Source organism: Paenibacillus sp. S25 (assembly GCF_019454085.1).
GTDB classification, from domain to species: domain Bacteria; phylum Bacillota; class Bacilli; order Paenibacillales; family Paenibacillaceae; genus Paenibacillus; species Paenibacillus polymyxa_B.
In genome coordinates this window covers 1,030,514-1,088,184 of the sequence record NZ_CP073683.1, presented here as the reverse complement: position 1 = coordinate 1,088,184, position 57,671 = coordinate 1,030,514, and the positions used below count along the sequence as shown (strand labels likewise).

Annotated in this window: 51 protein-coding genes and 1 pseudogene (2 of these 52 running past the window's edge); 10 read left to right on the top strand and 42 right to left on the bottom strand. The window is 46.6% G+C overall.

The window, feature by feature from the left end; genetic code table 11:
* The 5 genes from KAI37_RS04850 to KAI37_RS04830 form a co-directional block, all read right to left on the bottom strand.
* A protein-coding gene (locus KAI37_RS04850; protein WP_220030828.1) for a rhamnogalacturonan lyase crosses the window boundary here: on the bottom strand, window positions 1-1,216 show its 5' end (the start). Its footprint begins 1,325 nt before the window's first position; the window shows 1,216 of its 2,541 coding nt (coding positions 1-1,216); the start codon lies at window positions 1,214-1,216; its stop codon lies off the left edge, out of view.
* A gap of 501 nt (window positions 1,217-1,717) precedes the next feature.
* A complete protein-coding gene (locus KAI37_RS04845) occupies window positions 1,718-4,999 on the bottom strand; it encodes a DUF5704 domain-containing protein (RefSeq protein ID WP_220030827.1) in 3,282 nt (1,093 codons plus the stop codon).
* 4 nt (window positions 5,000-5,003) lie between these two features.
* Complete coding sequence (locus tag KAI37_RS04840; protein ID WP_220030826.1) at window positions 5,004-5,951, bottom strand: stalk domain-containing protein; 948 nt, start codon at window positions 5,949-5,951, stop codon at window positions 5,004-5,006.
* 438 nt (window positions 5,952-6,389) lie between these two features.
* Window positions 6,390-7,847, bottom strand: a complete 1,458-nt coding sequence (locus KAI37_RS04835; RefSeq protein WP_258383079.1) for a glycoside hydrolase family 127 protein — start codon at window positions 7,845-7,847, stop codon at window positions 6,390-6,392.
* Between the two features lie 81 nt (window positions 7,848-7,928).
* Window positions 7,929-11,957: a DUF5695 domain-containing protein gene (locus KAI37_RS04830; RefSeq protein WP_220030825.1), complete on the bottom strand. Its 4,029-nt coding sequence runs from the start codon at window positions 11,955-11,957 to the stop codon at window positions 7,929-7,931.
* A 680-nt stretch (window positions 11,958-12,637) separates the two neighbouring features.
* Here KAI37_RS04830 and KAI37_RS04825 point away from each other — a divergent pair.
* Complete coding sequence (locus tag KAI37_RS04825) at window positions 12,638-13,489, top strand: aldo/keto reductase (protein ID WP_104496605.1); 852 nt, start codon at window positions 12,638-12,640, stop codon at window positions 13,487-13,489.
* Between the two features lie 118 nt (window positions 13,490-13,607).
* Here KAI37_RS04825 and KAI37_RS04820 read toward each other — a convergent pair whose 3' ends face one another.
* Window positions 13,608-14,288, bottom strand: a complete 681-nt coding sequence (locus tag KAI37_RS04820) for a TetR/AcrR family transcriptional regulator (RefSeq protein WP_104496606.1) — start codon at window positions 14,286-14,288, stop codon at window positions 13,608-13,610.
* Window positions 14,289-14,425: 137 nt separating this feature from the next.
* Between KAI37_RS04820 and KAI37_RS04815 the strand changes: the two genes are divergently transcribed.
* The gene (locus tag KAI37_RS04815; RefSeq protein ID WP_220030824.1) at window positions 14,426-15,778 is read left to right on the top strand and encodes an MATE family efflux transporter; all 1,353 of its coding nucleotides are present in this window, start codon (window positions 14,426-14,428) and stop codon (window positions 15,776-15,778) included.
* Between the two features lie 344 nt (window positions 15,779-16,122).
* Here the strand turns inward: KAI37_RS04815 and KAI37_RS04810 are convergent, their stop codons facing one another.
* From KAI37_RS04810 to KAI37_RS04790, 6 genes and pseudogenes are all read right to left on the bottom strand, one after another.
* Entirely contained in the window at window positions 16,123-16,734 is a 612-nt protein-coding gene (locus KAI37_RS04810; RefSeq protein WP_345945626.1) for a TetR/AcrR family transcriptional regulator, read from the bottom strand.
* Window positions 16,638-17,099, bottom strand: a complete 462-nt coding sequence (locus KAI37_RS26285; RefSeq protein WP_233901874.1) for an L-serine ammonia-lyase, iron-sulfur-dependent, subunit alpha — start codon at window positions 17,097-17,099, stop codon at window positions 16,638-16,640. The genes KAI37_RS04810 and KAI37_RS26285 overlap by 97 nt, the downstream gene beginning before the upstream one ends.
* A 286-nt stretch (window positions 17,100-17,385) precedes the next feature.
* Window positions 17,386-17,781: a serine dehydratase beta chain gene (locus KAI37_RS26280; RefSeq protein WP_218638983.1), complete on the bottom strand. Its 396-nt coding sequence runs from the start codon at window positions 17,779-17,781 to the stop codon at window positions 17,386-17,388.
* 91 nt (window positions 17,782-17,872) lie between these two features.
* Entirely contained in the window at window positions 17,873-18,637 is a 765-nt protein-coding gene (locus KAI37_RS04800; RefSeq protein WP_258383046.1) for an enoyl-CoA hydratase/isomerase family protein, read from the bottom strand.
* Window positions 18,638-18,698: 61 nt separating this feature from the next.
* Window positions 18,699-19,538 (bottom strand): enoyl-CoA hydratase/isomerase family protein, encoded by an 840-nt coding sequence (locus KAI37_RS04795; RefSeq protein ID WP_023987222.1) that lies wholly within the window; start codon window positions 19,536-19,538, stop codon window positions 18,699-18,701.
* A gap of 28 nt (window positions 19,539-19,566) precedes the next feature.
* Window positions 19,567-20,534: pseudogene (locus KAI37_RS04790) on the bottom strand (M20 metallopeptidase family protein).
* Between the two features lie 475 nt (window positions 20,535-21,009).
* Between KAI37_RS04790 and KAI37_RS04785 the strand changes: the two are divergent.
* Window positions 21,010-22,323 (top strand): hypothetical protein, encoded by a 1,314-nt coding sequence (locus tag KAI37_RS04785; protein ID WP_023987220.1) that lies wholly within the window; start codon window positions 21,010-21,012, stop codon window positions 22,321-22,323.
* A gap of 217 nt (window positions 22,324-22,540) precedes the next feature.
* Here the strand turns inward: KAI37_RS04785 and KAI37_RS04780 are convergent, their stop codons facing one another.
* Window positions 22,541-23,179 carry a glycoside hydrolase family 11 protein gene (locus KAI37_RS04780; protein ID WP_023987219.1) on the bottom strand — a complete coding sequence of 213 codons (639 nt, stop codon included), beginning with the start codon at window positions 23,177-23,179 and terminating at the stop codon, window positions 22,541-22,543.
* A 437-nt stretch (window positions 23,180-23,616) separates the two neighbouring features.
* On the opposite strand from KAI37_RS04780, the gene KAI37_RS04775 reads away from it, so the two are divergent.
* Window positions 23,617-23,904, top strand: a complete 288-nt coding sequence (locus KAI37_RS04775) for a DUF6809 family protein (RefSeq protein WP_220030823.1) — start codon at window positions 23,617-23,619, stop codon at window positions 23,902-23,904.
* A 144-nt stretch (window positions 23,905-24,048) separates the two neighbouring features.
* Here the strand turns inward: KAI37_RS04775 and KAI37_RS04770 are convergent, their stop codons facing one another.
* From KAI37_RS04770 to KAI37_RS04750, 5 genes are all read right to left on the bottom strand, one after another.
* A complete protein-coding gene (locus KAI37_RS04770; RefSeq protein ID WP_220030822.1) occupies window positions 24,049-24,657 on the bottom strand; it encodes a TetR/AcrR family transcriptional regulator in 609 nt (202 codons plus the stop codon).
* 6 nt (window positions 24,658-24,663) lie between these two features.
* Window positions 24,664-25,269, bottom strand: coding sequence for a VC0807 family protein (locus KAI37_RS04765; protein WP_053324732.1), 606 nt, complete (start codon window positions 25,267-25,269; stop codon window positions 24,664-24,666).
* Window positions 25,270-25,686: 417 nt separating this feature from the next.
* Window positions 25,687-26,439: an amino acid ABC transporter ATP-binding protein gene (locus KAI37_RS04760; protein WP_025683111.1), complete on the bottom strand. Its 753-nt coding sequence runs from the start codon at window positions 26,437-26,439 to the stop codon at window positions 25,687-25,689.
* Between the two features lie 15 nt (window positions 26,440-26,454).
* A complete protein-coding gene (locus tag KAI37_RS04755) occupies window positions 26,455-27,114 on the bottom strand; it encodes an amino acid ABC transporter permease (protein WP_013308988.1) in 660 nt (219 codons plus the stop codon).
* Between the two features lie 40 nt (window positions 27,115-27,154).
* Window positions 27,155-27,922, bottom strand: coding sequence for an amino acid ABC transporter substrate-binding protein (locus tag KAI37_RS04750; RefSeq protein WP_071639730.1), 768 nt, complete (start codon window positions 27,920-27,922; stop codon window positions 27,155-27,157).
* A 318-nt stretch (window positions 27,923-28,240) separates the two neighbouring features.
* Between KAI37_RS04750 and KAI37_RS04745 the strand changes: the two genes are divergently transcribed.
* From KAI37_RS04745 to KAI37_RS04730, 4 genes are all read left to right on the top strand, one after another.
* Window positions 28,241-29,167: an ABC transporter permease gene (locus KAI37_RS04745; RefSeq protein ID WP_023987210.1), complete on the top strand. Its 927-nt coding sequence runs from the start codon at window positions 28,241-28,243 to the stop codon at window positions 29,165-29,167.
* A 1-nt stretch (window position 29,168) separates the two neighbouring features.
* Entirely contained in the window at window positions 29,169-30,119 is a 951-nt protein-coding gene (locus tag KAI37_RS04740; protein WP_076293398.1) for an ABC transporter permease, read from the top strand.
* A 196-nt stretch (window positions 30,120-30,315) separates the two neighbouring features.
* The gene (locus KAI37_RS04735; RefSeq protein ID WP_071639729.1) at window positions 30,316-31,959 is read left to right on the top strand and encodes a peptide ABC transporter substrate-binding protein; all 1,644 of its coding nucleotides are present in this window, start codon (window positions 30,316-30,318) and stop codon (window positions 31,957-31,959) included.
* Entirely contained in the window at window positions 31,959-32,339 is a 381-nt protein-coding gene (locus KAI37_RS04730; protein ID WP_220030821.1) for a DUF3899 domain-containing protein, read from the top strand. The genes KAI37_RS04735 and KAI37_RS04730 overlap by 1 nt, the downstream gene beginning before the upstream one ends.
* Window positions 32,340-32,541: 202 nt before the next feature.
* On the opposite strand, the gene KAI37_RS04725 is transcribed toward KAI37_RS04730, so the two are convergent.
* The 15 genes from KAI37_RS04725 to KAI37_RS04655 all read right to left on the bottom strand — a co-directional run bounded on the left by KAI37_RS04725 (window position 32,542) and on the right by KAI37_RS04655 (window position 47,253).
* Entirely contained in the window at window positions 32,542-33,087 is a 546-nt protein-coding gene (locus tag KAI37_RS04725; RefSeq protein WP_023987205.1) for a hypothetical protein, read from the bottom strand.
* Between the two features lie 338 nt (window positions 33,088-33,425).
* On the bottom strand, window positions 33,426-34,526 hold the full coding sequence (locus KAI37_RS04720) for a toxic anion resistance protein (RefSeq protein ID WP_220030820.1): 1,101 nt from the start codon (window positions 34,524-34,526) through the stop codon (window positions 33,426-33,428).
* A gap of 96 nt (window positions 34,527-34,622) precedes the next feature.
* A complete protein-coding gene (locus KAI37_RS04715; protein WP_071639727.1) occupies window positions 34,623-35,303 on the bottom strand; it encodes a hypothetical protein in 681 nt (226 codons plus the stop codon).
* 58 nt (window positions 35,304-35,361) lie between these two features.
* Window positions 35,362-36,393, bottom strand: a complete 1,032-nt coding sequence (locus tag KAI37_RS04710; protein WP_220030819.1) for an ATP-grasp domain-containing protein — start codon at window positions 36,391-36,393, stop codon at window positions 35,362-35,364.
* Between the two features lie 17 nt (window positions 36,394-36,410).
* Complete coding sequence (locus KAI37_RS04705; protein ID WP_076293393.1) at window positions 36,411-37,247, bottom strand: HAD family hydrolase; 837 nt, start codon at window positions 37,245-37,247, stop codon at window positions 36,411-36,413.
* The gene (locus KAI37_RS04700) at window positions 37,244-38,395 is read right to left on the bottom strand and encodes a cysteine protease StiP family protein (protein WP_071639724.1); all 1,152 of its coding nucleotides are present in this window, start codon (window positions 38,393-38,395) and stop codon (window positions 37,244-37,246) included. The genes KAI37_RS04705 and KAI37_RS04700 overlap by 4 nt, the downstream gene beginning before the upstream one ends.
* Window positions 38,392-39,738 carry a phosphoribosyltransferase family protein gene (locus KAI37_RS04695; RefSeq protein ID WP_071644227.1) on the bottom strand — a complete coding sequence of 449 codons (1,347 nt, stop codon included), beginning with the start codon at window positions 39,736-39,738 and terminating at the stop codon, window positions 38,392-38,394. Before KAI37_RS04695 ends, KAI37_RS04700 begins: the two co-directional genes overlap by 4 nt.
* A gap of 52 nt (window positions 39,739-39,790) precedes the next feature.
* Window positions 39,791-40,978: an HpcH/HpaI aldolase/citrate lyase family protein gene (locus tag KAI37_RS04690; RefSeq protein ID WP_071639723.1), complete on the bottom strand. Its 1,188-nt coding sequence runs from the start codon at window positions 40,976-40,978 to the stop codon at window positions 39,791-39,793.
* Window positions 40,979-41,145: 167 nt separating this feature from the next.
* On the bottom strand, window positions 41,146-41,880 hold the full coding sequence (locus tag KAI37_RS04685; RefSeq protein ID WP_076293392.1) for a TerC family protein: 735 nt from the start codon (window positions 41,878-41,880) through the stop codon (window positions 41,146-41,148).
* A gap of 26 nt (window positions 41,881-41,906) precedes the next feature.
* Window positions 41,907-43,175, bottom strand: coding sequence for a TerD family protein (locus KAI37_RS04680; RefSeq protein WP_029517566.1), 1,269 nt, complete (start codon window positions 43,173-43,175; stop codon window positions 41,907-41,909).
* A gap of 224 nt (window positions 43,176-43,399) precedes the next feature.
* Complete coding sequence (locus tag KAI37_RS04675) at window positions 43,400-43,981, bottom strand: TerD family protein (RefSeq protein WP_023987194.1); 582 nt, start codon at window positions 43,979-43,981, stop codon at window positions 43,400-43,402.
* Window positions 43,982-44,012: 31 nt separating this feature from the next.
* Window positions 44,013-44,588: a TerD family protein gene (locus KAI37_RS04670; protein ID WP_013308970.1), complete on the bottom strand. Its 576-nt coding sequence runs from the start codon at window positions 44,586-44,588 to the stop codon at window positions 44,013-44,015.
* Between the two features lie 47 nt (window positions 44,589-44,635).
* Entirely contained in the window at window positions 44,636-45,229 is a 594-nt protein-coding gene (locus KAI37_RS04665; RefSeq protein ID WP_013308969.1) for a TerD family protein, read from the bottom strand.
* Window positions 45,230-45,257: 28 nt separating this feature from the next.
* On the bottom strand, window positions 45,258-45,704 hold the full coding sequence (locus tag KAI37_RS04660; protein WP_013369616.1) for a tellurite resistance TerB family protein: 447 nt from the start codon (window positions 45,702-45,704) through the stop codon (window positions 45,258-45,260).
* A 517-nt stretch (window positions 45,705-46,221) separates the two neighbouring features.
* Window positions 46,222-47,253 (bottom strand): WXG100 family type VII secretion target, encoded by a 1,032-nt coding sequence (locus KAI37_RS04655; protein ID WP_220030818.1) that lies wholly within the window; start codon window positions 47,251-47,253, stop codon window positions 46,222-46,224.
* A 198-nt stretch (window positions 47,254-47,451) separates the two neighbouring features.
* Between KAI37_RS04655 and KAI37_RS04650 the strand changes: the two genes are divergently transcribed.
* A complete protein-coding gene (locus KAI37_RS04650) occupies window positions 47,452-48,234 on the top strand; it encodes a Cof-type HAD-IIB family hydrolase (RefSeq protein ID WP_023987190.1) in 783 nt (260 codons plus the stop codon).
* 89 nt (window positions 48,235-48,323) lie between these two features.
* Window positions 48,324-49,112, top strand: a complete 789-nt coding sequence (locus KAI37_RS04645) for a formate/nitrite transporter family protein (RefSeq protein ID WP_013308962.1) — start codon at window positions 48,324-48,326, stop codon at window positions 49,110-49,112.
* Between the two features lie 71 nt (window positions 49,113-49,183).
* Here the strand turns inward: KAI37_RS04645 and KAI37_RS04640 are convergent, their stop codons facing one another.
* From KAI37_RS04640 to KAI37_RS04600, 9 genes are all read right to left on the bottom strand, one after another.
* Entirely contained in the window at window positions 49,184-49,429 is a 246-nt protein-coding gene (locus KAI37_RS04640; RefSeq protein ID WP_071639720.1) for an HPr family phosphocarrier protein, read from the bottom strand.
* A gap of 90 nt (window positions 49,430-49,519) precedes the next feature.
* Complete coding sequence (locus tag KAI37_RS04635; RefSeq protein ID WP_220031438.1) at window positions 49,520-50,389, bottom strand: DL-endopeptidase inhibitor IseA family protein; 870 nt, start codon at window positions 50,387-50,389, stop codon at window positions 49,520-49,522.
* Window positions 50,390-50,500: 111 nt separating this feature from the next.
* Window positions 50,501-50,734 (bottom strand): hypothetical protein, encoded by a 234-nt coding sequence (locus KAI37_RS04630; RefSeq protein WP_025722924.1) that lies wholly within the window; start codon window positions 50,732-50,734, stop codon window positions 50,501-50,503.
* A 175-nt stretch (window positions 50,735-50,909) separates the two neighbouring features.
* Window positions 50,910-52,775: a rhamnogalacturonan lyase gene (locus KAI37_RS04625; RefSeq protein WP_441948819.1), complete on the bottom strand. Its 1,866-nt coding sequence runs from the start codon at window positions 52,773-52,775 to the stop codon at window positions 50,910-50,912.
* Between the two features lie 157 nt (window positions 52,776-52,932).
* On the bottom strand, window positions 52,933-53,490 hold the full coding sequence (locus KAI37_RS04620) for an SLOG family protein (RefSeq protein ID WP_076293389.1): 558 nt from the start codon (window positions 53,488-53,490) through the stop codon (window positions 52,933-52,935).
* Window positions 53,491-53,698: 208 nt separating this feature from the next.
* Window positions 53,699-54,040 carry an iron-sulfur cluster biosynthesis family protein gene (locus KAI37_RS04615; protein ID WP_076293388.1) on the bottom strand — a complete coding sequence of 114 codons (342 nt, stop codon included), beginning with the start codon at window positions 54,038-54,040 and terminating at the stop codon, window positions 53,699-53,701.
* 218 nt (window positions 54,041-54,258) lie between these two features.
* Entirely contained in the window at window positions 54,259-56,181 is a 1,923-nt protein-coding gene (locus KAI37_RS04610) for an IucA/IucC family protein (RefSeq protein WP_220030817.1), read from the bottom strand.
* Entirely contained in the window at window positions 56,141-57,394 is a 1,254-nt protein-coding gene (locus KAI37_RS04605; RefSeq protein ID WP_220030816.1) for a type III PLP-dependent enzyme, read from the bottom strand. The genes KAI37_RS04610 and KAI37_RS04605 overlap by 41 nt, the downstream gene beginning before the upstream one ends.
* Window positions 57,391-57,671, bottom strand: partial view of an HpcH/HpaI aldolase family protein gene (locus tag KAI37_RS04600; RefSeq protein ID WP_220030815.1) — the 3' end only. 496 nt of this gene lie beyond the right edge of the window; only the last 281 of its 777 coding nucleotides appear in the window; its start codon lies off the right edge, out of view; its stop codon occupies window positions 57,391-57,393. Before KAI37_RS04600 ends, KAI37_RS04605 begins: the two co-directional genes overlap by 4 nt.

The window sequence follows — 57,671 nt, the reverse complement described above, 5'->3', positions numbered from 1 at the left end:
CGTCATGACGCTCTGGCTCATAACGGACGGTATCCAGCTCAGCTCCCGTTTTCCCCTTGAAAATCGTCAAATATTCTGGTCCATCGACAATAAAGCCCTCGAACTCTCTAAGCTTGTTTTTGTCGCTCCGTGAAGGTGCGTATACATCCATAAAGTAGTCTGTCAGGCTTTCCGCATCCTTTCGGGATAACGGATAACTGTACTTCGGAGCGATGCCAAAGCATTCCTCCAGCGTAGCAGGCCATTTTCCCTTGACCACTTCTTCATGCTTCGTCCAGTTCATGAACATGTTCACCACATGCTCATAATAATCCGAGCGACTCAAACGGTAATCGTCCTCATGTGTAATTCCTGCTTTGCGATCCTCACGTGGCAGAGTAATATATTTTTCTTTTTTCGGCTTGCCCTTCTTATCAAAAGAAATCGTTTTGGTCCCTGGTGCCGTTTTGAACATCAGCTCGGCTTTACCATCGCCGTCAAAATCGTACACCATCATCTGTGTATAATGCGCACCTGATCGAATATTCACGCCCAGGTCGATCCGATACAACAGCTTGCCTTCGGCCGTATACGCATCAACATACGTATTTCCGGTATACCCCTTCTGAGATACATCTTTGGAGTTGGACGGGTCCCATTTTACAAAAAATTCATATTGTCCGTCTCCATCCACATCCCCCACACTCATATCGTTGGCCGAATAAGTATAAGATTCACCTGCGGGTGTTACGCCATCGGCAGGCTTTTGGAGAGGAAGTTCATAGTAACCTTGTTGCCATGGCTTCACTTTGGCGCTACGATCCTTTTCCCGTCCATTAACGACTGAAGCTACTCTGTATACCGATTTCCCATTCCCTTCCTTATCCACATAGTTGGTACTGTCGGTCACTGTCGCGATCTTCTTACCGTCACGGTATACGTTAAAGTCCGCTCCTGTCAGCCCCGTTGAACCGTAACCGTTCACTTCTTGAGCCAATAACCGCCAGCTTAAAAATACCCCCTCCTGCGTCACCGCAGCTACCAGTCCGCGATCCAGCTTTTCCAGCTGAATGCTGCCGCTACGGTTCTGTTCAACTGCGATTGCTGATTCCGCCTGCAGCGTCGGTTCGGACAAGTCTTCCGCAGCCACTCCTCCAGTCGTCCCCGTCATCGCCAGCATTGCTGCCAACGCGGCGGTCAAGCTTCCCTTTCGCCATGCGCCTTTCCCTTGAGCCATCCAGGTCGTCCTCCTCAAATGTATTGTGATGACAAGCAAATACCTGAAATGATTGCGCTTACATAAATTAAATTCCCTATTATTATAGTTTTGCCGTTCCCCCAAACGCGTTTAAATATCCGAGGATTTCTCTACACAAAACCGTGTTGTTTACTCATTCCAAATAAAACAGCCCTCACCAAGCCTGTTAACGGCATACTGAGGGCTCAATATATATCTAATTTTCCTTTTACATTTTAGTGATATCCAATAATTTGAGCTACAACCACGAATACTGCACCCAGTACGAACTAGGCGGCCAGTAACGGCCAAAAGAAGCGAACCCATTTCTGATATGGAATACCCGACACCGCCAAACTCCCCATTAAGGCAGCGGACTGCAAAAATATTCGCATAAACTCAAAAGGAAATATAAAAAAACGGACGGTGGATTGTTCCCATTGTCCGTTTTCGTATTTTTCGCGCTAACTATTGATAAGGATTCGTCTTGATTACTGCAAGCTAGTGAGGGACAAATGAACTGAAATCATCCCGACTGGACTGATCCGCATGATAAAATACTACATCCCCGTCCTGTAAACGAAAGGTATGCCCGTACAGGTCTTTTATCTCTCTGCGGTAACCCTCCAGTTGCCACTGGTTCAATAGCGGACCATTTATATACTGTAAATGAGGATGCTGGGTGTCCCCCTGACGCAGTGACTCCACATTAAAGTTGACGACGATAAAGCCCGTTTTCTTGAATATATCTGTATGCTCGTTTAGCTCCTGACGGCGACTGACCTCGCGCAAATCTGTGCCTTGAGTGACTGCGTACACATCAGCAGGCAGGCTATATTCACCATACCAGCGCTGAATCGACGCATTAGCGCGATCCACGTTGACCCCATCTGGCAGGTCTGTCTTCGGACCAATCAAGGTACGCACAGCCGCAGGCAGTACCAGCCAGTCGTAACGTCCAATCCAGGTCTTGCTGCGTGCAATACGGTGGGCATACAGGGAAACATAACGTTCCAGTGTCAACTGGCTTTGCTGTGCTTCACTCAGCTCATGCTTGTATTGGTAGGCTGACGTGTCCTGCATTTCCTCCATCGGCACATTGCGTAGCCGTTCATTCAAAATAACATATCGCTTTTCCCGGTCCTCCGCCGATCCCAAACGGATAAATTTTCGACTGCCGGAATGTGTATACAGATCCACCTCTTCCCGCTGTCGCCCATCTTTGCTCACCCAATAGAACGATGGCGTGATGCGAATACCGTCCTTGGCGCTAAACATATTGCCTTTGGTTTTGAGGTCAAACTTGAAATGATAGCCTGTCTTGACCGTCGCATTTGCATAACCTTCATATGGGTGACTGCCGGGACGAACGGGCAAGGTGAATGGCTCCGGGTTCCCTCTGGGCAACCCGTCAATATTGCCAAGCCCCGTCCAATAGGACAAACCGCTATGCATCGGGCTTCCTTTTCGCTGCCGAAACACCCGCTCCCAATGGTAATCGGCAATATCCGTGATATGAAAATCGTACATCCGTCCGATGACCTCTATATTTACCACATCATTGGCAACATGATGGGCGATATCCGTATTGGCATGGCGCTGTTCGGTGAACCCGTCCGGTGCATTTTCGGCAATGGTACGGAACTCAACTGTATAGTTGCCTTCATCCACCCATACGGGCAAATAAAAGTCTGTGTCGAGCTGCTGCACCGGAATGTCGATCCAGGTATCCCGCGGATAAAATTGTATCTTCCCTTTGTCGTAGACATCGAACGGAAATCGCACCTGCTTGGTTCGTACATATTTGGCATACTCCCGATCACCATAGCCGGGAATGTTCAAATGTGGGCCTGCTGTCGAGATCGTCACCCGGAAAGGGCGCTCCAAAATAAGCGCGGATCGCCCTTTCGTAGGTTGGGTTTTCTGGTTATGAGCAGCATCGTCCGACACACTAGACAGATTCACTACGGGAGTGTGGACAGTCACTGTATTGATCCCCTGTATCGGGAACGTTTTATCCGCACCTCCATTGATATTTCCTTTGAGAATAGCGTAAGTGATGTCACCGCTGCTGGGCGTATTGGACTTATTTATCTTATGCTTATCAATCACATGATCTGGACTATACAGCACATCCGGCCCAATCTCTCCAGAAGAGGGAATAACGCCTGGCCTAGGACCATTCACCTTAACACGCTCTGGATTCATAATGATCTTGTTTTCAAAGGTTAGAGTGTCGTTCTCCACTTCGATTTCCTTAACAGCCCCCTCTGCCTTGGATTTCAGTACACTACGGTCATCAGGTACACTCGGTTTGCTGCTGCCACCGTTTTTGCTACGGCTACCGCCATCCACTGTCCCGGGTGCAGGGGGCGGATAAAAGTTGCCCTGAGTCGCTGCAACATAGGAAGGGGGTGTATAGGATTGCGGACGCAAAGTGATTGCTTCGTTGGGTAACGCATAATTTCGGAGCGTAGCCTCCTTGATGCCGTACACCTCCAAATTATCTATCGTCCAATAAGAATACGGACGGACGATTTGGTAAGTATAGGTTCGCTTCACAGTCTCACTCCGCCGAGATTTTTTCTTAGGCCGCCAGGTCAATCGATATTCCCGTTTTACGTTCACTGTATAGGTACACTGGCCTGTCATGTTCACAAACTTATGTTGAAAAAGGTATCTCTTCGCTTGCACATGACCATATAGGCTTTCAGATGTAGGAATACCTTTGGATACGTCAAATCGTTCCCGACCACGCTGGTCCGCTTTGATAACGGCAGATACTGTCGGGTCCAATTCGGCAGTTTCCAAGCGCAGACCTGGAACGGGGCGGGAGCAGACAACACCGTTCTTGTTTTCATCATCATCTTGGCAATCTGAGGGTGCTCCCTCTTGGCTTTCTCCAGGCTTAGGACAGCCCTGGGCTTCTTTGTAATACAAATAAGCGGTAAACTGCTCAAAAGAACCGTCATAGGTGAATCCGGGTACAATTCCCGGCAAAATATCTCCGCTTGGCGGTTTACCTGTCGTGCTTTTCTTATAACCCACATACTCATATTTCGGGTTGGTTGGCGGGGTGAAATCATACAGTTGATCAGCTTTTAGTTCATCTTCTATTGGTGTAAATACGTTGTTAAGAGATTTTCCGTCAGTGGTAAAATGCTTGACGATTAGACTGCTCTCCAGTTCGATCTTGAACAGGATGGGCTGGTAGATGCGCCAGGCTTCTACTTCCTTTGCGCAGGTAGGGCAACTCTCTTCTTTTATATTTTTAGCTTGAACCATCGCATTCAGCCTTATATTTACAGTAATAGGAATTACAGTGGTATCCGTACCAAGCCCCTGCTCCTGGAAGGGACGAACATCCTTCTTATAATCCGTGCCTCTACTAATCGCGTAGGCGTACTCATCGTAGCTATCGGAACGGGATTGCTGAAAATATTCTGGGTGGCTCAAATTATCTGCTTTTGTATACAAGCTAGCTGTAACATTCTTGATTTTACGGCCCGGAAAATTAAACTTGTAAGTAAATTTGGCTTCACCCTGCATGTCCTTATCGGGCTGCTTACCGCCATCAGTGACCCAAGTTCCAGCGGTATTCTTCCACATATCAAAATACATCATGCCGACAAAGTAGCGATCATTCCTATCTGCAAAATAGGACAGTGGTGTAATTTCTGTATCGGCTGCAGCCTTGTCCGTGGGATATGAAAAAGGCGGGAGCTGCAAGAATAGCAGTACCCCCACCAGCATTACGGCCAGAATGCGTTGTGCCTTCTTCATGCGCTTAATTACCTTTCCATGGATTGACCATCATCGGAATATACTCCCTTGACGCTAATCCGAATGCAATATATTCAATGTCTTGGAGTTTAAAAGATTTATAATTTTTAATGCCTTGAAAGAGTTCATCACCAGACGAATAAATTGGGTAATAGACCATCTTTGTACCATCTCCGTTATCTTGCATCAAGTCATCCATCGGAAAGCGCACACGTGCATCTTTGTTCTTCGTCAAATAAAATATGCTCCCTGCTGTAGTAGACTTCGTTTTCACCCTCATACGCAGGTAAGGAACCCCCTTCGAAGATGTATAAGGTTCAACTGAATAAATATCCCGAAGCAGCTTAACAGGCAGGTCAGATTGTTTGAAGATCACCACTTTGTCGTATGGCTTATCTGAAACATCGTTTATGAGGTTCGGTACAGTGTTAATTGCTTTCTTGTACGGATTAATACTAACGGGTTGCAGGCCCTTAGTCTCCAGCGCAGCAATTTCTTTCTTTCCAATCCAGACCCAGCGGCTAACCTTATCCCACTCTACCGTCTGTCCCAGGCCTTCGCTTACCAACCGCAGCGGCACAAACGTACGGTTTTGCTTCAAAATAATCTTCGTTTCATACGTTTTGGTCTGTCCATCCACGGTAGCGGTGTTTTGACCCACTGTCATGTTAACAGCATGTGCATCATTTTTAATCGACACAGCCAATTGACCGCCTGTTTTCTCCCAGCCAACCTTAGCCCCTAGCGCTTCGGATACAAAACGAATCGGAACCATCACATAATCGTTACTATCCTGAAAAGGTTTAGCATCTGGAAACTGTATTTTTTTCGCGTTTAACAAGACTTCAATGGGTTTGGTGCTGCTTGCTGCCTCCGTCGTTGGAATCGTACTTGTCGCGCCCCATAGCAACGTGACTGCGGTCAAACTCAACATCCATTTTTTCATACTCATCTCTCTATCCCCTTTGTCAGCTTAAACTTTAAACTATGTATATCATCTCTAATCTCATAAACTTATCGCATCCCCACTTTCGGAAAATACTGGATACAACTTATATATTATAGGGTTTCCCTATTACAAAATCTATAAGAAAAACTTCTAATACAAAGCATTCCTAACAAATAGACTCTATTGAGCAATCCCTCCCCCTAAATCATAGAACTGACTCTTTAAAAAAGTTTATATTTCCGCAAAATATTAACAAAAAAGGGCTGCCTCTCCCCTATGAAGGAAGAAACAGCCCGTGTGCTTCACGCGCAACAAAACTATGAATATATCAGCTCATACCACCATATGGATTATTCCAGCATCATCCAATATTTCTTACATCATAAATCATACCGGACTAAAAATCAAACGTTACTTTTCTCTCACGAAACATTTCAAAGATCATTCATGTATACCTGAACTTCCAGCTTGATAGAGTTGCTCATACACGTCCTTGTTGACCATCCTCAGCCCAAACAATCTGCGGATACGCTGTCCCGGCTTGGCCTTGAAGGTCACCGTCGCTTGATCCTTACCCTCCAGATATGCAGCCGGAATAGCAGCATTAACGTTGTAAAACTTATCGGCCTCATCAAAACCTTCACTAAAATGCTCAAGCGGATGACCGTTAATCAAAATATCAAAACCACAGTTAGGCATTTCCAGCGTAGCTGTGTAGGTAATGACCAACAGCATTGGAGCAGACGGATCTGTATTCAGATCAAAAGAAAACCAGCCGTCAATTCCCGCATTCCGGTAAGGTCGGTTATTCACATATCCGGTGCGAGTCGAAGCATCTCCCTGGAAGTTATGATCTCGCTCCGGCTGCATTTCTCCGGGTTGGGCAAAATCAATCGTGCACTGCTCCAGAATCACCAGCTTTTCGCGTGCCGCTGTGTATTCCTGTTCCGCCTCCTGCCACGCTTCCTTGGTAAAAATGTCCCAGTATACGGAATACGTACAGTCATGCATTTTATACAAAGGAGACAATTCCACATCCTGGGGATGCCCTGCATTTAAGGTACGAAACGTATTGGTCTTGCCCTCCACGGGCTGAATCCAGGCGTCCAGCTTTTCCGCTTGGGGGATGAATACTGGTGTGTACAGGAAATCCTTGGCTTTAGGATCTTCTAAGGGTCCCAGGTCGCCTGCCAGCACCAGCGGTCCATACATGACAGCTGCCCGATCCGGGTTATCTGGCATCTGCTCCAGTCTCAGCGACATCGGAATCGTCACCTCTACAACATCACCGTCAATCCACGTTCTGGCGATGGAGACAAAGCTGCCCGGTTCCGATACGACCGATTGTTCCTTGCCATTTACACGAATGGTAATTCCTTTTTCAGCCCAATATGGATAGCGGATGAGTAGCATAAATGAGGCATGTTGATCGCATTGAATCTCCAGCGTTGTATGATCTGTATCTGGATAGGAAGTGTTTTGTTTTAGCGTAACGCCCGTGTCCTTCCATTCCAGCGTGGAAGCAATGAACTGATTGACATACAGCTTATCGTGATCGTGAAAATAAATGCCGCTGCCGTAGCTCGCATGGTTTTCCATCCCTGTGCCGACACAGCACGTAAAATCATCAAATTTGCTTTCAAAATGCTTGTGGCCGCCCATCGCCAGTGACAAAAAATACGTTACGCCCCCGTGAACCGGGTCCTGCGAAGCCAAAATATGATTGAATAGACCTCGCTCATAAAAGTCCGCTTCCTTGGCGGAAACATTCCATTGAAACAGATGATTTGTCAGCTTGAGCATGTTATAGGTGTTGCACGTCTCCGTCGTATGAGGCCCGATGCGATCATTTAAGCCATCTGGCGCTCCAAAATATTCTCCAAAGCTATTCCCGCCAATGACATACCCACCGCCACTCTCCCTTTTTCAGGAGGAAAGTGACGATGGGAAAGGTTACTCATGACTATGCGTTGTTGCCTCTCATTCAGGATACCCCGCTGATTTAGCGGAGTTGACAGGCCGAGGCGGTAAGGCAGATGTTGTCTGGGATGTCGTAGTTGGCGGGGTTACTGAATTCTCCGGACTAACCGGTGTTACCGATGAATCCGCAGCCCCAGCCTCAATCACGGTTACCTTCGCAATTGCCTTTAACTCTGTCCCTTCTACTTTGCCCTTCAACTCAAACGAACCTGGAGCAGCATATTGTGCAGGGTCTATTTCCTCCCATTCCACAGCCACCCATTTGGTGGAGCCTTCTCCATACGTAGCTTCCACAACGCTTGGCAGTTCGGGTTTTTCACCCGCACGAGTCGTCACGTTTACTTCTTTTAAAGCCGTGATTTTCTCGGCTCCCGTTAAGCTCTGTGCTGTACCAGAGGCCAGACCTGCCACCTCGGTTGCATTCAAAGCACGGCTGTAGATACGGAATTCATCCACTAGACCATTGAAGTACGGATCAGGGTACTGAGATTTGCCGATAAAATTATTTTTGGTCTGACCCAGACTGGTAGGATTCAAGGTCAGGTTGGTATTTCGTCCCACTTCTTTTCCATCCACGTACAAAATACCTGTGGAACCCGAAAGCGTGACCGCAACATGCTTCCATACGCCTGTCGGCAGTACAGGGCCTTCAATCGTCTGCTCCTGTCCCTGCCCGTTGCCTTGGTTGGTAATAGCAAACAGCATGGTGTTTCCTGCTTTAGGCGTCAGGAACATATATTCATTCGTCCCGGAGCCGAAGTCAAAAATCCGCACATAATCGCTCAGGCTGTTCGCTTTGACCCAGCCGGATACGGTCAATTGCTGTGTCCGACTGACAATACCCGCCGGAAGCTGCACATAGCTGTCCTTGCCGTTCAGGCTGACAGCATTGCCTGTTTTACCCGCAGCCCATGCTGCCGTTCCCTTCACGGCAGCATCATTGCCACTGTCCGATGAATCCGCAACTACAGAACCGCTTGTTTCATCAAACTTGTAAACTGCAAGCTGTTCAAGTAACGGAGCCGCCGGTTCAGCTATCACCGTTACTTTAGCCTCCGCTGACAACTGAGAATCGCTGGCTGTCAGCTTGAACACATACGTTCCTGGCTCGGAAACGTCCACCTTCGTGCGCAGCGATGTTTTGTTACTGAATGTGACCTTCGCGTCCTGTGGTCCTTCGACCAGACTCCATTCGTTTGTCACCTTTCCTTGCGGAAGCCCATCATCCGTAGCCGTGCCTTTCAGAATGATCTGATCCGGCAGCTTTACCTTCGAATCTTTGCCAGCATCCACGATAGGTGCTTTGTTCGGATCAGGTGTGGTCGGTGTCAGCTCTACCGTATAGGAGGATGCTGTACCAATCTCCAATTTAAGTTTGTTGGTGGTCGCATACGCATTAAACTTTCCTTGCGATTGACTGCCCACTTTAACCAGATACGTTCCTTTCTTCAAACCGTCAAATGTAACGTACGTGGAATGGGCTTGGCCCGGCGTTTGATTTTTCAGTTGGAGCCATACGTAATCCTTGGATGTTGCCAACTTTGCTTCTGTATATTGGTCCTTTTCCAGCTCGATATACAGCTTTTCCGTGATCAGATTGACCCGCTTGAAGAGACCGTCCAGCGGCTTGATTGTATACACGTTGCCGCTTTTGCTCACCTCTGCACCGTAGCCCGTCAATCCGAAAATAGGATCAATCGCGATATCAGCACTTAATGTTTTGAGCGCACCGAACAATCCGAGATCAGCCTCACCGCTCATGCCGCGCCAGCCGTTAAAGAGCGGAACATTTTTACCGCCGCCAGTGCCGTTCGTGCCGTTATTGCCTTTTTCCGCTTGATACGTCCATGCGACCGCCCCGATGTTCTCAGGGTCCGAGCTGATTTGCCCGGAGTTAATCGCTCCAACATTGGCAATTTTAGCTGCATAGGACAACCGTTGTTGTTCCTCACGGTGATTGTCCTCATGATGGCGAATCCAGTCATCCATCGCATATCCAGCAAGCGAAGTCGTGTACTGGAAGTTAAACCAGTTCTCCCCGGTAATCGTCACCGGATCGGTGTAGTAGTACCATACGGGCATGTGACCGCGTGCCGCACGGGTTTTGGCATTAATTTTACTCATCATTTCCAGGGCTTTACTTTGCTCGCCCTCTGTATCTATATTCTGCTTGGCTAACGTATATACAGCCTCTTCCCCTGTATTGTCATAGCTATATTCAGAACCGTAAGGATACTTTGTATTTTTAAAATTGTTATATTTACGATCCATTTTTTCCTTGAGATCATTCGCTTCATCATCATAGCCTTCATCATGAAGTGCCTGAATAATATCCGGTGTGGTCAGTTCGCCCATCAAACCTGTTTCCCAGTTGTACGCGACTGGCCCTTCATACAATGCTTTGAAAATGTTATACGCCCGCAGCAAATAGGTTTCCTTTGGATGCTTGTAAGTGACAAGATCCGGGTATTCCTTGGCAATCTTGTACATGCTGAAATACGTGTTGTATACGTGTGGATACGCATACCCTCGATAGGTCGGTGTATCGTTAGGCTCTGGCATCAAGAAATCATGAATTAAATAATCCTCATGATGTCCGTTCATCAGATTTGTCCAGATCGCCGTCTCCAAATAATCGTCTACTGCCCGCACCTCTTTGGCGACTGGAGACAGTGTGTTTTTCTCAGCCAGGAACTGTCCGTGGGTCAGACCCCAATCGTCTCCCCAGCCCCAATAGCCGTTGAAAATGTTGCGTTTGGATTTGGTATGCATCATCCAATCGTCAAATACCTTGTCGCGCAGATCACCCGGTACGTTCCATTGGGTTTTGTCGACCATAAATGTAGCATGCCGTTGCAACGCCTGATCAATCGGCTCGATGGCATAGAACTGTAACACCGTTTTGTTGCCGTTGCCGTATTCTACCGTTATGAAGTTCGGGCCCAGCTTAGTAAATTTCAGTTCATAAATGTAATGTCCTCCGGCCTTGCTATCTGTCTGCGGAATAACGCTTCCGTCTGGATAGGTTACTTTGCTGATCGCCTGCTTGGAGCGCAGGTCCACCTTCGCTTTTTGATTCGTAGGCACGATCATGCCAGGTACGACTGTTGTATCCACCAAGTTTTCTTGGTACAACGTATCTTTTACATCATGCTCGTCCTTCACCGCCAGAAACTTGAAGCCATAGTTTTTGCTTTGACCAGGATTCAGGATCAGGCTTGTATTGGGCAAATACCCCCGATTGGTGGACTTGATGACATTGGAATGAATATAAAATACATTGAGTCCTTCCAGCCATTTGCCTTCGTTGGCCGGGTTCCAGGCCCATTTACTGCCCGGATGCTCCTCATCCCGCCAGTGATCCTGATACTCAAAGCCCGCACCCGTTGTGGAATCAGGAATCAGCAGCAGGGAAGAACCAATGCCGCTGGGACGCCCAGCTGTAATATAGGAGCTGTTATTGCCGACAAAGGAATGCGTCACCACTCTAGTTTCGTAGATCGCATCACCGTTGGTCCACTGCTCATTAAAAGGCAGAGGCAAACCGAAATCGCCAATTTCCAATTTTTTTCCACTTGTATTCTGCACCTGTATATTCCACAGCACCGAACCATTCGACTCTGCCGAATACGTTTCGATGACTTTAAAATTGCGTATGCCTTCTGCATTAGTAGAATTCTCGTACGTGACAGTGACACGGTTACCACTGGTTGTGATCTTACGTGCGTCTGCCGACTTGTTCGTCCATGCCTTCGTCCAGCTGCCTCCATCCAATCGGTACGTGAACATCAGCTCCCCTAGCCACTGATGATCTGCGGTGTTCTGCTCAGGTGTAACCGTTGCGTTCATCACATATTCAGTCGGAAATGCATCTCCTTTGATACGTATTGATGAAATTTCTCCATGCTCGCCTGTCTGAATCGTCAGCTTGTCATTAGATAGTTCATGGGCCTCTGCCGTATGCGTCCCAAACAACACAGACGCTGTGGTTAAAAACAAAAATGCCGCCAATATTCCCTTAAATTTCATCAACACGGCCTCCTTTTGGATCTCGGGGTCCTGATTTGCTTGCCAATCACCTGAAGTCTCTTCATTTCGCCGCAACCTCCTTGGAAATGTAAGCGTTACAACTCTATTGTACAAATCCTTGTCCATTGGTAAAATCAACATTTTCAACCGATTTATATAGGATTTCAACCTAATCATGAGATGAGTTATAGTGGTGAGTAGCGAGCGCTGCACATACAGATCATTCTTCCGATCGCTGTTGTAACGAGATTTTTTCTATTTAAATAAGGCAAGACTTTCATAGATACATCGGGGTTTGATCAAATCATACAAACAGACACTTTAAAATCGAGAATTTATTATGAATTGCTGTAGTGGGGAATCGATACGTTGGTTTTTTCCAGATGTGAGGGTATTTATTAAGATAGATTCGCTCCTAAGGTAGAATTTGGAGTCTGCGTATGTAAAGAATTTTTGGGATAGGGTATGGGGAAAAATCTGAGTCGCGTATGAAAACTAGTATAGTCCATATGTATCTGTTAAATAGGTGGTAGTGAGAGGATTAGGCAAACATTTGGCACGAACGGGATAACGATTGCTTTGTCATCTGGTGCATAATAAGGATGTGAAGTGGATGTCTGTTAAGAATATGGATTGTAGTTGATTTACACATAATAATTAAAAATACTGGAGGATTTTATATGCAAAAAGTAACTTTGAACAATGGGATTGAGATGCCTATACTCGGTTTTGGTGTTTATCAGATCCAAGATGCAAATGAATGTGAACAAAGTGTTTATGACGCTATTATGGCAGGCTATCGGCTGATTGATACCGCTGCCTCCTATCTAAATGAAGAAGCAGTTGGCAGAGCGATCAAACGTAGTGGCGTGGCAAGAGAGGAGTTATTTATCACTACGAAACTTTGGGTTCAGGATACTGGTTATGAGCGTACAAAAAAGGCATTTGAAAAATCACTGGAAAGATTGCAGTTGGATTATTTGGATTTGTATTTAATTCACCAGCCATATGGAGATGTGTTTGGTTCTTGGCGCGCTATGGAGGAATTGTATCGTGAAGGAAAGGTCCGTGCAATCGGCGTTAGTAACTTCCATGAGGATCGCCTGATCGATTTGATTATTCATAATGAAGTAGTTCCTGCCGTAAACCAGGTTGAAACGCACCCATTCAACCAGCAAATCGAAAATGCAAAATTCATGAAAGAGAATAATGTTCAGATCGAATCCTGGGCGCCTTTTGCTGAAGGGAAAAACAACTTGTTCCAGCATGAAATCTTGGTATCCATAGCTGAAAAGTATAATAAATCTGTTGCTCAGGTGGTTTTACGCTGGTTGGCACAAAGAGAAGTTGTTGTGATTCCAAAGTCTGTTCGTAAAGAGAGAATTATCGAAAACTTCGATATCTTTGACTTTGAGTTAAGCCCAGAGGATATGGAGTCGATTACTACGTTAGATACGAAACAGAGCCTGTTCTTTTCACATCGCGATCCTGACATGGTGAAATGGATCGGTACCCGTAAACTCGATATCTAACCCTCTTTCAAAAGATCACCCGTAGGTTTTGATTACGCCAAAAGAACCAACAATTTAGGGTAAACGTAAACCTAATTGAAACCGCCCATCCAATAACCGGATGGGCGGTTTTTACATACTACTTCTCCTGCTCCTTTATCACCTGCTCAATCCCCAACAGAATCAGCTTCAAGCCGAACTCAAACGCCCCGTCGGTTCCCATCAGATTGAACAGCCCGTTCGTGAACATCCTCCGAAACAGTCCCACATCCGTCTCGCTCATGGAGTCCAGAAGGCGAATCATCTCCTCACCCGGATACGCTTTCTGGTCCTTAAAGATAGCGGAGACATTGCGCTCATGCTGATAATCGTCTAGAACGAAATAGAAGACATAGTTCACAAGCGTAGTAACCACTTGCATTTTCTGCTCTTGCTCAAGCGGCGTCGATTCCACGCAGAGCAACATACGGTTGGTGAACCGGATGATGTCCGGTTCGTGGGGCAGCGTCATCATCATGAGCTGCGTGGAGCAGGGATATCGGCTGAGCACGCTCCGTACCGTTACCGCAAGCCCCGTCAGCTGCTCCTTCCATTCCCCCTCGGAGTGGAACTCTTCCAGAATCATTTTCGATACCTGGTTGGCCAGACGCTGGTAGAGATGCTGTTTGCTCTTGAAGTACCAGTACAGAGAGGGAGCCTGAATCCCTAACCTGTCGGCCAATCGTCTCATGCTTAATTTCTCGATGCCCTCCTCTCCAAGAAGCTCCCACGAGGTTTCCAAAATCTTATCCTCCGAAATCTGAGGTTGCTGCTTTTTCATGTCATCCGCCCTTTTATCTAACAGTGTAAGTTTATGCTTTACAGGTTCATTGGTTCATGATACCATCTAACACTGTAAGGTACAACCTAACAGTGTTAGACTGAAAGGCAAAATAAATAAAGAAAGTAGTGATCCGCATGGATGCAGAAAACCTCCATTACTTTGAAAAAGCACCGATCGCAAAAGCCGTAGCTCATTTCGCTATACCAATGATGCTAGGCACGTCAATGAGCGTCATTTATTCCATCTTGAATGCCTATTTTCTTGGTACACTTCACAATACTGCTATGTTAACCGCACTTGCACTAACCCTGCCGTTATTCGCAATCATTATGGCGCTAGGCAATTTGATTGGCATGGGTAGCGGTACATTCATCTCCCGTTTGCTAGGTGAGAAAAAATATGATGAGGTAAAGCATGTGTCTTCATTCGCCTTTTACAGCAGTTTAGTTCTCGGTCTTATCGTGATGGCCGTGGGTCTCCCGTTGATCAATCCAATCGTTCATGGCCTGGGAGCAACGTCTGGCTCCTTCGGATTCACGAAGGACTATGTCACGATTATGCTTATTGGCTCACCATTCGTCGTATTATTCTTCACACTGGAGAATATCGTGCGTTCGGAGGGTGCAGCAATCACGTCGATGGTCGGTATGATTCTCAGTGTTGTTATAAATATTATTCTCGACGCGTTAGTCATCTTCGTGCTCCATTGGGATGTGATCGGCGTTGCGTCTGCTACGGTCATTTCTAACTTGATTGCGAGTGCATTCTACGCCTTCCATATGGGATATAAGAGCCAATTCTTAACCGTCTCCGTAAAATGGTTCAAGGCTACCAAGGACATTCTGAGCAATGTATTCAAAATCGGAGTTCCCGTCTTTATTATGAGTATCTTTTTGGGTGCAATGTCGCTCATCTTTAACCATTTTCTTGTCGAATACGGGGATCAGGCCGTAGCGGCTTACGGAATTTCATCACGTTTATTGCAATTTCCTGAGTTTATTCTGATGGGCTTATGCGAGGGAGTCGTGCCGTTGATTGCCTTCTCTTTCACAGCGAATAAATTACGCATGAAGAATACCATTGGATTTACGATCAAAGTGATTGTGGCGTTAGCAGTCGTATTCGGCATCATCGTCTATTTGATTTCCGACCACTTAATTGGTTTATTTACAAATGACTCGCAATTAATTGGAATGGGCAGCTACATTCTACATGTGACGTTCCTATCCTTGTTCATTACAGGAATGACCACATTGTTTACCGGGATCTTCCAAGCATCAGCGCAAGGAACTGCCGCGTTTATTATGTCAATTATTCAAGGGATTACTCTGATTCCTGTGTTGTTTATCGCCAATCAAATGAACGGCTTCCACGGGGTGGTCTGGTCGCTTGTCATTGCGGATGCGGTCGCATTCCTTGTTGGTGCCATCATGTTGTATGTTTTGCGGACCAAATTGCAGCCAGAATTGGATAAGTTAGTACAGTAGAAAATATATAACACCCAAGCAGGCAGGATAAGGACACTCCCCGATCCTGCCTTTTTTAGGTACGTGGATGGGGAATAAGGGCAATTGTCATTTAAAAAAGGAAAATGCCCCCTACCTGCAGGATCTTGCTTATTCAGCGCCCCCATCGCCACACTCATCGGAAAGTTCTTACCTCTGAAGATCATCGTTCCCAGCGCAAACTTCGAGACGAGCAAACCCGTGCCTCCTAATCCCTTATATTTCACTTTTCAAACCCTGTTCTAAATTCAAATATTGTTTCCCGTTAGTTGAATCATTTCTGTGATTGATCCACCTTGTAGATTCTTCTGGTAAGCGCCTCGTCATCATCTGTCCATGATATTTGGAGCTGTTTGCGGGTTTTTGAGTGCAGGCAGTAGAATGCCATCGATTAGCGCTGTGAAGAAAGGCTTGTCGAACGGTTTGCGCTGGATGAGTCCGCGAAAGGAAGCCATTGAAGTAATGACCTGGCAAGCCATCTCAATGTCCGCGTGAGCGGAAATTTCACCGCGGACGACGGCTCGGTTCATAAGCTCGCGGTTCACAACAACCCATGGCTCGAAAATCCCGGCTGTTCCTGCTTCGGCAAATTCCGGATGCTGCAAAAAGGAGCCTAGACCCGCTAGGACTCGAAATTTTCGTTCTTCTTCCGCGATCGATTGCGGCTTCAAAAGCACGAGAAGATCTTCGCGCAAGGTTCCTGTATCAGGCAAGCTTTCGAGCTCAAGATGATTTCGATTCATCCAGGCCAAGGCGTCTCGGACTAACTCCGCCTTGGAAGACCAGCGGCGGTAAACCGTCGCCTTCCCAGCCTTTGCTCGAGCCGCGACCATGTCCATTGTCATACCATCGAAACTCGTATCGGCGAGGATATCGATTGTCGCCTCAAGGATTTTATCATCCCGCGTGTGATCTCGCTTGCGGCCCAATGTTTGCACAGGCTTTTCTGCCACACGGCGTTCCGCTCGATGCAAGGGATCTGAACAAGTCCGTTAATAGGATCACAGGTCAACCTCAAATGGTGCTCCAACGCAACCTCCGTTGCATACTCAATCTGGTCGATACCCATATCAGACAGATCTGCCAATGCAGCCGATGCCATAGAGCAAGCAGTGCCAACCTCCCCCTGGCAGCCGCATTTAGCACCGCTGATGGAGGCGTTCTGCTTGACCAGATTGCCAATGAGCCCGCCTACTGCCAGAGCCCGGGGGATCTGTTCGTCCGAGACATGCTTCTTTTGCTGCATATAAAGGAGCGCGGCCGGCATGACACCACTGGCCCCACAGGTCGGGGCCGTTACGATTGCACCGGCGGCGGCATTTTGTTCGCTGACCGCGAAAGCATATGCGCTGACAATCCTGTTTTCCCGCGTCTCCGGGCTCTCATCAATATGCCGCTGATTATAAAGAAATTGCGCCTTGCGTTCTCATGGAGACCGCCTTCCAGAATACCTGTGACTGAAAGCCCCTCGTTGACCGAATGCTTCATCGCTTCCCAAATCCCATAGAAAAAATCCCATATCTGTTTGCCTTCACACTGCTCGACGTAATCGCTTAGGCGGATATTGTTCTCTTTACAAATTTCACTAATTATACAAAACTATTCTCCCTATAGACATCGGGCGCCAGCATCTCCTCCCGTCCCTCAATAACGATGTCCCCGCCGCCGATACTTACAGCACGCATGGATGTTGTTTGCCGCCCGTCTTTGTAAGCAAAAAAATCAATGGTATTGGGATGGGGCAGAATAAAATCTGCGTGTGGAACAAATTCAATCTCCGTTGGAAATGGTGACAGTGCTTTAATAATGGCCTTGTCCGTCATATGGCCTTTGCCTGTTTTTGCAAGGGAACCATAAATCAATGCCTTGAATCGTTCGGCATCCTCATTTTCTGATTTGAAGATTCTGGCGGCTTTCTCCGGCCCCATTGTATGGGGGCTGGATGGTCCACTGCCAACCTTATAGAGTTCTGTCAAAGATTTCATAGCACCCTTACATCCTTTCTCAGTTTTCAGTTTTCTTTGGCATAAGATCTTCCTACTGCTTGACCAATATAAACGTTCGGCATCGTTTAAACTATCGCTCGTTCCTCTGAAAACGTTCCTTGATTTTCATCAGCCTCTCAAGAACATCCTCTTCATCAATGGCCATGTCATACAATTGGTGAGTAAGCTGGAGACCTTGATCGTTGGCAAGGGCTTTTTTCCATGTGTGCGACACAATCGAATGAGTAAGATGTCTTACAAAGCGAGGTGCCTGCATGATCATCTCTGCCAGTTCCCACGCACGTGGAAGAAGCTTTTCACGAGGCAGTACCTCACTAACCAGACCGAGGTCTAATGCCGCTTGTGCATTAATATTCATACCCGTGTATGCGCAAAATGCCGCTTTCTTGATTCCCAGTATATTTTGAAGTGCTAAGACGATTCCATCTCCAGGCGGTACACCGCCTAGGTAATGAGCATCGAAAAACTCTGTGCCTTCAGCACAAATGGTAATATCACAAAGCGTTCCCATTTGCCAGTGTGAGCCTGTACCATTGATCACCCCAATTGTGGGGATGTCGATGCAATAGATCATATTTTCAATCATTCTCAACGATTCATGATATAATTCCAGTTTCCGGTTATTCGGCCAATCCATGAATTTTGTTGTCCAGACTTCAGGATTGCCTATTTGCCACAAATCTCCTGTCCCTGTAAGGATCATCACCTCATTTTCAGGGTCACGGCCAACATCTGACCATACATTGCCATATGCAGTTTGGGTCGCCCAGTCAAATTGAAGAGGTCCCCCGCGAGTGTGCATACGCACTTCGAGTATGCCGTCACGGCGAGTCATGAAGAACAAGTCCTTGTACTTCTCCGAATATTTTTCGAATCTTGTAGGTCCCGCCATATCTCTATTGAACTTCGTTGCCCATTAGACGTCCTTGCATCTTCATCAGTCTCTCAAGAGCACCTTCTTCATCAATAGCCATATCGAACATTTGGTGAGCAAGCTGGAACCCTTGATCACTGACCAAGGCTTGTTTCCATGGACGGGATATAATTGAATGTGAGAGATGTCTCGTTGAACGTGGTGCCTGCATGATCATCTCCGCAAGTTCCCAAGCACGTGGAAGGAGCTTTTCGCGGGGGAGGACTTCACTAACTATGCCTAGGTCCAATGCGGTTTGACCATTGATATTCTTGCCAGTGTAAGCGTAATATGCTGCTTTCTTGAAACCTATCATGTTCTGCAGCGTGAGTAACATTCCATCTCCGGGAGGTGTGCCTCCCAGAAAATGAGGATCAAAAAAGTCCGCGTCTTCTGTACAAATAGTAATATCACAGAGAGTTGCGAGTTCACAATGCGTTCCCGGCCCATTGATCGCCCCTATTGTGGGGATGTCAATGCAGAATATCAAATTTTCAAGCAGTCTCAGCGATTCATGATACTGTTCGAGCTTCTTTTGCTTCGGCCAGTCCATAAATTTTGTATTCCAGACATCAGGGTTCCCTATTACCCATTTATCCCCTGTTCCAGAAATGATCATTACCTCGTTTTCAGGGTCACGGCCAATATCTGACCATGCATGGGACCATGCAGTATGGGCTTCCCAAGAATGTTGATACGGCCCTCCGTCGGTGTGCAACCGCACTTCAATTATTCCGTCACGACGGGTCATTAATAGAAAGTCTTTGTACTTCACCGAGTACTCTTCAAATTTTGTTGGTCCAATCATACGTCGCTCTGTCATTTCAATTCCTCCTAGTTTTGTTTAGATATTATCTATTACTTTCAAGCCAATCTCTGGCGAAAGCAGCGTATGCCGCAGCCCCTTTATAAAGTACCTCATCCGAGAACATCGTCTTTGGATGGTGCATAGGGTAACCATAACCTTCTTCGGTATTGCCTGCGTTAATAAACACTGAGGTACTTGGCACCGCTTGTGATACAAATGCGAAGTCTTCTGATCCCATTAATTTACCACCGGGTATCAATTGTGTTATACCGATAAAGGAACTGGCGCCAAAAGTGTTGGCAATAGTAGTTCTCATTTGATGGTTCAGCCCGCTTTCCGTTTTCACCTCAGGACAGCCCCTGGTATAAATCACATCCACCTTTGCATGAAAAGTTACTCCAATACCTGCAGAAATTTCGTGGATACGGGTTTCCATTTCATCCCGCAATGCGGCGTTAAATGTGCGTACGCTGCCTTTCATTCTGGCAGTATCGGGAATCACGTTGTTTGTACTTCCACCTTCCATCACTCCAATTGTAAGAACTGCACTCTCCATTGGCGAAATTTCACGGCTTACGATCCCCTGCAGCGCCAGATGAAGATGAGCAGCTACATTTAATGGGTCTACTGCGGCACTAGGCATCGCTCCATGTGCGCCCCTTCCGCGGATGATTACTTCGAACCAATCAGAAGAAGCTGAAATCGCTTCTCCGGCCTCAGGCACTACAAATTGCCCGGCAGGAATTGGCATTCCAGTCAACACGTGAAGCATCATGGCTGCATCCACTTTAGGATTTTCGAGAATCCCATTCTCAAGCATCATCTTTGCCCCGTGCAGAGTCTCTTCACCCGGCTGAAACATAACCCGCGAAGCTGCTCTTCGTTTGCCTTCAGGATCTCCGCAGCTCCCAACAGCATGGAAGTATGCAAGTCATGACTGCATGCATGCATGTTTCCATTCAACGACGCAAAAGAAATATCCGTTTCTTCTTGAATGGGCAGCCCATCCATATCCGCACGAATAAGAATCACCTTCCCGGCATGTTGTCCGCCGATCGTAACCGTTAGACCTGATTCTCCTACGGGAGTGGGCTTAAGACTCATCGACTCCAACACCTCTTTTACGTAGGCAGTTGTCCTGGGCAAACTTAAATCAAGTTCCGGAATCGCATGCAGATGATGCCTGTACATGACCAATTTTTCCTGCAGCTGATGGGCCATACTCAAAAAGTCTCCAGCTTCTTCAATCACAATGAACATCTCCCAAAACACAAATTGAATGAACGTAAGAACAGAGTAAACATCCCCCCCTTCTTATTTTAAGACTTTTTAAGAACAATTTTATCGTACTTTTAAATTTATTAAATGTAAAGAGAAAATAAGACATTTTAAGAACGCTTTTTTTTGGAGGCTACCGGAACATTGAAATATCACATTTATTGTGATATAACTCTTTTGATTGAACTGTTTATGAAAGGAATCTACCATGAAAATCAAGCTGGGTATTATCACGCCTGAGACCCATATGGACTATTTCCGCGCCATTGAAGAAGAAATGCGGTCGGTATGTCAGTTCCGTTTTCTTACGATCAACAACTTCCGGGAAACAAAAGACATATATCTTAAAAACTTAGGTTCGGTAGATGGATTTGTTATCAGTGGCAGGATGCTTTACGAGTCAATTGATAAGGAATGCTTGGATGAAAAAGTACCTATTCACATTTTGCAGGATAATGAAAACCTTCTATATAGGGAACTTTTCCGGCTACTGGTTACATATCCTGAGCTTGATATATCTAGGATCTATGTGGATTATGCGTATATTATCGATTCTTTCAGTGAATTCCAACAATACCTGACTCATGAGGGAAAGCCCATTAACAACGACGATCTGCTCGAACGGGTGGAAACAATGCTCGAAAACCATATCACTCTGTGGGAAGATAAGAAAATAGACCTGTCCATCACGGCGTTCGGCCACTTTGTTCCAGAACTCAAAAAGCACGGAGTCAGATATATCTTAATCCGGCCCACTTTGGAAAACGTTAAAGAAACCATAAGAGAGATCATCAACGAGATTACCATCCTCAAGCTTAAGAGTCAGAGGGCAGTTGTCGCATGCTTATCGACCAAAACGGCGGAACCGCCATCTGAAGAGCAGCTTCATGAGCTAAAGGTCCTTGTCGGCAGATTTCTGCGCAGCGTGAATCTGGCAGACACGGCCCAAATTTCGGAAGGCTTTGTCAGACTATACACCACCTATGGAAATTTCATGAAAATCACCTCTAACGCGCATAACTGCACCCTGCTGGAGTATCTGGAAGAGCGCATAAGCGACAAGGTGAAGATCGGGTGGGGCTCAGGGCATGAATATTTTCAAGCTAACATTAACGCCACCAAAGCTCACAGACAGGCGGAAGCCTTTACGGGCAGCTGCAGCTTTTTTATAAACGAGGATCAGAAGGTTATCGGCCCAATGCGGAGCATGAATGTCATACAGTTCTCTGAACAGGGGGACCCGGAAATCATCGCGTTAGCCAAAACTATCGGAATAAACAACATTAACTTGCAAAAAATCATGTCCTACGCAGAAATCATGAGAACAAATAAATTATCCTCTGAGGATGTTGCTCAATGCCTGTCCATGACCGTCAGAGGTGCAAACCGTATCCTTAACAAAATTGAAGAAAGTAAATACGTACAAACGGTATTTGAAAAACGAGACAACAGTAAAGGGCGACCAAAAAAATACTACGAACTGTTGTTTCTCGACAAAGAAGGGCGCAAATTAAGCAGATGACACGCATTGTTACGTTTGCCATTTCGACTTTAAATTAATGGCAAAAAAGGCACATTTTCAAAACTGAAAACGTGCCTTTTTTGCGCTTAATTTACCAAGTCAAATCACTTATGATCGATTCATTTAAACCCTATCTATCAGACAGCTCTCAAAACCCGCTTATCCTGTGAGACAGTCCCAACCGCGCCTGTTCGTTGAACAGCTTGTGGTTGAGTGATTACCACACCGTTACGTCAGAACTCCCACTACTTTGATACCCCTCTGTTGCTAACACCTGGTAAGACCAGCTATTCCCCAGATTCATTCCTTTGCTCGCCCATGCTTTCACGTGGTTGCTGAAAGTGATCGTGGAGTTACCCCCGGTCGGTCTCTTCGACTGTCGAACACTCCAGTACTGAATAAACGTCGTTTTTTCGCCTTCAATGGAAGGGGCGTCGTATCGCATTGTTGTGTAGATGTCATATGTGCCCCCATCACTGGTCACCGTACCTTTATACGTTCCGGTAGGTCGATAAGTCCCCCAGCTATCAACGACATAATATTCGATGAGTGAGTTTTTCGTCCACCCGTAGAGAGCCAAGTATCCATTACCGGACGGCGCCCAGACACCGGCATTGTAGTTAATCGTTCTGTTTGGCGATCCAGTAGTCCAGCCTTTGCCGACAACAAAATTCCCGGTATCCTTCCATGTTACGCTGTAATTACCGCCTGATCCATTAACAGCATTGACCGTCCCACCGCCATCGGTCCAATTTTGCCAATAGTCTGTCGCTGCACTTGAGGTTGTTGCAAACAACCCAAAACTCATGGAAGCTGCAAGAACTACCGTCATCATTTTCTTACTAAAATTAAACATAATCTACCTCCTAAAATTTTTGTGTTTGTCCCATACACCTGCTTGTTAGTTGATTCTGTTTGTAACACATCTCTTATCTGTGCATATCCCGTTTTTTTACTTTTACCTCCCTTATGTGTAAATTATAGAATGATAGCGTTTGCATATAAACCTAGCAAATTAAAGCTTTAACTCTATTATGTTTAGCTCTCTTTGAATTTTATAGAATAATTCCAGTATTACAGCGATGGGAAGCACCACCCGACAGCGTAGTGGCGCCTCATGTACATTTTTAACTCAGCTTATATACTAAAAAAACTTTATGCAAATAACGCATAAATCTCAATATGCATCCATCACATGCTGTAAAATGTGCTTGGGTGATTAGCAGTGCTGATGAGAATTCTCGATTCACGTGAGGACAAACACTTAACTTTTCATAGGAGGTATGATAAAAAATGATTTTGGAGGATATGTATTATGGGAATTGGCGTCCCAGTGAACAGATAAATTCAACCGACCCTGAATCTCAAAAAGTGAATCAAAAAATTAGTGATCTCATGGAGATGTTGAAAAGCAAATTACCAGCAGTCGAGTTTGAGTCAATTGAAGTCATGTTTGATTTATTAAGCGAGTCAACTTCCCTGCACTCCGTAGCAGCATTCATTCACGGGTACCGGGCGGGGGCATTAACGATGATTGAAGTATTTAGCGAGGACAAAGAAATTGTTGATCCTAATAGATAGATGATGTTGATGGAGGAGTTATGGTGGTGAACCCGCTACGCATGCAAATTACCCGTTCCGATCGCTGTTATCCCTAGATTTTTCCTCAATAAATATAAATTTAAAGGTAAGATCCGGGGATAACAAAACGAATGGAGGGGCTCACTAGCCTCTGCCTGCGCCCCCCAGCGCATTCATCAAGAACTCGTAAATTTCCAGTTCGTTGATTTTATCGCCATCGGTCACTATGTTATGCTGAACTTGCAGTCCGTTCTTGAACACGGTGAACATCCGAGCTGTCCTGTCCGCATCGATTGAAATAGGGATAGCTCCATTCTGCTGTCCGACTTCGATCCACGTTTTGGCAGTGAGGATAGATGCTTCATGATAACGTTTCAGAATTCCTGCCACGGCGGGCTTATCCTGTTGGCTGAGTAGATAGATAAAAATCAGGCTGGTAGCGCTGTTCCCACTGCCGATGTTACGAAGCCGTTCAGTTAAGGTGTTAAGCGGGGACTTGATTCCTTCTGGTCCTGCGGGAGTCCGGGCGACAGATTCAAAAAAACGCTGATTGGTTTTCTCCATTCCCGCCTCCAGAATCATACCGAACAATTCATCTTTGCTTTTGACATAATGGTAAATGGCTCCTTTAGTCAGTCCGCTGCGATCCGCAATATCCTGTAGTGTCGTCGCCCGACAGCCTTTCTCCATAATCATCTCTTCGGCAATCTCAAGCAGCTTTTTTAGACTGTCGTTCATCGCTTTGTCTTGCATAATCTTTTACCTCCCGGTTGTCTGTCTTTTTATTCGTTTAATGAAACCAATATTCCACCAGATCGTCAAACCAATAATCACGTAAGTGAAGAACGAGGATACGGCCAGAAAGGTCGGTATGGACAACGAGTATACCAGCACTACTTTGATGAAGGCTTCCAGCAGCAGGCTGAGTCCCCACACCGCCGTTATCAGGCGGAAATTAAAGCGATAGCGGGGAAGTTTCTCCCATTTATCGTTCATCTGAGGATTATGGCCTGTGAATCTTTCCGCAAAATAATAAATTAATGGTCGCCCAAAGAGCAGCGAACCTAGAAACACCACCCCCATAATACCGGTCACATAAGACTCCCGTAGCAGAATAAAGCGTTCATCACCGCCCAAGAGAACGGCCACGACGCCAAGAATCAGACCAAGAAAAATAAAGCCAGAGAACACATCTGCTTTACGGGTCCGTATAAGGCTGTAGATCGAGTCGCATAGTGGTACAAGAGCAGCGATAGACAGAGCCACCACACTGCTCGTATACGGAATTAGCAGGCGATAAGTCAAATAAGGCAATACAAGATTGATGATTAACGTAAAGATGATTTCGTTGCGAGATTTATTCATGATCGACTCATCCTCTCATCATTTAAAACCTACCTTCGGTAGGTATCTTTTATTTTACATACCTTCGGTAGGTATGTAAAGATTAAAAAATAATAATACCTGACGTCATGACTTTTTACATAAGAATCATTAAGGTTTTTTACTCCTTGTTAAACCAGCTTTTTGAGAGCTTACATTCTATATTTCCTCATGTTGCTACACGTTTCGCATACCCTACAACTACAAAAAAAGGAGATGGCGCTTGCCATCTCCCTTGCTTTTATTCTTCTCCCACACTTCCTGCTTAATAACTTGTTGCGGCACAGGTTGTCGGTGAGCGGAGCGGGCAGAATTGTTCTGAAGAAGCATGTGCGTTCGAAAGAACAATCTGCACGCGCAGCGCCTCCCCGACACACACTCTAACAAGCAACTATTTTTTTAAGCCTCCACCCGATTCAAAAATACCTTCGTCCGCTCCAGCTGCGGATTTCCAAAAATCTGCTCTGGTGTACCGGATTCCGCGATTTCTCCATTATCCATAAAAATGACACGATCCGCCACATCTCTCGCAAAATTCATCTCGTGGGTCACGATGACCATCGTCATATGTTCCTCAGCCAGCTTTTTGATAACTCGCAGCACCTCACCCGTCAGCTCGGGATCAAGGGCCGAGGTCGGCTCGTCGAACAGTAAAATATCAGGGTTCATCATCATTGCCCGGGCAATCGCCACACGCTGCTTCTGTCCCCCCGACAGTCGGGATGGATACGCATCTGCTTTATCTGCCAATCCGACTTTAGCCAGCAACTCAGCGCTTTGGCGACGCAGTTCAGCCTTGCTCACCTTTTTCACCAGCTTCGGAGCCAGCTCCAGATTATCCTGCACCGTCAAGTGAGGGAACAAATTAAAATGCTGGAACACCATGCCCATCCCGGTGGTAATGCCCTTAATGTCACCTGCCGGAGCGTACTGGCCGTTTTCCACCAGTGCTTTATCATGAATGCGGATCGTTCCGCCCGTCACATCTTCCAGGTGTACCAAACTACGGAGCATGGTACTTTTTCCTGAACCTGAAGGACCGATGACGGCTACAACCTCGCCCGCTTTAACGTTAAAGCTCACTCTTTTCAGAACGTCGAGCTTGCCGAACGATTTTTTCAAATCGGTAACTTCTATTGCATTAGTATTCATATCCCGACATTCCTTTTACTCGAATTTAAAACGTTTTTCCAGCGCCCTGAAGAATAGCGTCAGCACCAAAGCTAACAACAAATAAATAACCGCCGCTACAACATAAGGTACAATCGAGAAATCACGGTTTACAGCCGTATTGGCAAAATGCAGTAGTTCTGGTACCGCTACTGCATACAGTAGTGCCGTATCTTTTACCAGTGTTGTCGCCTCATTGGTTACCGCAGGCAAAGCAATCCGTACCATTTGCGGCACAATGACTCTAATCAGCGTCTGCGACTTGCTCAAGCCCAGCACTTGCGAAGCCTCGTATTGCCCTTTATCAATCGACAACATCCCACCTCTAAAAATTTCTGCAAAATAAGCCGCATAATTCAGTACAAATGCCAGTACCGCAGCCGTTGTCCGGTCCATTACCAGATACTCCCCAATGACAGGCAGCATCGGCAGACCAAAACAAAAGAACAATAATTGCAGCAATAGCGGCGTGCCGCGTATAACATAAATGTACGTATGCATCAGCCAGGCGATTGGCTTAATCCGGCTTTTGGCCAGTAACGTAACGATAAAACCCAATGGAATAGACAAGATGAGCGTGATGAAAAATAAAATAACCGTCATCTGTGCCCCTTCAAGCATAGGCTTCATAATTCGTAAAATATATTCCATACTCATAACCTTCGACTCCTAAACCCTTAGTTCAATACACTACGTATTAATTTAATACTTTATCTTCACCAAACCACTTTTTCGAAATTTCAGCAGCTTTTCCGTTCTTGTGCAACTCATCCAATGCGGATTGCAGCTGCGTCAACAGCTCTTCATTCCCTTTTTTCACACCGATGCCGTATTCCTCAGGGGCCAATGATTCATCAAGCAGCTTATATGTCCCTTGTTCCTTCGACATATAGTATTTGGCGACGACCTCATCAATGACAACCGCATCCAGACGTCCGGTTTTCAAGTCCGTTAAAGCGAGAACATTATCCGGGTACTCGGACACAGGCTTCAACTTGCTTTTGATCGGATTCGCATCCAATGCATCGGCTGCTGAAGACAGCGTCTGGAGTCCGACCGTTTTGCCCGCCAGATCAGCCAGCTTGGAAAGACTGGAAGTAGCCGGAATGACAATCACCTGACTGTTTTTCAGATATGGCTTCGTAAACAGCACTTTTTCCTTACGCTCATCCGTAATGGTGTATCCATTCCAAATGAGATCAATACGTCCGCTGTTCAGCTCGGATTCTTTGGCAGACCAGTCAATCGGCTGAAATTCCACCTGTTTACCCATTTGTTCCCCGGCCGCTTTCGCATAATCAATATCAAAGCCGGTCAGCTCGTTATTTTCATCTCTAAAGCCCATCGGGGCGAATTTATCATCAATTCCAATAATCAATTTACTGTCATCCTTACCGCCGGAACATCCGGCCAACACGATCATCATCAATCCAATTAACATCGTAAACATGGCTGCTTTTCTCATCTTATTCCCCTCCAACAATGATGACCCCCGTATCCAAGAACAGGTGGCAAACGCTTTAGCTCGTTAACACGTTATCAGAGTATCATCATAACACACCGCAGGATACTCGTCGAGAGGAATAAGCGGAATCTTAGCCTTATATAAATGGAAAACCTGTGACGAAAATTTGACCGATGTTCTATAATGTAAAACCTTACCTTGACATGTCACCTAAACCGTCTTATTATTTCCTAGTATTCTTATATACTTTTATTTATTTTAAAATTTCAGCAGCAATAGTATGTAAATCAGCTTGATAGACAGGAGAAATAAAGCCCCATGTACATTTTAAAGCGTCTTTTTACGATGTTCATAACGTTGTGGATTATCGTCACTTTAACGTTTATCATCATGCACATCATTCCGGGTGATCCATTCTCGAACGATTCCAAAACCATCCCGGAAGCGGTATTACAGAACATGCGTGCCAGGTACAATCTAGACAAGCCGCTCGCTGTGCAGTATGTGTTGTATCTAAAAAATCTGCTAGTGCTGGATATGGGCCCGTCTATTCAATCGAAAACGACGGACGTCAATATGCTCATCGCCCGAGGTTTTCCACCTTCTGCATTGCTGGGTATTCAATCCATCGTAGTCGCGATTATTGCCGGTATTTCGCTCGGAACACTAGCTGCTCTGCACCATAATCGACCACTGGATTATATCTCGATGTTTATCGCCATTGTTGGTATTTCCGTACCCAGCTTCATATTGGCACCGCTGTTAATCAAGTATGTTGCCGTCCAATGGCACCTGCTTCCGGTCGCCTCATGGGGAACCTGGCAGCATACGGTGCTCCCGTCGCTAGCTCTCGCTGTTTCACCTCTTGCCGTTATCGCCCGCTTTATGCGGACGAGTATGTTGGAAGTTATGCATGAGGAGTATATACGCACTGCCAAAGCAAAAGGGTTGTCCTCTTGGGCAGTAGTCATTCGTCACGGATTACGCAACGCGTTGATTCCGGTGCTGTCCTTTATCGGACCGCTATTCGCTTCCGTTATTACAGGTACCTTTGTCGTTGAAAAAATATTCGCCATTCCCGGCATCGGTAAATACTTCGTAGACAGTATCTTTAACCGGGATTATCCAGTGATTATGGGGACGACCATTTTCTACAGTGCCATTCTGGTCGTTACTTTATTTTTAATTGATATATCCTATCGCCTTGTCGATCCGCGAATCAAATTAGACAGCAAAGGAGATTAACATGAAAGCAGCACCTACTGTCGAAAAGGACAGCCTGTTTAGTCTTGTAGACCGCAGCCAGATCCCCACCCCCACGTTGACCAGACCCAAAGAATCACCCTGGCGGGATCGGCTACGCAGACTTTTTAACAACAAGCTTGCTCTGTTGGGGCTTTCTCTACTTATTATTATTATTGTGCTGGCGATTGTTGGACCTTCCATGGTTCCTTATGCACCGAGTGATCAATCCCTTTTGAAGACGAATCTTTCTCCTTCGGGAGAGCACTGGTTTGGCACGGATGATCTAGGGAGGGACGTATGGGCACGGACATGGGCCGGAGCTAGAATTTCACTCATGATCGGCTTTGCCGCTGCTGCCATTGATTTGGTGCTTGGCATTCTTGTCGGCTGTGTTGCTGGCTATTGTGCTGGGCACGGTAAAACGGGCGACCGGATCGACAGCATTCTTATGCGTATTATTGAAATTTTGTATAGTATTCCTTATCTGCTGGTCATCATTTTGCTGCTGGTCATTATGAAGCCAGGCCTGCTCACAATGATTATTGCATTATCTATTACTGGCTGGGTCGGTATGGCCCGTGTAGTGCGTGGGCAAATCTTACAGCTGAAGCAGCAGGAATATGTGTTAGCAGCCCGTAGCTTGGGGACATCTCATTCGCGTATTATCTTCAGACATTTGCTACCAAATGTAGCGGCAATCATTATTGTAAATTTGACGTTCACTATTCCGTCGGCTATTTTTGCCGAATCGTTCCTGAGCTTTCTCGGTCTGGGGATTCAGTCTCCTTCGGCCAGCTGGGGGACGATGGCTAACGATTCACTTGGCGTTATTTTAAGCGGTCAATGGTGGCGCCTATTCTTCCCCGGGCTGATGATATCGCTCACCATGCTGGCGTTCAATACACTTGGAGACGGGCTTCAGGATGCACTTGACCCGCGCTCACAACATTAACAACAGAGAGATCCAAATTGGACAAGGAGGGGTGTCACCATGATCCGCAGCTTCACGCCTAATCGCAGGAAAAACGGAAGTTCCTTTATCGAAGTGCGCACACGCGGCATACCTGCGGGAAAGGAGGATGAATAAATCCCGGTACGGTGTACCTTATTTTTGGCATAACTAATCACAGTAATGGAGGAAAACCACGATGAAAAAAATGCATTGGATGACGATCATCTTACTTTTGGCCGTAACGGCTTTGGCTGGATGCTCTGGTACTTCGGACAAAACAGCAAGCAACGACCCGTCCGCTACGCCTCAAGCAGATATCCCGCAAGAAATTACTGCCAATCTGGCAGGTGGAGAGCCTTATACGCTAGACCCTGCTTTCGCATCAGATACAACGTCCTACTTTGTGATTGATAACTTGTACGAAGGGCTGTATACATACGATAAGGCCGGTAAAATCGTAGAAGGCGCTGCCAGCAAAGTAGATGTATCTCCTGACGGCAAAACCTACACCTTTACTATCCGTGACGGTGCAAAATGGTCGAATGGTGACACGCTGACAGCTAAGGATTTTGAATACTCCTGGAAACGGGTACTGAATCCGAAAACAGCTGCCTACGATCCTTCTGCCCTCTACTACATCAAAGGTGCCGAAGCGTACAACACAGGCAAAGGTAAAATTGAAGACGTGGGTGTTACAGCCAAAGATGATAAAACTCTTGTAGTTGAGCTGAAATCACCGCTGAGCTTCTTCCCAACGATCGCTGTGGGTCATGCCTATCTGCCAGTAAACCAATCGGTTGTTGAGAAAAATGACAAATGGGCAGCAGAAGCGGGCACAATTGTCGGCAACGGTGCGTATGTAGCTAAGGAATGGAAACATAACGAACAAATTACGCTGGAGAAAAACGATCAATTCTGGAACAAAGATGCCATTACAATGACAACGATTAACTTTAAAATGGTCCAAGACTCCACAACTTATTATCAAATGTATAAAACAGGCGATCTGGACCTGATTTTGAGCCTTCCCGTAGATACACTGGATCAGGAAAAGAGCAACAAGGAATTCCTGTCGCATCCATCTTTCAGTGTGTACACCTATTCTTTTAACGTAAAACAAAAGCCGTTTGACAATAAAAAAATCAGACAGGCCATTTCCTACGCGATTGACCGCGAAGCACTGGCTACCAGCGTAACCAAAGGTGGCGAAACTCCGGCTTACGGTTATGTTCCATACGGAACAACAACGCCATCCGGCAAGGACTTCCGTGATGAAGCACCGAAAAAATACTATGAGTTTGACGCTGCAAAAGCAAAACAATTGCTGGCCGAAGGTCTGAAAGAAGAAGGTTTGACCAAGCTGCCACCAGTCACCTTTAAATACAACACTTCGGACAAGCATAAAAAAGTAGCTGAAGCGATTCAGGAAATGCTGAAAACAAACCTGGGTGTTGAAGTGACGCTGGAGAATCAGGAATGGAAAACGTACATTGATACCTTTAAACAAAAGAACTTCCAGATCGCCCGTATGGGCTGGGAAGGAAACTTCCTGGATCCACTCGGCGTATTGGGGCATTATACTTCCAAAAATTCGAACAACTTTACCAACTGGAGCAACCCGGAGTATGACAAACTGATCGAATCTTCAACCTTTGAGCTTGATCCGGCAAAACGCTTTGAACAGCTCCATCAGGCAGAAGACGTATTAATGGAAGATCTGCCGATTATTCCGATCCAGTTCTCTGCGGACACCGCATTAATCAGTCCTAAGATTCAAGGTATCGTATTTGATGCTCGTTCGAACCCAGACCTGCGCTTTGCGAAACGGGTCGAAAAATAATGATTTTACGTTTCGGGATCACTGCCCTGATTGTCGGTACTTTAGGATTTTTGTACGCCACCCCCCATCTTTTGTATGGTCGTGAAAACATGGGTACTGCAAATCTGCTATTCCTGTTGGGGTTGCTGGGCTTGGTGATCGGTGCAATCTTCCACGTTCTGCAAAGCGGTTTTTTAACCCTCTTCCTGCGGGGATTTACCGACATCAGACAGTTGTTCATTCGTCAATCCAAAGCATTACGAGAGGAAAATGAGCGTTTGCGTTCCGATGAATCTCTGTCAGCCTGGAAAACATCCATGTTCCGCCACCTCAAGGTATATACTTCGGGGTGCGGGGCGGGGCTTATCCTTTGCTCGATGATATTAATGGGAATAAGTTAGTTAGGCATATGAAAGCTTTTTCGCGGTTGGTGGGCGCTGCGCGTGCAGATTGTTCTTCCGATCGCCACGCTTCTTCAGAACAATTCTGCCCGCTCCGCTGGTACCCGCCGTAGAGCTTCCATACGTTTTAGAGGTGTGTAAAGAAAAGAGAGAGTTCCGCGGAGCTAGTTCGTGGGACTCTCTCTTTTTTGTTTCAATAAATCTACCATCTGCGTCGTTCGTCGCCTCTCAGGGGAAAGTCGCTCAATTCTCCGAGTTGGTCATGTGCAGCTTTATAAATGCGAAGAATAGCTTGTACCTTGTTAAAATCATTGTCTTCCGGGCCGAATCCTTCCATATACATTTTTTGAATGATGTTTTGGAAGAAATCCATACGTTCGCGGACGGAATCCTGCTCGATTTGCAGTACCTCTTCAAAGCTGTGTGTCTCAGCAAAATCAGACAGCTCATCAAACTCTTGCTCCTGATATCGCTCTCCCCGAGTTTCGGGATTGAGATCAATAGAGGTGCGCAAGGTTGACAATAAAATATTTTCGCGCGCCAGCATGACATGAAAATCTTTGTTCTTAAACAGATCCGTAACGATCAGACGGCACATTTCCTTGTTCTGCAGCAGAATCCCGTCAAAAGGATGCAGCGTCCACACACCGTAGTTAAAAAATAAATTAAAATTGAAGTTGCTGCTTCCATACTGATATACAATGTTGATTTTCGATTCGTCGATGATTTCAAATGAAAATTCCAGCATGCATTCTCCTTTGGGATTCCAATATTTAACTCTATCCTATCAGAAAATGCATGATTTTCAATAAAGAATTTTATTTCACAGAATCATTTAACTCTGCAATTGAATCTGCTTTTTCGCTGCTGGCAGCCACAAGTAAATAGACAATCACACACCCTAAAATAAAGGACATCATACGCTCGCTCTCTCCTTTTGTCATTCGCTTTTTAAGAGTTTATGCACGAGAGTGCTATGTATGTTCATCATGTCCTTTATTAGCTGCTGCCAAACCAAAAAAAGACGCCTTTCGGAGTCATCCGGCGTCTTTTTAATAGATTGGGTCCTATTATTCTAAATTGTCATCAGTTCAAAAACGAGCTTAGACCCTCAGAAGAATTGCTATCCTTCAGCGTTTTGGATGGTTCTTTCCCTTCGATCCCCAAGCGTTGGCTAAGGTTGGCATTGATTGCTGTCATTTTATTTGTGTAATCATGGCAGCTTTCAATAATTTGGCGATTCGATTTTTCAGACAGATCCAAAGCAGATACCAAATCACCAATCGCCTGATTCACAGCCTCCAGTGACATAGAAGGCTTGCTAAGCAGATCTGTTGTTCTCTCGGTCGTCGTTTTGAGAAGCTTCGCATTTTCCTTGAATTGATCTTCAATGGTACGGTTGGTTGCATCGACGGCTGAAATGATTTTATCCTGATCCGCCAGCGCCATCGCGATCATAGCCGATACAGTAATCAGATTCGATGTTTTATCAATCGCATTATTTACAGAATCAATCAGTTTATCATTGTTATCATTAATAATATCTGTTGCTGCAATCGCCTGATTGTATAACAAAATCATTTCTGTCATCGACTGTGTACGAGTAACCACCTTGCGCAACCCCCGCTCCAGATGAGGCTTACGGTTTTCATTTTCCGGCTTGGCAATCTCGGTCTCAAACAGTTCTTTCAAGCGATTACCAAAGGCAATCTTCGTCTGTAAATTGTAGATTTCTTCAATGGAAGCCTTCTTCAACTGTCTCATGCTGACGATGTTTTCTTCCAGATTATCCTTACCATCTCTCAAGGCAGTAATGATTTTCTCGATGTTCGTCTTCACCGACTGATACTTGTAAATGTAGTTTTTTAACGGGCTTTTACGCAGAAGCTTGCCAAAAAAACTCACATTTTTGCTCTGCTGGAGCGTTTCGCATTCATCACGCAGCTTTAAGATCATATTGGATACCTCAGCCCGATCACCGGACATGAGGTCGTTTACCGGACGATCCAGCATTTTAAGGGTCTGCCCTGCACGTTCCTGCGTTTTAACCCCCAGCTTACCGATATCATCCATTAAGGTATCCAGGCCCATGACATCGCTTTGTGATACCTTCTGAATCAGCTGTGAAGCCTCCTCAGTCACCTTTTGTTCATCTTCTTTTTTCAATTCAGCCCATGGGGTCGCCATACGCTACCTCCTATTCTGAAAACAACTGTTACCCAAGTCTAATCGTTGTTATTCAGAGCAGCTATACTGCTACTTTTTTATTTTTCAAAAAATCGCCTACAATTCGGAACTGCTATATCGCTGGTGAATAAGCTCCGCTTTGCTCTGTAATTCCAACAGATCCTTATGCTCCACCGTAGATACAATTACAGATATTTTGCTGTCCACATCCCGTAATCCGTTTAATAACGTCCTCCGGTTGGTCCGTTTCGCATCGCCGCTGAGCCTAAGAAACGGATTAATCAGTCCGTTCAAATCCTTCAAAATCAATCTCCGAACCGTGTGATTCACTTCGCTGTTGTTCAGTTCATGCAAAAGTGGAATGACCCGCTGCAAACGTGCAAATAGAGCCAGCGCCTTCTCGACAATCTCGTTATCAAGCGCATCCTTCTGTCCCTCGGAGATCACCATATCCTCCAGTACCTCCAAATACTCCATCACCTGAGCAAATTCACTGCTCACCTGAACTGGTTGACGTACTTGTCCTGTCATAGACTCCGGTCGAACGGCAGCTTCCTTTTCATGCTGATGTGTCTCAGCGACCTGCTCCTGCACCACCGGAATCACGGAACCGGTCAGATTGGGGCGAGGATGACGAATAGCCATGATGGCACTGTATCCTCCCAAACCAATGATCGGAATCGCCAAACACACAAACAGTGGCAACCAAAAACTTAGTAAAAGCGCAATCAGATAGCTAACCACAGCAATCGTGGCACCCCACATTTTTGACGTCATAGCTTGTACCTCCTGACGTAAACCCTTACCATATTGTAGAAAACAATATTTGTGTGTGTCAATGTACGGATTTACGTATGGTGATTGGCTGCTCGATATGACTGGCTAAAATGTCGTATTGCGGATGAAGTGAACCTATCTCATGACCCAAAGCCGATTTCACTGCTAGATAAGGAAAATTGATACCAGACAAACATGAAACATGAAGTCCTCCGGACATCCGCGGATTGATCTCTAGCAGCTTGGCATGCTCGCCGTTATATTTTACCTGAATGTTATAATTGTACGGAATGTGATACGCCCCAGCGACCTTATGTGCCACCTCCAACAGCTCGGGATGCTGCTCCAGCAGCCGTAATCGTCCTCCTGCCTTCCTACGCGGCACCGCCGCTAGCAGCTTTCCGTTCCGGTCAGCCAGGCAGTCAATACTGTATTCGTATCCCTCCAGCAACTCCATCACCATCAGATTGGGAAATGATTCTGTGGATGACAATACGCGGTGTGCTTCCTCGAACGAAATATGATTCAGCGCATGGCCGAACAGTTCCTCCAGCGGATTACGTTCATTGTCGATGATACGAAAGCCCATTCCGCCTTCTGCATTACATGGCTTGAAGCATACCTTATGCCCACGTGCTATTAACGACTCATATGCCTGTTTAAACTGCTCGGCATTGCTGGCAATGGCATAATCGGGAATCGTGACAATATCCTTTTGACGAATGGATTCATAAAATAGATCCTTTTCCATCAGTTGCTCCAGCAGTTCGGTATCTTGGCATACCATCACTTTTGTCCCAATATCATCGAACAAATAAAGATGCTTGCTAATATCGAGCATATTCCACCGTGGGATAAAGACATCAATTCCGTGCCGCTTGCAAAAATCAGCGCAAAATTGTGCGTACTCCACACCACTGGTGCGAGGCTCTACTTCAGCCACATCACTGGCCTGTAGCGCCATGTGCTGCGGATCTGAGTGTGTTGCATAGATCTCGAACGGAATACCGTCCTCATTGTTACGAATAGCATTCATATAATGATACGCCACTGAAAACCAGCGGTTAAAATACACCTTAACCTTCTTCACAGAGCCACGTCCCCTATCTATTCTGAAAATGAAGTTTGAGCTGCGAACACAATCCGGTGTATTTCATGAACATACGCCATGATTTCGTCCGCTGCATAAACCCCCGACACTTCTGTAAAACGGTAATTGACCTCCAGCTTATCCCGCAGCTGTTCCCGATACAATTCACCATGACGGGGAGCAATCGCGTAATCGGCATAGTCCAGCAGACAACGGTCCAGCAAAGAGTCACCGGACGCAACCACAGCCCCACCATTCGTGAGATTACGGATATGCTCCACGGCTGCCTGTTTATTCACCGCCGCAGGCACCAGATATATCTTACGACCTTGAATGGATACCTCCCAGCCCATTTCACGCATGATTCGCGCCTTCTCCAGCACCTGTTCCAGCGGCATACGATCCCGTTCAATCACGAAAGCATAGAATAACTCGTCGCAAAAGCGTTCGTTTACGACCCAGTCTTCATGCAGCACCTGTCCGAACACCTGACGTGCTTCTTCCGCATGAGCACCATCACGGCGTACTTGTTCATGAATACGCCGATTCCACTCTCGATCCACCTCGCCTCCGACGATGATGTTTCCACCATTACTCGTCACGGCATATGCGGGAACCAACTCCGTCTGAAATACAGTGATTCGTCTATACTGTTCTATCGTCCGAGTCGTCACGGGCATAAACATCACATCTTCAGGCAGTGTACTTAGCAATTGCAGGGCTTGTTCAGAAATAAAAGCCGACGTCGCCCCGTCTATCTGTTCCGCAGGCAACAGACCAGAGGACTCCAGAGGTACACCAAGCGAACGTTTGGAGTAAATCAGTGTCTGATCCAGATCACTTGCGTAGATCATTCTTGTCCCCCCTTGAGCGGCTTGATAATTCCGCAGCAGGAATAAGTCAATCCTTCAAATACCTCTACAGGCACTCCACGATCCTTTGCCAGCAGCATAATATGCTGGAGATTCGGATTATCTTCGCGGTCAATCAGAATTTTCCACGGCACTCTGCGCAGCAGTACACGAGTCGTCTCCCCCACTCCGGGCTTGACCAGATTGATATCCCGAATACCAAATGCCTGCTGAATCGCCTCAATATCCCGTAAGCCCTGCCATGTCACCGCAGGCGGATTCAATGTCATTTGTTCAGCATATACAACGGCCGTTTCAGCCACGTCTTGAAAGTACCCGGATACCGTATCCACAAACGTATTGGACTGATCCACTGACCGCCAGGATTCATAAAATTTGGCCCCATGGAAATCGTCAGGGCCTATGAGATCGTCGCGTAATACCGTCCGACTCATCAAACCTGATACAGTCGAATTCAGACAAGCACTTGGAATTAAATAATCTTCTCGTGTACCAAAGGTTTCCGAACATCTGCCCGGATCGGCCAGCACCGCCAGATCATCATTTAGACGCAAACCGTAATCCGCGTTCATCTCACGACAGGCCTCAATCAATACCTGCCGAATCGCCCCTTTCCCCGTCCAGCCATCGACAAACTGAAGTTCAATCTCCAGTCCATGCTGCTGTAAGATGTATAAAATCGCATTCCGGTCAATGCCTTTGCCACGAATAATAGAAATGCTGTAATGCGGCAAGGATACGCCATACTTCCAGTCAATATAACGCTTGATCAGGATACCAATGGGCGTCCCTGCTCTGGCAAGAGAAACAATCGCCGTGTTCAGGCCTCTTTTTCTCACAATCATCTCAGCCACAGAAGCTGCCGCTAATGCAACCTTTTTGGCAGATTGGGCAAGCGTTTCGTGAAACAATGCAATATACTCTGCTGTCGGCTCGTATTCCACTGGCAGCATTTCTGAATAATGGACTCCCGACTGAATCGCCTCTTCACGATCCTCCGTCCCTTTTTCCAACGTAACCCGGCTCAAATCCTTCAATAAAAAAGTGACATCCGAGGCAGGATAACTGCCCAGCGGTTCGGGCGGATGAATGTTCTTCTGCTGTATTTGCTCCATGAGTGCTTGCTTCATATCCGCGCTCCTTTACTCTCCTGTCTAGTTAAACCGTTAAAATAAACGACATGCACTTTATCGCAGCCCAGACGGGTCAAAGCCTCCAGCATGGGGTTCATCCGCTCTGGGTCCGACTCTCTTTCCATCAAAACGAATATTTCGTCATACTGACCGGGGTCCACATTATAAATAAAATTGCGTATCGTACTGTCCTCAGGTGATGGATATGTCACACCACAGGCGACTCCATACCCTTCTTCACGGTGGGGATACACCGGGCTGCGTGTCGTCGATTGAAAATACACATTCGGGCCTAACTCTGCAGCAATCCGCATTGGAATGTACATGAATTCCCCCGTGCCCATAACCAGCGTGCGTTGCCCAGAACGAAGTTGGTTCAGTCGTTCAGCTGTACGCGTGATTTCTGCATCCAACGCTGAATTATCAGCGGATTGTAGACCAAAACGGCCTGTATATTTTAGATAAGGAGCTGTATTGGCGTACCCGTCCGTTGACATGGAGCTGTGTACTACCCGCTCAAAACCGGAAGCATCCTTTTCAAAACGGTGGTCAATTATTCCAGAAGCGTATTTATTAACCTCTGCCATGCTAGTGGCTGCATGTTCTGGGTACAAGGCCTGTGCAGCATATTCTGCGTGATCCAGTATCGGTACTCCCTGTACCTCAATCTTCCCTTTGAGCAAGCTTAAAGGCGTAATCGTAATGCCTAGCTCTGCCTCCAGATCAGTGAAAGCCTGCTCGTCGCTGTCTGTCCGCCAATCCAGTAACGAAGCAATCACATACTGTTTACGCGGAAAATGCTCCTGAATATCCCGTATGATATTAAGCGTTGTTTTTCCCGTCGTAATTTCATCATCTACCAGCACAATCGGGCCATCTCCTGCAAAAACATCTTCATCCAGTGCATAGCAACGATGATCAACAGCGTGCGAATGCTCTTCTTCAAACCGAATAATAGGCCGAAGGCCCGGAATATCCTCGCGCGTCGTATGAATATACGAGGCTCCGTCGTCAAACAACCGATACATGCTGTGTCCCAGTGCTGTAGCCGTCTCGGCAAAACCAACAAACTTGATCGGCTCCGTAAAAGCAAAAGCTAAACGTTCATCCATCAGCTTGCGGTAGGCCTCTTTCGCATAGTCCGGGTCAAGAAGTCCTCTCACGGCCTCTCCAATCAGTTCATCCATTTGTTGTCCTGCCTGCGGGACAAGTTCCTTATATAGTAGAATCGCCAGCGCCGCACCACTGAGCAGAGAAGTGTATGGGTTTACCGGAATATGCTTACCCAGCACCTTGCTGACAAACAAAAACGAACGCTTTTTATTGACCCGTGCCGCCATCGCAAACAGCTTGTCCACAGGAAGGCGGAATGGATTATGTGTCTCCGTAATTTTAACGCTGAACTGCTCCAGGATTGGCAGCAGATGTGTTTTCGTGGTTGGGTAAGAGACTGACAAAATGTTGTTGTTCATGTAACACCCCGTATACTTTTGATCTATTGATAATACGATAAGCCCAATTCAAATGCGGCTTAATTTCATTCATTTTGTTGGCATAGGTACTTTTGAATACACCCAGACTGCCGTCGTTACGCTCAACAATTTCAAGTGCATCCATATACTCTTCATGTGTCACCGCATACATGGCCTGTACCGGTTTAATATGGGAGGGATGAATAATTGTTTTGCCGATAATCCCATTCTCTTTGTCCATCATGACTTCTCGAATGAGTCCGTCTACGGCATCTGAGATGAAGTCCATCCGCAAGTGACGTCCCGGCTTTCCAAGTGCATCTTCGAAAGGAGACACTCTTAATTGAGGTTTAAAGACACGTTCTCGGTGAGAGAAATATTCCCATACAGGACCGGAAATGACATAATTTGAGCCCACGCGTCCAAACAAGTTAATAATATCTGCGATGCAATCCCGAATGACGGCAATTTCATAAATCGTAATATCCGGGCTGCGTCTCAAGCCATATAGACTGGAGAAATCGGTTGCCCCAATTCGTACATTCAGCACATATTCCTGGTACTCGTCTAAAATTCCCTTAATCGACAGCAGCTCTTTCCAGCGGGTTTCCCGATAAATAATTTTGGAGCTTTCAAGAATTGGTAATCCGTACAGCACAGGCATGTCGCTTGCGTTTCCTGCCCCTGTATGCATATTCCGGTTATATTCAGCAATGAGTGCAAAATACGCCCGTCCATTATCAGAAGAGAACTTGGGTAAGACAAAGCCCGTGAGCAGTGACAAAGATTCTCCCAAACCGTTCAGCAGTCGTTCCAACTGCTCCACAGAGCGCACACGCACAAATAACAAAGGTAATTGCTGTTCACTCATCATCCCCGTCCGTACATAGGATAGTAGTTGAAGCAGCTGCTGTGCCAGCGATTGTTCTGCCTGTCCGACCTGGTGATCCCCTATAGCATCCTCCAAATCCAAAATGACCGTTGTTAGTCCTTCATGTTTTCCATTTTTGATCTCTTCCGCTACCTCCGAGCGGGTAGCAGGCATGTACAAAGCTGCTCCTATTGCATAAGCCAATATACTTTTGGGAGAACGGTTATGAAACTCCAACGGTGGAGTATAAAAGATCGCTTCTACTTCCTCAGAGGTTAAATCATTAAAATATTTCAGGGCCCTTCCCCTCCTCTTGCTCTTTCTTGCCTGACTGAAGCCCTGTGCTTCGGGTATAAAAGAAATCCCCCCTTAGTTTCAGGAGGGATTTCGCTATACTTTGTACATTAAGCCTCTTTGTCGGCCTTTTTCTTTCTTTTCGCCGAGCTGATGACCATTGTGCCTACAAAGACAGCAATCAAAATGCCGAAGAATAAAATCTGCGACATATGAAAGCCAAAAGCAGCAGCCAGCATTTTACCCCCGATAATGGCGATCATAATAAAGGCTGTCTGTTCCAGTTCCGGAAATTTATCAATGAGCTTGAGGAACACTTGAGCAACACCACGCATCATCAGAACGCCGAGAATACCACCCAGGAACAGAACCCATACTTTCTCGCTCACACCGAAAGCGGCAATGACGCTGTCAATACTGAAGGCAATATCCATCAGTTCGACCATTAATACGGTTTTCCAAAAAGAAGTAGGTTTGTTTTTCACTTCTCCATCACCTTCGGACTTGAATAAGCCCTTATAAGCGATATAGAGCAGATAAGCCGCACCCAGTACCTTAATCAGTGTGAACTTAATCAGGAATGTACCCAAGCCGATAGCCAGGAACCTGAATATATACGCACCCAAAATCCCGTAAAATAAGGCTCTCTTCTGTTGTTCCTTGGGTAAGTGTTTAACCATAACTGCGAGAACCAAGGCGTTATCCGCCGATAAAAGTCCTTCCAGCAAAATGAGAGTTCCTATAATCCCCCAACTCACTGGATCAGTAAGCGTAGCTACAACATCACTCCATGAAAAGAAATGGCCATAGTTTTCGCTGATATTTTTAAACAAATCATTCAACATGAAAAGAGTGCCTCCGATAATTCAATTTATTTGCTACCCTGCGACCAGCGCATGCCCCAGTTATAGGCCCGATCCAACTCACGATGACCGCCATAGAACTGCACGAGTCTTTCAATGCTGAACGTTTCATCGTTTACATTTTGGATCATGGCAATCGCACACATCCCTTTGCGATTGTCATGTTCATTCATGTGAACGATAATGTCCGGCCCATCCTTCTGGTACAGCGTGACTACCCCGTCCGCTTGTGACCAGTTCGTGACTCCTTCATAGATGAAGGTAAATACCAAAATTCGCTTAATTTCGGAAATTTTAGCACCATTAATGCGAAGATTTTCTCCTGTTTTCACAGAGCCTGTACGGTCGTCGCCATCCAGAGCAATATACGGGAAGCGATTTAGAGAACCGAAAACTTCCCCGAGCGCCTGCACAACGCCTTTATCTCCGTTCTTCATCTCATACAAGCAGCCCAGATCCAGATCGACACCCTTGGAACCGCGATTGAAAAAGCCTTTGCTTTGCTGGACCTGATTCCAGTTTAGATTGATCAGGATTTCACCCAATCCGCCTGAGCCTTTTTTCAGGTTGATGGTGTCGCCCTTCTTCTTCAGCTCAATTTTCCGCAGATTCAGATTCACCGGTGTTGCAGATGGCTCTGGCTTCGGAGCAGGTGGTACTGGTGGCGGCGTTGGTGCTGGTCGAGGCGCTGGAGACGGAGGTGTAGGCACTGGCGTGGGAGGAGCCGGATTGTTTTCTACTTCAATCCCAAAATTAACGCACAACGCATCCAATCCACCGGAAAAACCTGCGCCAATCGCGTTGAATTTCCATTCCCCGTTATGACGATACAGTTCCCCAATGACAATCGCCGTTTCCACTGTAAATCCACTGTCCAAATTAAACCGCAAAACCTCTCCGCTAACCGGATGAGCAAAACGAATGAACCCACCTTGAACCTGTCCAAAATTTTGCCGTTTCTGATCCGCATCATAAATCGTCAGCGTAAACGCAATCTTCTCGATGTTTGCAGGAATTCGCGTCAGATCAAGGGCAAATTGCTTTTTGTCACCGGACTGTTGTCCGTCTGAATAGGTGATAAAGGGCGTGGTCGGATTGTTATAAAAAATTAAGTCCTCATCGCCCGATACTTTTCCTCCAGGACCCAGCAAAAATGCTGAAGTATCCAACTCCAGAGACGCTGGGGACTCCCAGCCAATCCCTACGTTGACATGGGTCAGGCCCGGATTTGTTTTCGTCAAATCCGCCTTCTGTCCCTTTACTACGATAACAGCCATGATTGTGTCACCTTTCTGTCCGTTTGTCATGTGTCAGCGTACGCTAATGTAGCATTTTGCATAATTCGATTCCCAACGCACATAAGTACAATATATAGACGAACTAAAGCGTTTCGATCTATATATTGCTGATTTGAAAATGCTCTTGGGATTTATGCAAAATGCTCAATGTAATAGCTTAAAAAGAAAGGGTAGCGCCCTATGGACACCACCCCAAGTGGATATTATTGAGCGTCCAAGCCATAGTTTTTAGCAAGCGCACCCAATCCACCAGCAAAGCCACTACCGATAGCCTGGAATTTCCAGTCCGCATTCTGACGGTAAAATTCACAGAATACGACGGCCGTTTCGGTGGAGAAATCTTCTCCCAAATCGTAGCGCAGCACTTCACGATCTGTTGCCGCATCTACCACACGTACAAAAGCATTGGACACTTGACCAAAGTTTTGCGCGCGTGCCTCGTAATCATAAATGGTAACCGTGATCCCGATACGGTGGATGTTCGCAGGAATCTTCGAGAAATCAACGATGATTTGCTCGTCATCCCCATCGCCCTCACCTGTGCGGTTATCACCCGTATGAGTAACCGATCCTGCTCCGCCTGTCGGGTTGTTGTAAAATACAAAATCATCCGCAGCTTTGGCTTTACCGTCTTCATAAAGTAGGAAAGCCGAAGCATCCAGGTCAAAGTCCGCGCCACCACTGTATTTGTTCGTATCCCATCCAAGACCTACAACGACACGAGTCAAGCCGGGATTCGTTTTGGTCAGATCAATACGTTGTCCTTTGGAAAGGCTAATGGTCATTCCGCATACCTGCTTTCTTTGTATAGATTTTTTACGCCAAACCGTAATCGCGTGTCAATCCTGCAAGACCATCTTGGTAGCCGCTACCAATGGCATTGAACTTCCACTCACCGCTATGACGATACAGTTCGCCTACAACAACGCCTGTTTCGATTGAGAAATCTTCTCCCAGATCAAAGCGGACCAATTCTTCATTGTTTGCTTCGTTTACGATACGAGCGTAAGCACGGGACACTTGTCCAAAGTTTTGGCTGCGTTCTTGTGCTTCATAGATTGTAATCGTAAAAGCGATCTTTTCAACGTTAGCTGGCACGCTACCCAGATCAATTTTAATTTGCTCGTCATCTCCGTCGCCATCACCTGTGCGGTTATCCCCTGTATGAACGACAGAGCCGTTCTCATTTTGTGGGTTATTAAAAAAGACAAAGTTCTTATCGGATTCTACTTTACCTTCCGCATTAGCCAAAAATACGGATACGTCTAGGTCAAAATCTTTACCGCCATCGTATTTGTTTGTGTCCCAACCGAGACCAACTGTGATTTTGGACAAACCTGGATTTGTTTTCGTCAAATCGATTTTTTGACCTTTGGATAAGTTAATTGCCATGAGTAAGAACCCCTTTTCACATTAAGTTTTGTATGAGCAACCTAAAATTACATATAACGCTGAGCCAGCACATCAATATGTACGGCATGGGTTCCTTCACCGATTGCAGCAAACTTCCATTCGTTGTTATGACGATAGAGTTCTCCACAGACCAGTGCGGTCAGCCCTTCATAATTATCAGATAAATTAAACGTCACCAGCTCCTTGGAATTAGCACCGTCCAGAATGCGGATATACGCCTTCTCGATCATGCCGAAGTCCTGTTTCCGGTTTACGCAATCATATATATTCACAACAACAAGCACTTTGTCGACATTGGCAGGAATACGTGCCAGGTCAATCGCAATTTGTTCATCATCACCGTCGCCTTGTCCGGTCAGATTATCACCAGAATGCACGACAGAGCCGCATGGACTTTTTTTATTGTGGAAACACACTACGTTATCTGACTGAGTCAGTTTTCCGTTTGCGTCCAGCAAAATGGCAGAAGCATCACAATCAATGTTCGGTTGCTTCTTAAAACCAAAAAATCCTTTGGACTGTACTGGGTCCCATCCCAATCCGGCTATAACCTTGGTTAGTCCTGTGTTCCCTTTGGTCAAATCAATTTTCTGGCCCTTGACCAGATTAATTACAGCCACTGATTAACACACCTCCCTTCCGTAAAATTTACAGACTAAATTCAGACGGATTCAAACCAAGCGCGCCGCAAATCTCAGCCACAATTCGCTGCTCATTTGCATCAAAGTCACCATCAGCTGCGCCAATAGCGCTACATACGCCAACGACGAGTCGGCCTACTTCAGGCTTACCTTTCAATTTACCAATCGCCTTCAGTGCTTCCTGTTTACCGATTTCAGGTGAAAATTCAAAGTTCGCTACATAGTGATTGAAACGGTTGATAACCTCACCCATATCAAACACTTTCAATTCTTCACTGATATTTATGTATCCGGCCATTTTTGTTTTCTCTTCCGGACTAATCGTACCGTCAGCAAATGCTACTAATGCACAGCCTGCAACAACAGCTTCCATAAAATCTTTATTCTTAAACTTCTTAACTTGGTCTCCAAGTCCTTTTTTAGTTGTATTCAACCAATTTTTAAATGTACTCATGTTTCCCTCCACAATTACGTATTTGGGTAAAGGTATCCTAGTTAATTTCTTCCTTTACTATAACCTGAATTACGATCTTTTTCTACAATAATATACAAAAATACGGTAAATCCGATCTATTTATTATTGGTATCCTCTCTATCTTTAGCCCTAATTTCTACATAAAATCCTCTCTTCCATCATCCATCATTTGGTACCCCAATTGCAAGTCTGTGAAATAGTAGAGTTGAAAGAAAGGCACAGCCTTCCAATTTAACAGAAGCACTGTGCCTTTTACCATAATCCACGGTTTATCCATCTATAAATTTAGTTCTACTTAATTTGCACTTCTCTTTGGATATGTATTCTATCTATCTAATATATCGGTTTTCCGAAAAAATTGGTAAACCAAAAAATCTACAGACTTCTCCAGCTAGCGAGTTTACAGTTTCTACCTGCCGCTCACCTGTTCCAGAAAAAAAGACTGTAGATTTTATAGATACTCCTATTCACGCTATTATCGTTCACAGCTCAAGACCTAATTATAATCCTCCCAATAGCGATACTCCATTTCATTCTCACCTTTGGTGACGATGATCATGTTTTCAATATGTCCCGTTTCTTTATTCGTTCGGTAGATCATGGTACGGGTTTCTCCCTCATCGGGTACAGAAAAGAGTACTTTGTCACTGAGCATGCCGCCGCCAATGCCGACGACGTGTTCCCCCCACCCGGAGGCTGCGCCAGAACCGATGCCCGAACCTGCCCCACTAACTCCAGCCCCGCGCGACAAAATAAGACCTATTCCATATCCGGTGACGGTCTGGGCCGTTTTACCTAGAGCGTGTTCTCCGGCTGATTGGGTATGCTTTTGGACCCAGTAATCGTATTTATCCGTATTTTGCTCATAACTCACAACATTCCCTTTTTTATCGATAGATATATCCGTTTTGCTTCCGTCTTTACCTGTCAGTTCGGTGACGGCGACAAGGGAATCGGACGTGATCTTGGAGGTCTCTCCTGTATTGTAATCTGTACGGGGAACTGAGTCCTCATATTGCAGCCGCAGGACATTCATCTGGTCGTGAATTTTCTGCATAACCTGCTTGTCGCCGATGGCCTCGGCGTTTTTCAGTAGTTCCTCATATTGATAATATTTATCCGCGTCTGCCTGATCCCATTCGTCTATGTTTTTGGGCTGCTTGGCAATTTTTCCACCATCATCTCCAGCCTCTCCACTGCCTGCCAGCGCTGCGCTAGCGTTCATTGCCGCTGCTAGGGCTGTCCAGAAGCCACGTGTGCTTTCACCATCCGCATTTCTAAACTTCGAAGCGATGCTTTTCAGCTCAATTTCAATGGATTGAACCTTATTTAATACAGAAGAAAGTGTATATTTAGCCGTACGATAGTCATTATAAAAACGATTCCTCTCCATACCATCCCACTGGCTGTGAAGGCGGTTCATTGTGCTATCCAGGCCGTTTAACTGGTTATACAGTGTGCCGTGGGCATTGGCAAATTGGGAGGCCACGCTGTCCAGCTGCTCCGGTGTGACTTGGATTTTTGTCATGGTGATCACATCCCATCTATGAAAATAGGAGATAGAAATTATATTTTACAGTAATCCTTATTTCATATTGTAAGCTATAGAGGTCGGACATTCATGAGGATTTATACGTATTTGTGTATTCAGAAGCAGTTCCTTTGATATAATGAATCCATATGAGTTCATTTCGACAATACATTATTGAAAGTCAGGTGTAGGGACATGTCAGACAAAAAAATTATCTTTTTCGATATCGACGGTACATTACTGGACGATGACAAGAAAATGCCGTTAACGGCAGAAAAGGCCGTCTTTGCTTTGAAAGAGCTGGGACATGAGGTGGCCATCGCAACAGGACGTGCGCCTTTTATGTTCAAAGATATCCGCGAGCAGTTGGAAATTGACTCCTACGTCAGCTTTAATGGGCAATATGTCGTGCTTCGCGGGGAAGTGGTCGCTACCAATCCGTTGAACAGAGAAGCCTTGCAAGCGATGACCGATCTGGCCCTCACACATAATCATGCTCTCGTATATATGGATCATATGGACATGAAGGCCAATATTCCTAACGATGAGCTAGTGGAGAGATCGGTCCAAACGCTTAAAGCCAAGATTTCAGTTGGATACGACCCGCTCTATTTCCAGGGAAGAGATATTTATCAGACGCTGTTGATGTGTACAGCAGAAGAAGAACCTTTCTATGAAGCGGTATTCAAGGCGTTTGACTTTGTGCGCTGGCATCCGAGTTCTGTGGACGTTGTTCCTCATGCTGGCTCCAAAGCGAAGGGCATTCGCGAAATTACATCCAGACTGGGCATTGCCGATGAAAATCAATACGCCTTTGGCGATGGCTTAAATGATGTGGAGATGCTGACAGCTATACATAACAGCGTCGCGATGGGCAACGGCTGTGATGAAGCCAAAGCCGCAGCTAAAATGGTCACAAAACGCGCAGATGAAGATGGTATTTTGTACGGACTGCAAAAGCTTGGTTTGTTAAGCTAACAGGATTGCTGATAGACTGGACATGTTTCGGAAAAAATAAAGTCTGTTTAAAGACTTACATATGAGAAAATAGGAGGTTGTCCTTAAATATGGAGACGGAAGGCTTACGCAATGTCGAACAGCTAGCCATGAAGAAGTACAAAATTTACAAGCAGAGCCTACTCCGGTATTTGGCACGTTCCATGCTGGCGAGTATGTTCATCGGGTTCGGCGTTATTGTAGCCTTCAAGACGGGCAACTTTTTTTACATGGAGCATTCTCCATTCACTTATCCCATGGCGGCACTCACGTTCGGAGCGGCCATCATTCTAATCGCTTACGGCGGCGGGGATTTGTTTACAGGTAACACCTTCTATTACACTTATGCTGCGCTCCGTAAAAAGCTGCGCTGGGGGCAGGTGCTTCGATTATGGGCTGCCAGCTATGGCGGTAATTTGCTGGGTGCGGGGGTATTTGCACTCCTTATTTACTTGACCGGGCTGTTTGACTCCTCCAGCGTGAACAGCTTTCTACTGAACGTGGTTGAGCATAAAATGGAAGCGCCTGCAATGCAGCTATTCTTCCGAGCTATTTTGTGTAATTGGCTAGTCTGTCTTGCCTTTTTTGTTCCAATGTTTATGAAGGAAAATGGCGCAAAGATGTTTGCCATGATGCTGTTTGTGTTCTGCTTTTTTATTTCGGGATATGAGCATAGCGTGGCTAATATGTGTACTTTCGCCATTGCGCTCGTGCTGGATCATCCGGGTACGGTTTCTGTCGCTGGTGTGATCCATAATCTCGTTCCGGTTACGCTCGGAAATCTGGTTGGTGGCGTGCTGCTTATGGGGGTTATGTACTATTCGGTGAATCTCCCGTTTTTGGACGAGGAAGAACACTAAAAAAAAGAAGCCGTGGGACTTAGGTTCCACGGCTTCTTTTTTTAGTAATAGAGCAGGTGCCTTCTTGCCTTTTATTCTTCTTGAGCAGGAAAATGGATAAACTCCTCCAACTCCTTGAACAGCTTCTTGGGATTGACATTGTCAGGTACAACCAGAGTTAGCGGTTCATCCAGCTTCAGCACATACATGCCTAAAATGGATTTGGCATCTGCCATGCCGCTTTTGCCATGAATCCAGATGTCATAGGTATAATTCGAAACGATTTGATTGATTTTTTCAATATCTTTAACGTCTTTTACCTTGATGGGTGTCATCATTGCACAGCACTCCCCTGCATTGAATTGGGGCTTACAAAACAAGCCTTAATATCACTTTACCCCATATGAAGCCTGTTGCAAAATCTTAATTTAGAAAATGACATGCGGAGCGGAGCTGATTTTCCAGTAGCTACCGACCTTTTCAAAGTTCACGGTGATTTTCTCATTCGCCTGCTTGGTTTCTGCCGGATAAGGCACGGTCAGCAAGTAGCTGCGCTTCACCGGAGTCATGTTTACCATTTTCGCCGTAGCCCGGTTGAACTCTAGCAAATTGCCACCATCTGCGTTCAACTGAGCTAATCTGCCGTTAACTTCAACGAAAAATTTACCGACAAATTGCTCACTAGCCTGCTTTGTGTAAGCCTGCGTCAGATAACTGATCAATTTGGTCTTCGTACCGATGTCCTCGGATAAATAGCGGTAGCTTTTACCGTTCAACTGGAACGACTCTCCCACCGGGCTGCCACCACTAATCGCATACTGATAACGAGACTGTGCCTCCAGCACAAGCGGAACCGCACTCTCGTGGTTCAGCTTGTCCAGCTGCGTCGGTTTCACGCTAGTAGCCGGGGCTATTGGCGCCGAAGTGGAAGGCTGTTGCGGCTTAGACGGCTTCACAGTCGACGGTACGGACGGAGCAGCCGCTGGTGCTACCGATGTAGATGGACGCTGTGCTGGTGCAGACGGAGCTACTGGTGTAGCGGCTTTGGCAGAACCTACAGCTGCAGCCGGAGTCGAGGCTGCTGGAACCGACGGCGCTTGCGCAGGGGCTGGCATCGTAGCCGACGCAGACGCTGCGGGTGCTGGCACCTGGGCTGGGACGGATGCGGCCGGACTGGCAACGCTCGGTTGCGTCGCTTCCGCTGGAGCGGTCACGGCGGGTGCGGCAGCGGCGGCCTGTGCCACGCTCATAAGTGTGGCCGCAATGCATAGTGCGGATAGCTTCGTATTTATTTTCATACTCATATACACCTCCATAATCATATGTCTGCATAAACTGCACACGTTTCTATTATAAGAATTTCGCTTCTCGATTGGGTTGCTAAATTGTTTCTATTTGCCTTTTTTTGTTCATTCTGCACGAAGTTTGTCCGTATTTGCCGGGGACGGCTGTTCTGATTGTTTCAACTGCTTTGCCTCCATCTCTTCCAAGGATAGCGACAGTTGCTTAACAGATCGGTCCAGCTCCTCCAATCTGCGACTCAAAGTGAAGAGGATGTATTTTAACAGAATCAAACTTAATGCAGCAGGGAATCCGACATTAGTTACGAGCTCGATCATGCCTTCAGTCGTTAAAGAACTCACAGATTCTGCCTCCTTTTTCATACATATATTCCATCAATAAGAACTAATGTTCCCATTTTTATGAAAATCATACGTTATCTTTTGGGCTCTCATGACAAAAAGAGCTCCAATTAGCCAGGAGCCCTCTCTGTTTTTGTTCATTCTACCTGCTTTCAGACCACTGTCGAACGACATATCAAGGAGTATATATATTCGGCTGCTGGGGCCTGGACATCCCTTCTCCGAGATAAAACCCGGTGTGCGGCGGCTGATTATAAGCTACGTTCTGCCAGGCAACACTGAGGCGATACACTGGATCATGCATAAGCGTATAGAATCGATGTTCTGACTCGTATGGTGTTGTGTAGATCCGCAGCGCCGAATTATCACTTTTGCGCCAAATGACTTCCTCACGCCAGTCACCGAACAGATCGGCCTGCAAGGACGGCGTCCCTTTGGTTCCGTTATTGGAACTCGTTCCTGTCGCCGTAAGCAAGTTGGAAGTAGTCGAGTTCGTATAGTTCCACTTGTCTATTTTCCCAGCGCTTGATGAGGTATGATCCAGCAGTTCACGGAGGAGATCCCCATCCCACCAGATGCCAAAATTAATGGAAGACGGTAGCGTGTTGGTGATGAGCTGCCCCTTGGCTGAACGCAAACCAATACCCGGTGCCCACTGCTCGTTCCCTTTGGTCCGCGGGTCAATGTCTGCCGACAGGCCTCTTCCGGTATCCTTGCCTGTTTTTACGCCCCATAAAATATTTCCATTACGCGGGTCGTACATGGCAGCTCCGTAGGTGGCATTTTTGTCCTCGTTCACCTTGAACACTTCATAACCTGAACGGTCGGGGTCCAGATCACCAACATGAAGTGCATCTCCATGTCCCATCCCCGTGTTAGCCAGTTTCGCTCCGTTATCGTCTACAACCAGCGAGCCATACACGATCTCATCCTTATCATCTCCATCCACATCCGCCACGCTCAAACTGTGGTTCCCCTGTCCAGCCGTCCCGGCATTGGTGGAGCTGTTGCTGTCAAAGGTCCAGCGTCGGCTCAGGTTACCGTTCCGCCAATCATATGCGACCAGAACGGTGCGGGTGTAATAACCACGTGCCATCACAATGCTGGGTCTCACGCCATCCAGATAAGCAACCCCGGCGAGAAAACGATCCACACGGTTACCATAATTATCTCCCCAGCTCGATACCGTTCCGCGCGGTGGCACGTAGTCAATCGTACTAAGAGCCTTACCTGTATCACCTGAGAATACAGTTAGAAACTCAGGGCCTTGCAAAATATATCCGCTCGTGTTTCGATGATCAGCCGAAGCGTCCCCAATCTTTACACCTGCACCATCTACCGTGCCGTCTGCTGTTTTACATACGATCTCTGCTTTACCATCTCCATCAAAATCGTAGACGAGAAATTGCGTGTAGTGGGCTCCAGCCCGTATGTTACGTCCCAGGTCGATCCGCCATTTGCGTGTTCCATCCAGCTCGTAGCCATCCAAAAATACATTTCCCGTATAACCGGATTGCGAATTATCCTTGGCATTGGAAGGGTCCCATTTTAACACAATCTCATACTCGCCATCTCCATCGAGATCCCCTACGCTGGCATCATTGGCATGGTACGTGTAATTCACATTATCCGGAGTTGTGCCTCCCGCGGGCTGCTGGATCGGAACATCCAGGTAGTTGTTGTTCCATACCTTCACCGCAGGAGAAGCGCTCTGCTCTGCTCCATTGACCACGGCACGAACGGTATACGAAGATGAGGTCGTACCTGCCTTGTCCAAAAAGTTGGTTCTCGATGTAATCGGCGCATCATTCACCTTGCTTGTCCCTCTGTACAAATTAAAGCCGACCGAATCCGCTTCCGTGCCCAGCAAGCGCCAGCTCACCAGTACACCCTCAGGCACCTTAACGGCAACGGCTCCCCGGTTCAGCTTTTCCATTTGCCTCGTAGAGGCAGCAGTGACCTGGCTATCCATCGGGGTGACCACTCCACTCAACATTACACCGAGACAGAGCAACGCAGTATACCGAAACCTTTTGTTCATCTGAATTATTAGCTCCTTTCATGGTTTGTATTTTCAATAAATTAATTTTATGTGACTGATAAGTTATTGTTATTTAAATTTTATGATAGCGCTTACATAAATGTAAAGGGACGAATACGTCCTTTTTGTTCAAAAATCCGGGCTAATGCTTTAAAAATCAGAGGTCCATGAATAATCGTTCTTCATCCGCGATGCTCTGGATATCCTCCGAGCTGATGCTGATATACTGATAGCCCTCTGCCTGTTGTTTTTTCAATGCAAGTTCCTTCATAAAACGTGGGCTGCCCTCTCCCGCATCCTCATCGTAAACAAGCAATAAACCGTCTGTTTTGCGGAAAAGGAGTTCATCCCGTGCCTTGAGTTGCCATATTCCCTGATAAGGCTGGCGGCTGACTACTCCCACATAGTCAACTTCGGCACAAATCTGCTGAAAATATTCCTTTTTGTCCTCTTTCCATTTTTCTTCCATATTTTGATGAGCCATCATAATAGAGCATTTGAGGTGGGGATATTGCTGTTTTAGTGCAGTAACGACCTCACAGGCCCACAAGTCCACTCCGTATTGGCCGGGGGTAATCACCCATTCCAACCCTTCTTCTACCAGGGGAATAAGCCTGCCTGCAATCGCCTTTTTAATATATGGAATGCCTTCGTGCTTCTGATTGAAAATATTCAGCTCATGGGCACGATAGCCCGAAACAAGCAAGTTTTTCATCTTCTCAACGTCCTTCTCCGATTATCATAAAGGTTATTGTACCACTTCAGAGCAGACCACTAAATACTTCGTTTTTTGGAGGAACGAATTGAATATAACGCAAAAGACGAACCTCTTCCAATTGAGCTGGATCAGGTTCGTCTTTTGGAGTTTGGTCTAGTTCTGAATGGATGGTTTACCCATCGCTATTATCCTTTTCCATTCCCTATCACTCCTCAGACGATTTTATGCGGACATCTTTAATTCTAATGTTGCTACTAAATATACCAGCATCACTACTTAGCTTGAATGACGGGTAACCAGGGTCTGCCTCAAGCCGCATTCTGCCATCGAACTGCTGCTCCTGCTGCTGATCTACCCAAAAAGAATAAGGCTCAGACTGAACTGCTTTATCAGTTGCATTCGGCGTAGTGACAACCAAAATGACAAGTACGCCATTGCATCCGCAATCCTCGGTGTCATAAAACAACTTGAACATTCCCGATCGTCCTGAAAGGGCCAATTCTAGCCTTTCAACGGACAAGGAATCCAATTCTAAATGTATGCTCATGAGATGAATTCTCTCCTTTGTAAGTGAGATGTTTGGAGCCGTCAGCTCCATAAAGACTAAATTTTAACTATGTGTTCATTATAGTCATGTTTTCGTATGTGTCTATGTGACTGCACTCACTGCTATCAATGAACTCTTACATAAAAAGGCAACCCGATTACACTGGGTCACCTCCGTCATCTCTCATCTTATCTAAACCAACATTCTAGTCACAACTTCTATCCTTTGTAAAAAGGATTATGACCTGTGCCTTTGCCCGATGGCATCGCCCCAGGCACACCGTCCGCTTCAAGCAGCGGACGGATTATGAGCTTCACCGGCCACTCCCTACTCTCGAATACCGCTTGGAACAGTTCGGCCCGGTCAGCTTCGGGAAGCGGCACTACCCGTAGCGCTTCCTTCCACGCCTGCTCGGTGATATCCCATAACTTTGCTTCAGGGATAGGATACACCTCGCTTAGCGCTTCCATAATCGCGGCCAGGTTCACCTGCGTGCCCAGCGACTGCACGTAGAAGATCAGCTTGCGGATCGTCTCATTATACAAGCTGTTCGAGTATCCTGGCCGGATATGATAACCCGGGTCCGCAATGCCGTGTTTGTCCAGATACGGCTGATGCAAACGTACGGAGTCGTGGTCACGGAATAATAGGCCGTTCACCCGTCCGTTCCGCAGGACCACGCAGCAGTTCTGACCGTGAATTTCGGGTACAACGCCTACCTTGAACAGCCGCATTACTACATCATAGAATAACACCGTCAGATTGGTGTAGAATCCTATAACCTCTTCACTGGTTAACTCTCTGCCCAGCAGATCGGATAACATATGGCGACCTTCCAGTGTCACCCCAAGCGCAGCCATGGGAATGACCTGCACACCTTCTTCCAGCAACTTTGGCGGATAGATGCGAATCTGGGCGGCCAGATGGCGAGGATGATCATCGAACAATCCCATGGATTCCGGCATGTATCCCCACCAGTTCCGTTCCTCGCAGAGCCACACTTTACCTGTGAGCGATTCATCGCAAGCCACCGCCTGTCGTAACATCTTCTCCCCAGCCAGACCATTTAGCAGCTTCACCACCGGGAGATAGCGGGCGGCCCCGAGAGATAACACACTGACCGGAAGCTTGAGCATCTGTGTGGATTCTTCCATCGGGGCCATCGAGCGCAGGGACGATGTCGCCTGAACCTCTCCCAATTCAATATCCAGTACAACGATGGTACCGTCCGCGATCTCTCCGTTGAAACGTGGCAAGATGATATGTTCCATCTGCCATGGATGTACTGGCATGGGCATGTATTCTTGCAGATTCAGGCCCTTCCGGGCCAATTCTGCTTCCAGCCTGCTGCGCTGTTCTTCATCCAGTACATCCAGTGTGGACATCCCTTCCTCACATCCCTGTTGTACGGCATCCCAACGCACCGCCACCCATCGCAGCGGGATCTCCTTCCTGAATTCCGCTGCATACCGGGTCACATCTGCTTCTGTGAACCCCACCTTTGCTTTGGAGGTGGGGTGAAATGGACGATCTCGCAGCGCTGCCACCTGCTCTCCCTTGATAAACCAATCGTAGGCATGGAACGGAACTCGTTCTCTCAGACGTTGTACCTGCTGGAGTCCCAGTGCCAATTGCTCGGTGGCTATTTTCACGCCTGCCAAGAACTCCGCAACCCCGGGATGCGCGTATGCTTCATCCGAAAGTGTCATCCGAAGCACAGCCTGTCCTACGACTGCCGGAGATTCAAGAAGCTTCCAGCCTCCATCCGGTGTCTCTCCATAGACGGGTGAACCCTGTACCCATTGATATCCCTGCCTTTTGCCTGCTTTCACCAGAAACAAAATCCCTTTCTGATGCAGCATAAGCTGTCCACTATGTCTACCTGCCCCATTCTCATCCTGCTTATCCTTACCTGCGACATTGCCGTCGGTTCCGTTCCCCGTTCCCCATCCGCTCTGCGAAGGACCTCCATTACCATCCCCCAGAACCATTCGGCGGAACGGTTCAGGTGAAGTAGAGAGTTCAATGAACGGATGCCCTTCCAGCGGTAGCAATTGCTCGGCTAGAAATGCATTGATCAGATCCTCCATAATCCGGCGCTCAGCGTCTTGCAGACTGGAACGCTTCATCACTGTTGACATGGTTGTTGTCCTCCGTTAAATAATGGAATGCCGGGTGCGGATGGCCCAGAAAATCATGATGCGAAATGGTCCAGCAATAAGCTCCCGACTTCTCAAACACAACAATATCGCCTACACGCAGCCGCTCTACTTCCGCATCCGAATGCATACGATCCTTGGGCGTACACAGTTCTCCAACTATGTGAACTTTGCTGTTCCATACCTCTGGTCTTGCAAACGAATGCCCCCAACGGTCCGTAGATATAATGTGAAACGGATGGTTGTGTCCCCATGATGCAGGCAGACGATTATGATGTGTACCTCCTCTTAACACGGCAAAATGCTGACCATGCGATGTTTTGATATCCGTAACCTCTGCCGCATAATAACCGTGGTCAGCGACAAGCATGCGACCTGGCTCGAAATACAACTGTATGCCGCGTGAAGCAAGGCGCCCTCTGGCTTCACTTCGCTCAATCAGGGATGTGAACAGGGACCAGTCGAACCCAGGGCTCCCATCATAGGTGACGCCAAACCCGCCTCCGGCGTTAATTACTTCAAGATGCAGGTCATATGCCTGCTGCCACATCTCCGCCTTTTGCAAATACAGCTCAATCATCTCGGCATGTAGTCTCGCGTCCACATTGTTCGATAACGAGTGAAAATGGAATCCGCATAAACGCACCGTACCCGCGCCTTCCTCATGAATAACCCGGACTGCTTCCTCCACGCTCTCCTCATCCAAGCCGAATGGACTCGGACCGCCGCCCATTACAATCCGGGTCAGTGGCAATGTGCTGCTTCTCAGATTGATCCGCAGCAGAATGCGGACTTCCTGCTCTCTCTTTGTAGCAATGGCGATGACACGCCGGAGTTCCAGCAGGCTCTCCACATGAATGAAACTCACCTTGTGCTCGATAGCCTGCTTCAACTCATTCTCCTTTTTCCCTGGACCGCCAAACAGGATTGGAACCTCGCTACTTACACTCCTCACCTTGAGCAACTCACCAATGGAAGCTACCTCGAACCCGTGAACCCAGGGCAGCAAAGCCTCAATAATTCGGGGATCCGGATTGGCCTTTATGGCATAGAAGATCCGCGTGCCTTTGGACAGCGTGTGCAGCATGTGACGGACCTGCTCCCGAATACCAGCCAGATCGTAGACATAAGCACATACCGGGTCTTCACTGTCCCTTTGCAGTTCATGAATCATATTCCATACGCTTGATTTCATGTCAGTCCACCCGCATTTCCATAGTCATTCCGTTTCTGTTCGTACGCCCGAAAAGCCGTATTCCGGTCATCGCCCAACACGTATATGTATACCCCCCGATTGGCCCACAGCGCCATGCCTTCCTTGTTTCTGACCACTGTTGCATACGGTACCTGACACTGCTTTGCCGCTTCATGTAGTGCACCTAGCGAACGCTGCACGTCTGGATGTTCCGTCTGCCACGGTACGCCAAGTGATTGCGACAGGTCTGCCGCCCCCTCTAGTACCCAGCTCACCT

Coding starts and splice junctions, on each gene's coding strand:
- KAI37_RS04750 (WP_071639730.1), bottom strand. CDS start 27,922: ATGAGAAAAGCAGCCATGTTTACGATGTTAATTGGATTGATGATGATC.
- KAI37_RS04815 (WP_220030824.1), top strand. CDS start 14,426: ATGGATGCAGAAAACCTCCATTACTTTGAAAAAGCACCGATCGCAAAA.
- KAI37_RS04700 (WP_071639724.1), bottom strand. CDS start 38,395: ATGAAGCAAGCACTCATGGAGCAAATACAGCAGAAGAACATTCATCCG.
- KAI37_RS04675 (WP_023987194.1), bottom strand. CDS start 43,981: ATGACCATTAGCCTTTCCAAAGGACAACGTATTGATCTGACCAAAACG.
- KAI37_RS04755 (WP_013308988.1), bottom strand. CDS start 27,114: ATGAGTATGGAATATATTTTACGAATTATGAAGCCTATGCTTGAAGGG.
- KAI37_RS04770 (WP_220030822.1), bottom strand. CDS start 24,657: ATGCAAGACAAAGCGATGAACGACAGTCTAAAAAAGCTGCTTGAGATT.
- KAI37_RS04785 (WP_023987220.1), top strand. CDS start 21,010: ATGAAAATCAAGCTGGGTATTATCACGCCTGAGACCCATATGGACTAT.
- KAI37_RS04695 (WP_071644227.1), bottom strand. CDS start 39,738: ATGGCGGCACGGGTCAATAAAAAGCGTTCGTTTTTGTTTGTCAGCAAG.
- KAI37_RS04780 (WP_023987219.1), bottom strand. CDS start 23,179: ATGTTTAATTTTAGTAAGAAAATGATGACGGTAGTTCTTGCAGCTTCC.
- KAI37_RS04720 (WP_220030820.1), bottom strand. CDS start 34,526: ATGGCGACCCCATGGGCTGAATTGAAAAAAGAAGATGAACAAAAGGTG.
- KAI37_RS04745 (WP_023987210.1), top strand. CDS start 28,241: ATGTACATTTTAAAGCGTCTTTTTACGATGTTCATAACGTTGTGGATT.
- KAI37_RS04845 (WP_220030827.1), bottom strand. CDS start 4,999: ATGAAGAAGGCACAACGCATTCTGGCCGTAATGCTGGTGGGGGTACTG.
- KAI37_RS04830 (WP_220030825.1), bottom strand. CDS start 11,957: ATGAAATTTAAGGGAATATTGGCGGCATTTTTGTTTTTAACCACAGCG.
- KAI37_RS04760 (WP_025683111.1), bottom strand. CDS start 26,439: ATGAATACTAATGCAATAGAAGTTACCGATTTGAAAAAATCGTTCGGC.
- KAI37_RS04640 (WP_071639720.1), bottom strand. CDS start 49,429: ATGATGACACCCATCAAGGTAAAAGACGTTAAAGATATTGAAAAAATC.
- KAI37_RS04615 (WP_076293388.1), bottom strand. CDS start 54,040: ATGAGCATACATTTAGAATTGGATTCCTTGTCCGTTGAAAGGCTAGAA.
- KAI37_RS04735 (WP_071639729.1), top strand. CDS start 30,316: ATGAAAAAAATGCATTGGATGACGATCATCTTACTTTTGGCCGTAACG.
- KAI37_RS04730 (WP_220030821.1), top strand. CDS start 31,959: ATGATTTTACGTTTCGGGATCACTGCCCTGATTGTCGGTACTTTAGGA.
- KAI37_RS04635 (WP_220031438.1), bottom strand. CDS start 50,389: ATGAAAATAAATACGAAGCTATCCGCACTATGCATTGCGGCCACACTT.
- KAI37_RS26280 (WP_218638983.1), bottom strand. CDS start 17,781: ATGAAATCTTTGACAGAACTCTATAAGGTTGGCAGTGGACCATCCAGC.
- KAI37_RS04680 (WP_029517566.1), bottom strand. CDS start 43,175: ATGGCTGTTATCGTAGTAAAGGGACAGAAGGCGGATTTGACGAAAACA.
- KAI37_RS04825 (WP_104496605.1), top strand. CDS start 12,638: ATGCAAAAAGTAACTTTGAACAATGGGATTGAGATGCCTATACTCGGT.
- KAI37_RS04705 (WP_076293393.1), bottom strand. CDS start 37,247: ATGATCTACGCAAGTGATCTGGATCAGACACTGATTTACTCCAAACGT.
- KAI37_RS04610 (WP_220030817.1), bottom strand. CDS start 56,181: ATGTCAACAGTGATGAAGCGTTCCAGTCTGCAAGACGCTGAGCGCCGG.
- KAI37_RS04740 (WP_076293398.1), top strand. CDS start 29,169: ATGAAAGCAGCACCTACTGTCGAAAAGGACAGCCTGTTTAGTCTTGTA.
- KAI37_RS04645 (WP_013308962.1), top strand. CDS start 48,324: ATGGAGACGGAAGGCTTACGCAATGTCGAACAGCTAGCCATGAAGAAG.
- KAI37_RS04685 (WP_076293392.1), bottom strand. CDS start 41,880: ATGTTGAATGATTTGTTTAAAAATATCAGCGAAAACTATGGCCATTTC.
- KAI37_RS04725 (WP_023987205.1), bottom strand. CDS start 33,087: ATGCTGGAATTTTCATTTGAAATCATCGACGAATCGAAAATCAACATT.
- KAI37_RS04655 (WP_220030818.1), bottom strand. CDS start 47,253: ATGACAAAAATCCAAGTCACACCGGAGCAGCTGGACAGCGTGGCCTCC.
- KAI37_RS04765 (WP_053324732.1), bottom strand. CDS start 25,269: ATGAATAAATCTCGCAACGAAATCATCTTTACGTTAATCATCAATCTT.
- KAI37_RS04840 (WP_220030826.1), bottom strand. CDS start 5,951: ATGAGTATGAAAAAATGGATGTTGAGTTTGACCGCAGTCACGTTGCTA.
- KAI37_RS04715 (WP_071639727.1), bottom strand. CDS start 35,303: ATGACGTCAAAAATGTGGGGTGCCACGATTGCTGTGGTTAGCTATCTG.
- KAI37_RS04620 (WP_076293389.1), bottom strand. CDS start 53,490: ATGAAAAACTTGCTTGTTTCGGGCTATCGTGCCCATGAGCTGAATATT.
- KAI37_RS04605 (WP_220030816.1), bottom strand. CDS start 57,394: ATGAAATCAAGCGTATGGAATATGATTCATGAACTGCAAAGGGACAGT.
- KAI37_RS04625 (WP_441948819.1), bottom strand. CDS start 52,775: ATGAACAAAAGGTTTCGGTATACTGCGTTGCTCTGTCTCGGTGTAATG.
- KAI37_RS04660 (WP_013369616.1), bottom strand. CDS start 45,704: ATGAGTACATTTAAAAATTGGTTGAATACAACTAAAAAAGGACTTGGA.
- KAI37_RS04670 (WP_013308970.1), bottom strand. CDS start 44,588: ATGGCAATTAACTTATCCAAAGGTCAAAAAATCGATTTGACGAAAACA.
- KAI37_RS04650 (WP_023987190.1), top strand. CDS start 47,452: ATGTCAGACAAAAAAATTATCTTTTTCGATATCGACGGTACATTACTG.
- KAI37_RS04795 (WP_023987222.1), bottom strand. CDS start 19,538: ATGACAGAGCGACGTATGATTGGACCAACAAAATTTGAAGAGTACTCG.
- KAI37_RS04820 (WP_104496606.1), bottom strand. CDS start 14,288: ATGAAAAAGCAGCAACCTCAGATTTCGGAGGATAAGATTTTGGAAACC.
- KAI37_RS04800 (WP_258383046.1), bottom strand. CDS start 18,637: ATGACTCGCCGTGACGGCATACTCGAAGTGCGTATGCACACTCGCGGG.
- KAI37_RS04775 (WP_220030823.1), top strand. CDS start 23,617: ATGATTTTGGAGGATATGTATTATGGGAATTGGCGTCCCAGTGAACAG.